Genomic DNA, 57,671 nt, shown 5'->3' on the forward strand with positions numbered 1-57,671 from the left:
GGCGAGAGCAACGATCACGGCGGCCTGGCGCACCAGCGCGGGGGTCAGCAACCGGCTGCGGTGGGCGGAGAGATCGCCGCCGGCATCGCGCAGCGCGGCGACGGCGCCGCCGCTGGCGGGCAGCCCGGGAATGGCGCACAGCCCCGCCGACGCGACCTCCCATCCGGCGTCCGCCCCGAGCGCCTGCCGCAGCAACGCCTCGGCCATGGGACTGCGGCAGGTGTTGCCGGTGCAGACGAAGAGCACGAGGCGTTGGGCCGGTCTGGGTGACATGGGGTTACCGTGAGGCGGCCCGGCGGGCCGATTCCAAGGTGTTGTGAAGCAGCATGGTGATGGTCATGGGGCCGACGCCGCCGGGAACGGGCGTGATCCGCCCGGCGGTCTCGCAGGCCGAGGCGAAATCCACGTCGCCGACGAGCCGAAAGCCGTTGCGCGCCGCCGCATCGGGGATGCGGTTGACACCCACGTCAATCACCGTCGCGCCCGGTTTGATCATGCTCCCGGTGACCGTTCCGGCGCGGCCGGCGGCGACCACGAGGATGTCGGCCTGGCGGGTGAAGGAGGCGAGATCGCGCGTGCCGGTGTGACAAACCGTGACCGTCGCATTGCCGCCGGGGGCCTTGCGCATCAGCAGGTGCGCCACCGGCTTGCCGACGATGTTCGAGCGTCCGATCACCACGGCATGACGGCCTGAGGTCTCGATGCCGCTGCGGACGAGAAGTTGGATGATGCCGTGCGGGGTGCAGGGGAGGTAGCATGGCTCGTCGATAAGCATCCGCCCGATGTTCACCGGCGTGAAGCCGTCCACGTCCTTGGCCGGCGCGATGGCGTTGATCACCGCCTTTTCGTCAATGTGGCGCGGCAGCGGGAGTTGGACGAGGATGCCGTGGATGCGCGGGTCGGCGTTCATGCGGCCGACCTCGGCCAACACGGCGGCTTGCGAGCTGTCCGCCGGAAGCCGACGATCCTCCGAATACATCCCCGCCTCGACGCAGGCTTTCTCCTTGGCTGTCACGTACGAGGCCGACGCGGGATCCTGGCCGACCAGAATCACGCCCAGCCCCGGCGTCACCCCCGTACGGGTCTTCAGCTCCTGCACCTGGCGCGCGATCTCCGCGCGCATCTCCGCCGCCGCCTGCTTGCCGTCAAGGATGATTGCGCCCATAAGACCTTTCGGAAGGTAAAAGCCGGTGCGCTTGCCGGACCGCTCCTGCCGGTGCGGCAGGGGTGGAATTCAGAAGCCAGTGTTCACAGGCAGAGCCGCCGCCGCCGGCGGGAAAGACGCCTCACGCGCCGGGTTCGATCGCGTCGCTCGGGCAGGCGCCCGTGCAAGCGCCGCAGTCCACGCAGGTGTCGGGGTCGATCACATACTTGGGGTCGCCCTCGCTGATCGCTTCAACCGGGCAGGAGTCCTTGCACGCGCCGCAGCGGGTGCACTTGTCGGTAATGACGTAGGCCATGATAGTGTTTCCTTTATTTGTCCCGAGCCGCCGATCCGGTCCCGCAGACAAACACGGGACACCCTGTGACGTGGGAAGGGACACATGATACCCGAAGCGCCGGCTGCGGGCAAGCAGAGGATTTTTCGTGTGTGTGTGTGGGGGTGCGTGGGTGTGTGATCGGGTAGGGCAGCGGCGTCCCGCCGCGCCGCGGGCGAATGGAGAAGTGTGTGGGTGTGGGAGTGCGTGGGTGTGTGATCGGGTAGGGCGGCGGCGTCCCGCCGCGCCGCGGGCGAATGGAGAAGTGTGTGGGTGTGGGAGTGCGTGGGTGTGTGATCGGGTAGGGCGGCGGCGTCCCGCCGCGCCGCGGGCGAATGGAGAAGTGTGTGGGTGTGGGAGTGCGTGGGTGTGTGATCGGGTAGGGCGACGGCGTCCCGCCGCGCCGCGGGCGAATGGAGAAGTGTGTGGGTGTGGGAGTGCGTGGGTGTGTGATCGGGTAGGGCGGCGGCGTCCCGCCGCGCCGCAGGCGAATGGAGGGGTGAGTGGGCGTGTGTGCGTGGGTGTGTGATCGGGTAGGGCGACGGCGTCCCGCCGCGCCGCAGGCGAATGGAGGGGTGAGTGGGCGTGTCGCTAACCGACCACCGTCACGTCGTCGTCTCCTCGCGCCTGGCGAGCACCAGGTCGCGTCCGGCGGCGGGAAATGGAACCATCGGCGTCGGTATCGGTATCACTATCCAGGAAAACACCGGAATTTCGACCCCGACTCCGACACCGACCCCGATGGCCCACGCGCCTCATAATGAGAATTGCTGCAAAGCATCACGCCTGCACAAACTCCTTCCTCATCCCCTCGCGCTCGCCCTGCGGCAGGGTGGGGAAGTTCCGTCCGTTGTCGGGCTGCGTGCCGGATCAGGTGGCGGCGCCCCCGCCGTGGGCAAAAGGGGAAGTATGTGCGTGTGCGGGTGTGAGGGCGCGTGGCAAGGAAGGCCCGCCCCTTGGCGGGCCTTCCGTTCTGTCAGGCAAGCACCGGAATACCCAGGCTGGCCAGATACTCAAAGGTTCGGTCATAGTGTTCTGGAATGCGCGTGGGGTCGCTCTCTTCGCCCGGCGGGATGAAGATGACCATGCCTTGCCGCGCTCGGGTGAGAAGAACGCGGTACGCGTTGCGGAGGTAGTTCCGGCGATCCTCCTTATGCACGCTCTGCCACCGATCGCCGCGGAATGTGTGGTAGCCCCAGCCTGATCCCAAGAACCGGAGGTCGGCGTCCCAGTTCACGCAGACCCAGTCCAGTTCAAGGCCCTGAATGTCGAACTGCGACGCGGCATCCTCAAGATAAAGACTCGAACGCGTGTCGCGCCTGTCGTCGAGGAACCAGTGGACCGGGTCAATGCTCACGCGGACATCAATAGCGTGTGGCTTCAGCCGCTGAGCCTCGGAGGATGCGACCATTCCGAAACGCTCGGTTCCCCGCGCTCGCTGCCGGATCCAGGTCTTGGCCTGCTCGATGTCACGGGTGAGCGCGATGGGATAACGTTGGCGCAACTTCGCGAACGCTTCTCGCGCCCTCTCGATCTCACAATCCAGCACAGCCTTGACGAACGCCGACACGTTTTCGGCGCGGAACGAGCGCATGGAGACGGCCAGATGGAGCGCGCCATCGAAGTGCGTGTCGGGTCTTGATCGCACGGCGTCGATGGCCTGTCCGGCGGCGTATTCGCTGTCCGTCAGTTCCTGTGAGATGTAGACATGCCACCAGGGGAACGACGTGTTGATGGCTTCGAGCCATGCGCCAATGCCGGCCTCGCCCGTGTTGATCTCCTGCCCGCCTCCCACCAAGCAGACAACGACCGCCCAATCCTCGTGCCGGTCCAGGTACGATATCAGGAACTCCGGCTCCGACCGGGTAAAGCCCTGCACCTTCTTCTTCCGGTGCATGAACGCCGAGGTCTGTGCCGTGTTCCACGCCCTTTGCGCCTCGTCGAAGATCACGACATGATCTATCGGCGGGGTCGTCTCGCGAAGCGCCTCGTCGCGGAAGTGGTGGACGTTCTGAATGAACGCCTTGACGCATTCGTACACCTTCCCCTTGCGAACCTTCTCGCCGCCTGACCTTTTGCGCGCCACTTCATCGCGTGTCAGCGCCTCACGCAGAACGGCAACCAGAGGGCCATTGCCGGACAGGAAGACCGCGTGGGTTGGGCGTGTGGTATCCCGCCGCTTTGTGGCGACGTTGAGACCCACGAGGGTCTTGCCCGCCCCCGGCACGCCCGTCACGAAACAGATGATCTTGGTCCGCGACGCGCGGGCCTGCTCGACCAGTTCCTCGATTCGGGTTGAAGTCACTTGCAGATTCCGGGCGCCAGCATCGTGGCGGGCGATGGCATCCACCGAGTGCTGGGCATAGAGCGATTGGGCCGCCTCGATGATCGTGGGTGTGGGATGGTATGACGCCGCACCCCACTGAACTCCATCCAGCGGCACACCCGGATGCTCTCTTAACCCCGAGGCAATGATGCCCCGGAGCCCCTGACTGTTTGACTGTACAGGCGGATAGACCTGATCCTCATGCGGCGGCGGCAAGCCCCAATCGCCCGCAGGCGCTTCAGTCGCCACCAGAATCGGCATAATCGAGACGGCGTGGCTGGCCTCGTGGAAGTTCTTTAGGTCCAGAGCGTAGTCCCAGACCTGATCCAGATCGGCGCGAGTGAAATGCTTCTCGCCGACCTTGAACTCGATCACGAAGACCATCGCCCCGGCCACCACCACGGCGTCAATCCGCTTCCCCATGCGTGGGATATTGAACTCCAGGAACAGTGTCCCGTCGAGTCCCTGGAGCGAATCTTTTAGAATCGCGAACTCCTGAAGCCACGCGTCCCGTTGCGGCGGTTCAACTGCCATCTCGCTGTTGGCCAATAGCACGCCGAGAACCGTTTCCGGGGTCGATGTCAAAAATACGGTGATCGGCGCGCTGTAGTAGGCGCGTGGCAGGAGCGAAGTTTGGTTGATCTCCGTCATGGGTCTTTGGCACTGCTTGGTCGGCATCTGCGCCAATCGGCGAATGGTAACCCTTCAGCCCTTCTCCCTTACTCCCAGGGATGCCGCTCTTTCCAGTCGTCGATAATGGAAAGTGCGTGCAGTTCGCTTATGGTGCCAGCATCGACGAGCACGTTCAACGCTCCAGTCGCGTTAGAACGGCTGTCCGTGCGCTTGGCGAAGTTCAGCAAGAATTGTTCGATCTCGTCCGGAACAGGTGCGCTTTCCCGCGCCTTGAAATACTCCTCCAGAAAAACGATCGCGCCTCGCGCCTCAAGCCGGCGGTCCCGCTTCAGCGCGGCCAGCGCCAGCGGCACGGACGACGGGATGTCAAAGAACCACCCGGCGGAACCGAGAATCTGGAATGCCCCCACACGGCGCATGCCGGCGAACGGGTCGCGCGACCGTGTGTACGCAAAGCAGTCAAGGGCATACGTACAGATATCGCGCATGATCGTACATGGCGCTTCGAGATCGGCCGGACAACCGGCACACTCAGGGAATACCAGGAACTGGTTGAGACCGGCGGCGTCGAACGCGTTCCCGCAGTTACGGACGACGTGGTCGAGATGCTCCATCAGCTTCTCTTCCGCTGTGGCCCGCCCCGGTCCGCCGGCATCCCTGGCCAGTCGTGTGACGTCGATGAGATCCCATGCCTTCTGCACGTCCAGAGCCACTTCATCCATGAACACGTAGAGGTTCATCGCGGCATGATGAAGCACAATATCCCGGTCGTTCAGGTCGGGCGCCGCCAGAATACGGCGCAAGTCGGCAAGCGCAGGTTCGTACTTGCGTTGCGTCTCGATGTAAAGATCCTTGGGGCGGCGGCTCATGCAGACACACACTCATGTTGTGAAGATGCAGCAGGATACCCCATCCATCGGTCGCAGACAAGAAAGAACGAAAACCGTTGCTTCACCATTCATGGCGCCCGCACGGCGTTACCGTCGTTCAAAGCACGTGTCGCGGTGGTAGGCCAGGTAGCTCTTCGATTGGAGGGGGACGCGCCGCAGATGCATGTCTTCCGTGACGTACATCCGTCGTTGGTCATCCTTGCTCCAGAGGTTTGAGATGATCACACCGCCATCGTCACGGAAGGAGATCAACCCTTGATCAAACAACGCGTCAAGGTTCGGAACGAGGAGAAGCCCGTTGTAGTGATCCGCCTTTTCGTGCGGCACCGCTTCCGCCCACGGCTTGATATGGGCGGCGACAAGCACTCGGTGTTCCTGCACACCGGTCACCGCACAGGAGCCATCCCAGAGCCGCAGCACGTTCCCGCGAAAAATGCGCTGGACGATGCCGCGCCGGCTGGCGACAATTTTGCGATCAATCGCGCAAAGAGCGTGCGTGCTGACGGTCTTGTAGTCCGCGCCCTCTTCGGCGACCTCCGAGGCTAACGCTGGGATGACCTGCTCTCGGGCAACAACCGCAAACGTGAACTTGCTGGGGCGATCAACCCTGGGCTCACACCCAAGCAAGATGATCCGGCCGTGGTAGATGAAGGGGCTGTGATGCCGCTGCCGGTAAAAAAGGTGAATCTCATCCCCGCGCTCGGACGCCGCCATAATACGAGCATCCGAGCGGTGTCCTGACTCACCTTCCCAGAAAAGCAAGTCCTCTTGGATGAAATCATCGTACGGCGTCAGGCACAGTTGTTTCTCGTGGGTGACAAACAAGACGATGAGATCCTTCCCTCTCGGCGTAAAAACACCCCGGCTGATCGCCTGATATCCCTCCAACCCCCACATGCGCGCGAGCTGGGGGCGCTCGTAGGTCTGGCCTATTTGGAGTTCATCGAACATGGGGGTGATCCGGTCCTGCGGCAGCTTTTCCTTGGTTTCGGTTCGGTGCCAGCATACCGATTCCGCGCCGACACCGCCAACCTTTTCCGCACGGCGCGAGGCACGGACGGGCACGGACGGGCACGGACACGGCGCGAGACACGGACGAACACGGACCGCCACGGCGCAGGCGCGATCAGCGGTGTTGCGTCATGGCGCGTGTCTTCTGGCGCTGCGCACACGATACAACCGTTCCGTGAAACCGCCTTCCTTCTCGAAAGCGGCGGCCTGCGCCTCCAGTTGCCGGCCGATCAGGTGAATGCAGAGGTTGAGCAGGGAGAGTGCGCCGTTCGCGGCGCAGACGGCGGGAAACGCCGCGGCGCAAGACACGGACGAACACGGACCGCCACGGACAGCGACAGCGGCCCCTTTCGTGTCCGTCCGTGCTGGTCCGTGTCCGTCCGCGCCCTTCCGGGCCAGCTTCGACTCCGCTGCCACCCACGCCCGGAACTGTTCCAGCGTGGCGCATTGCAGCGCCTTGAAGCGCATCAGCGCCGGGTGCCGCAGCGGCCATTCGGGCAGGTCGCGGTGCTGCAGGAATTTCTTGAAGTCCCGTTCAAGCTCTTTGAGGCTGCCGCGGGCGATGCCGGTGAGTTTGATTTCGATCTTCCTGGAGACCGCCGAATCCATACTGCCTTCCTGCAGGTTCTGGCAGCCGCTCCGCGCCGCCTGCACCATCTGGTCGTGCGTGCGACTGCGCTTATCCACAAAGCGGTCGCAGAAGCGCACGGTCACGTCGTAGATCAGGTCGGCGAGCTGCCAGGACTTCGTGTGCTCGTAGCCGCCATGCTTCGGGATGAGTGTCTCAGGTTCAGGCGCCATGGAGGTCTCCTTTCGTGGACACGGACAAACACGGGCCGCCACGGACGTTGGCGGCGGCCGTATTCGTGTCCGTCCGTGTGCGCGGCCGCTCAGCGCTTTGTCCAGCCGCCCGGCAGGGTGACATGATGGCAAAAGCGCGCGCTCTTTGTCAACGCGCGCGACAACGCGCGCGGTAGTCGGTTAGCGACAGGGGGGGCAGTGCGTGGGTGTGTGAGCGCGAAGTGATCGGGTAGGGCAGCGGCGTCCCGCCGCGCCGCAGGCGAATGGGGAAGTGCGGGAGTGTGTGGGTGTGTGATCAGGTAAGGCAGCGGCGTCCCGCCGCGCCGCCGGCGAACGAATAAAGGCCTATATCGCTATCGGGACAATGCGGGATTTCGCTCCCGCCCCCGATGACCCACACACCCACACACTTTCCCATTCGCCCGCGGCGCGGCGGGACGCCGCTGCCCTACCGCGCTACCGCGCATTTCAGCATTTCAGTTTTCAGTTTTCAGCTTTTCTCTTCGGCGGGACGCCGCTGCCCTACCGCGCTACCGCGCATTTCAGCATTTCAGTTTTCAGTTTTCAGCTTTTCTCTTCGGCGGGACGCCGCTGCCCTACCGCGCTGCCGCGCATTTCAGCATTTCAGTTTTCAGCTTTTCTCAGGCGTCGAGCCGTTTCAGGTCGGCGGGGGTGAGGGCGCGCCAGGCGCCGGGCTTGAGCGCGGGCGCGGTGAGGCCGCCGATCGCGGTGCGGACGAGGCGGACAACGTGGAAGCCGGCGCGGGCGCAGAGGTGGCGGATCTGGCGGTTGCGGCCCTCGGAGAGGGTGATCGCCACGAGGTGGCAGGTGTCGCCGGCCGACAGGACGCGGACCCGGGCGGGGCGGGTGAGGTAGCCGTCGAGTTCGATCGGCTCGCCGAGGCTGCGGACGGCGGCGGCGGAGAGCCGGCCCACCACGGTCACCTCGTAGGTCTTGGTGTGGCCGTGGCGCGGGTGGGTCATCCGCTGGATGAACGCCCCGTCGTTGGAGAGGAGCAGCAGCCCCTCGCTCTCCTTGTCCAATCGCCCCACCGGCACGAGCCGCTCCGGGAGATCCACCAGCTCGCAGACCGACCGCCCCTGCGTCGTGTCGGTGCTGCAGACCACGCCCGGCGGCTTGTTGAGGAGGATGGTGCGCGGCCGTTCGACGGCCGGGAGCGGGGCGCCGTCCAGAAGGATGGCGTCACTTCCGGGATTGACACGGAAGCCCGGTTCTGTGATTGTTTCACCGTTGACGGTGACCCGGCCTGAGGCGATGATCCCGGCCGCATGACGGCGCGAGGCCACGCCGCTGCGGGCGAGGACGAGCTGGAGGCGGTCGGAACCGGCGGGACGCGGAGCATTATGCGGAGGAGTGTTGGGCATGGGTTTGTCGGACCGTGAGTATATGCGAGAACGGGGCGCCGTGTCGCCACAAAAACCGCGCGCGGGGTGGTGGGCGCGATTCCGCTTCTGGCTCTGGCGGCTGCGGACCGGGCGTTGAACCCTACTGAAGCGATGGGGCGGGAAGGGGTGACACCATGGGGCAGAAACTGTTTGTGATCGACGTCATGCCGATTCTCTATCGGGGGCATTTCGTTTTTCTCAAGAATCCGCAGCTGACCAGCACGGGGCTCAACACCTCGGCCTTGAACCTGTTCGCCACGACCGTCGCGCAGATCCTGTCGGAGCATGCGCCGTCCCATGTGGCGCTCGTGCTCGACTCGATCATGCCGACGTTCCGCCATCAGGAATACCCCGCCTACAAGGCCCAGCGGCAGAAGACGCCCGAGGACATCACTGCGGCCATGCCGATGGCGATCGAGCTGGCCGGGGCGCTGAAGATCCCGATGCTGCGGGTGGAGGGCTTCGAGGCCGACGACCTGATGGGGGCGCTGGCCGCATGCGCCAGCCGCGAAGGACTCGAGACGTATTTGGTCACGCCGGACAAGGACATCGCCCAGTTGGTCGACGCCACCACGCGCCTCTATCGGCCGGGCAAAGCTGGCGCAGGCCCCGAGATCTTGACCGTTGACGATGTGTGCAGGCACTGGGACATCGCCAGTCCGGCGCAGATGGTGGACTACCTGGGACTGGCGGGTGACGTGGCCGACAACATACCCGGCATCACCGGGGTTGGCGAGAAAACGGCTGTGGCGTTGCTCAAGCAATTTGGGTCGCTCGATGCGGTACTGGACGGGGTTGCGGCCATTAAGGGCAAGCTGGCCGAGAAGGTCGCGGCAGGCCGCGAGCAGGCGCTGATCAGCCGGCGGCTGGCCACGATCCGGCGCGATGTGCCGCTGCCGGTGACGCTGGCGGATCTGGCTCGACGCGAACCCAACCGGGAGGCGCTGCACGCTGTCCTGGCGAAATACGAGCTGCTGCAGGCCGGCCAGCGCCTGCTGGGCGGCGAGGCCGTCGCGCGGGCACCCCAGGCGGAGGTCCGCACGATCCGCGATACGCCCCATGCCTACACCTGCGCGAGCGGCGAAGCCGAGGTGGCGGCGTTGATCGAAGAACTCCGCGCGGCGCCGCTGTGGGCCTTCGACACCGAAACCACGGGTTTGGAGGCTTGGGAAACGGAACTGGTCGGCATCTCCTTCTCGACGCGGGCGGGGACGGGTTGGTATCTGCCCGTTTCTGCCGAACCGGCGGCGCGGGAGGCGCTGCTGGCCCGGTTCCGTCCGCTCTTTGAAGATGCATCCAAGACGCGGATCGGCCACAACGCCAAGTTTGATCTCACCGTGCTGCGGCATCACGGCATTCGCGTGGCTGGCACGCTGCACGACACGCTGCTGACGCATTACGTGCTTGACGCGGCCGAGCGGCACGGGCTGGACTACCTCTCCAAGCAATACCTCGGCTACGATCCCATTCCGATCACGGCGCTGATTGGCGAGCGCGGCCCCGCGCAGATCACGATGCGCGAGGTGCCTCTGGAACAGGCGGCGGAGTATGCGGCCGAGGACGCCGACATTGCCCTGCGGTTGCATGAGCATTTGCGGCCTCTGGCCGACGCGGCGGGGTGCGCGCGGGTGTTGCAGGCGAGCGAGGAGCCGCTGATTGCGGTATTGATCGCGATGGAGGCCGAGGGTATCCGCGTCGATCCCGCCGCCCTCAAGGCCTGCGGCCGTGAACTGGAGCGCGATCTGCTGGAACTGGAGCTGAAGATCCGCGAGTATGCGGGCGGCGGCAGCTTCAACCTCGCCTCTCCCAAGCAAATGGGCGAACTGCTGTTTGGCCAGCTCAAGCTCGACCCCGACGCCAAGCGGACCACATCGGGGCAATATGCGACCGACGAGGACACCCTGCTCAAGCTGGCGGGGAAGCATCCGATCGTGGAGCTCATTCTCGATCACCGCGCCTGCAGCAAGCTGAAGAGCACCTATGTCGACAAGCTTCCCGAAAGCATCCATCCACAAACCGGGCGCATCCATACCACCTTCAGTCAGGCGATGACTGAGACCGGACGGCTCTCGTCGGTGAACCCCAACCTGCAAAACATCCCGATTCGCACGGCGCGGGGGCGGCGCGTGCGAGCCGCGTTTGTGCCGCGGGACGCCGGGCACGTGCTGCTCTCGGCCGACTACTCGCAGGTCGAACTGCGGGTGATGGCGGCGATGAGCGGCGACCGCGGGATGATCGAGGCGTTTGCGCGGGGGGCCGACATCCACACCGAGACCGCCGCGCGGGTGCATGGCATCCTGCCGGCGCTCGTGACGGCCGAGATGCGGTCACAGGCCAAGATGGTCAACTTCGGCATCATCTACGGAATCAGCGCCTTTGGTCTGTCGCAGCGGCTGGGCATCCCGCGCAAGCAGGCCGCCGAGTTGATCGAGCACTATTTCGAGCAGTATCCCGGCGTCAAGACCTACATGGACGCCACCATCGCCTTTGCGCGCGAGCACGGCTATGTTGCGACGCATCTCGGCCGCCGCCGCTGGCTGCGCGACATCACCTCGCGCAATGCGACGTCGCGTCAGGCGGCCGAGCGCAACGCGATCAACACGCCGATCCAGGGGACGGCGGCCGACCTGATCAAGCTGGCGATGGTGCGGATTCAGCACGAGATCGAAGTCCGCCGGTTGCGGGCTCGAATGGTGCTTCAGGTCCATGATGAGCTGGTTTTCGACGTGCCGCGCGAGGAGATTGAGGCGGTCCGGACGCTCGTCACGGAGGCGATGCGCAACGCCCTCGACCTCGGCGTGCCGCTCGATGTCGAGATCGGCGTCGGAGAAAACTGGCTGGAAGCGCATTGACTGCGCAATTGTTTCCGGGCACACGGCGTGATATACTGGCGCCCAAGAAAGGAAACGGACCTATGAAGAAGTATGTGTGCAATGTGTGCGGCTATGTGTATGACCCCCTCACGGGCGATCCGGACCACGGCGTGGCTCCCGGAACGGCTTTTCCAGATATTCCCAGCGACTGGACCTGCCCCGAATGCGGTGTTGGCAAGGATGACTTTTCAATTCAGGAGTAGCACGGATGGATATCGGGCAGCAGGTTGACTTGGAGATCACCTCGTTGGTTTACCGTGGAAACGGGCTGGCCCGCAAGGATGGCTTGGTTGTTTTTGTCCCGCATGTTGCGCCTGGTGAACGTGTCACGGCCGAGATCGTGCGGGTGCGCAAAAATTACGCCGAGGCGCGCCTGGTGGCGGTGTACGCATCGTCTCCCGACCGCATTTCGCCCTGCTGCATCCGTTCCGACGGCACATCGGTGCCCGGTTGCGTGTACGACCATCTCGCCTATCCGGCCGAGGTGGCGGTCAAGAACGGGCAGTTGCTTGATATGCTGCGGCGGCTGCCCGGGTGCGCTGGGGTGGAGGCCGATCCGCCCTTTGCCTCGCCGCTGTCGCTCCATTACCGCAACAAGATCGTGCTGCACGCGCGGCGGCCGCGAGGGACGCCTGCCGAGACTCTGGGCGAGCCGCCGATTCTCGGTTATCTGGCGGAGGACAATCGGACGGTGATCGACATCCCGCAGTGTCCGCTCGCCCGCGCGCCGATCAACGAGGCGCTGGCGCGCTTCCGAGACGGCCCGTCGTTCCGGCAACTGGCGCATGGCGATGACGTGACCTTCCGGTGGACATCGGCGGACGGTGTCAAGTCCTGGGTCGGGCGTCCGCCCAAAGATCTGACGCTCACCGAGACGAGCCCGGCGGGGCCGCTGACGGTTCCCGCCGACGGGTTCTACCAGGTCAATCCCGAGGTCGGCTATGCGCTCGTCCGCCAGATCGCCGAGTGGTATGCGGCGGCGCGGCCCGGGGTGTGCGACGTGCTCGACCTGTATTGCGGCGTCGGGGTGTTCGGACTGGCGTGCGCCGCCGTGGGCGCGCGGAACCTGCTCGGCGTCGAGTCGGGTCGGGGCGCCGTCGCTGCAGCGCAGGCCAATGCGGCCGCGCTGAATCTCGCGGGCGCATTCCATTGCGTGTCGGTGGCGCAGGCCGCCAGCCAGCGATTTGGCGGGATTGACTGTGCGCAGGCCGTGGTGATTGCCGACCCACCGCGGGACGGATTCGAGCCCAAGGTTGCCGCCGCGCTGGTGCGGGCAAGCCCGGCGCGCATCTTCTACGTCTCGTGCGACCCGGCCACCCTGTGCCGGGATTTGAAGACGCTGCTGGCCGGCGGCTACCGGATATCCGGCGTCCGGATGTTCGACATGTTCCCGCGGACCGCGCACTTTGAATCGGCTGTGGCGCTGACGCGCGCGCCAGCCTGTGGATGAGACGCCATGCGTATTTTGTTTGATGCCCGCACCGCCACGCGCCATTTTCCAGGAGTGAGCCGCTACGTGTGCTGTCTGACGGAGGCCCTGCTCCGCAAGCTTGCGCCGGAGGACCGGCTGATCGTGCTGGTGCCGCCCAACCGGCGCTTGCGGCTGCCCGAGAGTCGGCGGCTGATCCGCCGCCGCTCGCTGACCGGCGCGCTTTCGCCGTTTGGCGGCGGGCACATGTCGCGTCAGATCAGTCGCGGACATCCGGACCTGCTTCACGCCCCGTTTCCGCTCACGCCGTTGATCACGCGGAAGCCTCTGGTCGTGACGGTGCATGATCTCGTGGCGCTGAACCGTCCGGGCGCCGGGGCGCTGGCCGCCAAATTGGCCTGGTGGACGATCGGGCGCTTCATGCTCGCGCGCGCCGACCGGATCATCGCCGTTTCGCAAGCCGTCGCCGATGCGTGCGGCAAGCGTTTCGGTCCGGCTGTGGCGGCCAAGATAGCGGTTGTGCGTCATGGCGTGGACCCCCATTTCCGGCCCGTTTCTGCGGCGGAACGGAAGGCGTTCTGCGAGCGCCACATGATCCCGGATCGCTATTTTCTTTACGTCGGCAGCGACCGCCCCCATAAGAACATCGGCGTCCTGTTGCAGATGCTCGCCACGTCGCACGAGACGGCGATGCTGCCGCTGGTAATCGCCGGTCTGCAGTCCGACACCGCCGGGTTGCGTGGGGAGGTGGCGCGGCTACGGCTGGACGGCCGGGTCTTCTGGATTGGGGAAGTGCCCGAGGCGGAAATGCCCGCCCTTTACGGCGCGGCCCGCGTGCTGCTTTTTCCCAGCGTGGACGAAGGTTTCGGGCTGCCCGTGCTCGAAGCCATGGCGTGCGGGACGCCGGTGATCGGATCGGCGATTCCGTCCGTGCGCGAAGTGGGGGGGATCGCGGTGTGCGGGGTACACCCGTTGGACGCGGTCGAATGGCGCAAGGCGGCCTATCTGATGGTTGCCTCGCACGACTGGCACGAACAGGCGCGACAGCGCGGGCTGGCGCGTGCGTCCGAATTCACGTGGGGGCGGGCGGCTGACGAAACCCTCGCCGTCTACCGCGCCTGTTTGGGGCGATCGGCCAGGCAGACAGGTCTGGCATGCTCCGATCCCTGAATCCATCGCAGAATGCATCGCATGACTAGTCGCAAGAGAGAGTCGGGCTCGGATGTGCCAGAACGCGTGGCTGCGGCGCTCAACGCGGGCAGCCTGCTGGAGGGGGTGCGCCGGCTCGGGGTGGCGGTGTCGGGTGGCGCCGACTCCGTGGCGTTGCTGCATCTGCTGGCTCCGGTGTGCCGTCGGCGGCGCATTGCACTGGTGGCGCTCCACCTGAATCATGGGTTGCGCGGTGCGGCTTCGGATGGTGACGCGGCGTTTGTGCGGGCGTTGGGCGCCAAGTTGGGCATTACCTGTGTGGTCGGGCGTGTGTGCGGGCTGGATGGCACGCGCCCGAAGCGGCGCGGGGCGTGTCAGTCGCTCGAGATGGCGGCCCGTGCGGCGCGGCAGGCGTTCTTTCGGCGGGCGGCAGGCAGGCATCGGCTCGATGCGGTCGCCGTCGCGCATCATCGCGACGACGTGGCCGAGACGGTGTTGCTGCGACTGATGCGGGGCTCCGGAGCGGCCGGGCTGTCGGGGATGCGGCCGAAATCGATGGCGGACGGGCTGGTGGTGATCCGTCCGCTCGCGGGCATTGCCCGCGAGGATTTGCGCGCGTGGCTGAGGCTTCATCACGTGGTCTGGCGCGACGACGCGAGCAACAGCGACACCTCCATTCCGCGCAACCGCGTGCGGCGGTCGGTGTTGCCGCTTCTGGAAGAGGCGTATGGATCCGCAGTCGTCGGTGGGCTTGCCCGGTCGGCGGATTTGTTGCGCGAAGACGATGCGGCGCTGGATGCGCTGGCGGCCGTAGCCCAGACGTCGGCGTGCGTCGGGACAGGATTGAGCGCCGACCGGCTGATGCCGCTGCAAGCGGCGCTGCGCCGGCGGGTGGTGCACCGGTGGCTGCTGGATCGCGGCGGCGCGGAGGCCGCCACATTCGAAACGGTGCGCCGCGTGCTGGAGAATGTCACCGCAGGAAGCCGCCGTTGGCGGCTCACGGCTGGCGGTGGCGTTCGGATCGGCTGTCGGGATGGGGTGGTGTCGTCCGATGCCGACGCCCCGGTGACGGTTAAGCTGGGCCCTCGATTTCTGCGTCGAAACGGCACGGTCAGGGTGGGTGATCTGCGTGTGACAGTGGGGCCGGCGGTTGGCATTGTGCGGGAAGGCGGGCCGGTGGGGCGCTTGCCCGCGCAGTGTACGATCAGCGCCGAAGTGGTGTGCGGCAAGCGGCTGTCGGTGCGCGGCCGCAGGCCGGGTGACCGGATCGCTCCGCTCGGACTGACCGGAAGCCGCAAGGTTCAGGATGTGCTGACCGACGCAAAGATTCCGGCCGGACGGCGCGACACGGTGCCCCTGCTCGTCTGCGGTGGCGAAGTGGTCTGGATTCCGGGCTACCGCGTCGCCGCGCGATTCGCCGTACCCAGCCCCACCGCCCCCGCGCTGCTGATCACTATGGCGTGACCCTTACAGGGCCTCGTCATCGTCCAGATTCTCGTCATCGCCCAGGGCCTCGTCATCGCCCATGTCACCGCCCTCAAAGGCACCCATGCCGGGAGACGGATTAACGGCCTGGAAAATCGCGGTCAAGGAGGTGATTTCCGATGTCGTGATCAGGATGGCCGATTCGGTCTGCCCGCCGGTGATCCACTCGGCCATGACGACGCCATCGCCGGTCGGGAAGGCGGCTGCGGCTTCGGCGGGGACGACGCGGGTCAGAGTCAGTATCGCCTTGGCGATACCGGACAGCGAGAGGCGTCCGATCACAAAGGGAGCGGCCGCCGGCGCAAGCAGTTGGGTGATGCGGTTCGCCTCGACGGAGGGCTTCGCCGGCGTGTCGATCCGGTTGATGACCTGCTCGACCATTTCGGGCGAGCCCATGCCGAAAGCGAGGGTTTTTCCTTTTGCCGCATACTCATAGCCCGGTTCCAGCAGCTTCATCATGGCGCGCATGGGCTTCAGTGCCGCCTGCATGGCTTCATCGAGGTCTTTCGGATCCAGATCAGCGGGCATCTGGGCTCGCATCGTCTTCTTGAAACCCTCCTCGTCGAGCAGGGTCTTGAACGTGTGGATCTTCACACCCTGGTACGTGCGCACGACGGGCTCGGGCATCTTCATTCCGGATTGCCCCACAATGGCGGCGAACACGGGCTTCTTCAGCATCGCCAGTTGATCCGTGAGATACGTCTCGGCCTGAGGCATGCCCATCATGCCCTGAACCAGGATCGCATTCGTGCGGCACGTCGCGGTCAGTGCGAGCGGGGCGCCGATGGAGCGAATCGACATATCGAACAGCTCCGCAATATCCTTTGACTCGACCGAAGCAAGGTTGGGCTGGAGGCGCATCATGGACGTATACAGATCCACGATCTGCTTGCGCAGGGTGGCCGGAAACGTGTAGCTGCCGGCCGCGCAACGGAACAGGGCGTCTCCATCCAGATACGTGAGGTATTCGGGGGTGACGGGTTTGGCCGAGGCGAGCAGGGTCGCGATGTCGGAGTCCTTGGCCGGGATGAGCCGGGAGCGGATGGCGAGGCCTTCGCGCTGCACGGCAATGCCGATCTGCATGGTGTCGATCTGCCCGAGCAACTGGCCATAAAAATCAATGATCGCATCCATGGACTGCTGGGTTTGCTTGGCGTTGGGCATGCCCGATGCGGACAGATCGGCGAAGACCGTCTTGAGGTTGCTGATCATCGGCTTCAGGGCGGAGGGGAAGGCCACCACGCGGATTGTGCCGGGGATGGCGGGGAGCGGCGGCAAAGCGGGAGCGTTCGTGCCCGCGCAGGCTGCGAGATCGGCGGCCTTGGGCGCGAAGAGCACACGGTTGCCGACGACGCGGGCGGCGCCGTCATTAAAAACATAGACCCCGTTGACAGGTTCAGGAAGTTTATCTTCATTGCCGATGATCGCCTGCAGATAGGCCGACGCATTCGTGCCCACCGGGGTGAGTTCCATGATAAAGCCCGTTTTGGCGTTGCCGACGTCAAAGAGGTGCAAGGCCACCGGCTGGTCGGGATTGATCTGGGCGGCTCCGGGGAGCGACATGGTGAGCATCATCGGCATGGCGCCGAGCTGGGGCGCGTTGAAGACTTCGGCGCCCAGAAAAAGCTGCTTTTGCAGAGAGGCGTAGCTCTCGACATAAACGGAACAGATGCGGGTTGCGGCGGATGAGACAAGCGGGAGGATTGCGCAAAGCGCGGTTGTGATGAGACGGGAGATGCGGGACATGGCGACATCCTTTCTTATTGACACATTCCAACGCAGGGTGACCGTGCGCTGTTTGAAAGATTTGTCAGATTCTCGCACGTTTCATCGAAGGCGTCCAGTGCGATTTTTTTAATATTGATCGGTTGCAAGACCGCGTGTCATCCTCTACAATGGCGAATCACACGCTGCTTGAAACGAACCGGCGGGAGGCATGCCGTCCGTTGTGACTATTCTGGAAGTCCCGTTCGGGAGCGGATCAACCGGGACGTGCGGCATGACGCGGAATTGAATAACAGGAGACAGGGCGATGAAACTTGAAGCGGTTGTCGGCGCGCTGGGATGCAAGGTGATTCACCGGGGCGGGAATTTTGATTCCAAGGAAATTCGGCACGTGGTGGCCTCGGATCTGATGAGCGATGTCTTGGTGGTGGACAAGGAGCATTTGCTGCTGGTGACCTCGCTGCCCTCGGATCAGACCATCCGCACGTCGGATATCGTGGGCGCCCACGCCGTGCTGGTGGTGAACAACAAAACCCTCTCGGCCAGCATGGTAACGCTGGCACGCGAGATGGACGTGACGCTGATGCAGTCGTCCCTGTCCAAGTTCGATGCGTGTGTGATGATCGGCAAACTCATGAATCCAACATGAAGGCGATTCCCGTCAGTCCCGAGCAGTCCCCGCTGGTCATACTGGATCTTCTGTTCAAGCTGAAGATCAAGGATGTGATGTCATCGCCGGTGATCACTGCGGCTCGGAAGGATTCGCTGCGCACGGTGCAGCATCTGATGCGCGACAACCGGATCAGCGGCGTGCCGGTGGCTGAACGCGGCCGCCTGTTCGGCATCGCCAGCATCGACGACATCTTCCGGGCGCTGGAGGGCGGCTATATTGATGATCCGGTGGAGCGCCACATGACGACCCAGATGGTGGTGTTGGAGGACGACATGCCGCTTTCCTTCGGCATCTCATATTTTGAGAAATTCAAGTTCGGGCGCTTTCCGGTACTGAACAGGGAGAACCGGCTGGTGGGGATTCTTTCGAGCCGCGATGTGAGCGCCTCGCTGCTGGTGGAACTGCACAACGAGTACCACAAACTGGAAGCCAAGCTGCCGGTCTCGGTGGTCCGGGATGTCAATACGGTGACGCAGCAGTTCCGCGTGGAGCGGTTTGATTTTGAGAACGCGGGAAAAGTGGCGCATGCGATCAAGAAGATCCTGTCGGAGCAGGACTACCCGCCGGGGTTGATCCGGCGGGTGGCGGTGGCCGCCTACGAGATGGAGATCAACTTGGTGGTGCATTCGCTCGGAGGAACCTTCACTTTTCACATGGATCCGCATCAGGTGGAGTTGCTGGCTGCGGACGAGGGGCCCGGAATACCGAATGTAGACCAGGCGATGCAGGAGGGGTTCACCACGGCGAATGAATGGATCAAGTCGCTGGGGTTCGGCGCCGGCATGGGATTGACAAACATTCGGCGCAATGCCGATGAGTTTGACATTCAATCGGCGGTTGGACGAGGGACAACGGCGCGGGCGACCATCCTGTTGCAAACCGGGAAGGACGCGCCGCCCCAGACGCCGTAACGGGGAGGAGTGATGATGAAGGGACTTTCAGTGGCGGCGCTCCGGAGCGTGGAAGGCTGGCGCTGCGTGCAGGACGTCTGTGCCGCCACACAGGTGGAGACGGGGTTCACGTCGGATCTGCTGAGCGATATTATGGCCAACGCGCCGGCACATGCGGCGCTGGTGACCCTGCAGGCGCATCTGAATACGCTGGCCGTGGCCTCGCTGGCGGGGGTTCATGCCGTTATCCTATGCAGCGGGCGCGAGGCGCCACCGGACATGCTGGCAGCGGCGCGCCGGGAAGGCATTCTGCTGCTGCAGACCAACGACAACCAGTACCAGGCATCAATCAAGCTGGAAGCGGCGTTCCGGTCTGTATCCGGCGGCTCATGAAACTGGATATGCACATTCATTCCTGCGTATCGCCCTGTGGCGCGCTGGAGATGTCGCCGTCGGCGATCGCCGCTGCTGCTGCGGCGGCCGGGATGGACGGAATCGCGCTGACCGACCACAACACGGCCTTGAACACGCCGGCCTGCGCCGAGGCGTGCCGCCGTGCGGGGCTGGCGTTTTTGGCGGGGGTGGAAGTCTGCACGGCGGAGGAGGCGCATGTCCTGTGCCTGTTCGACACGGTGGATGTGGCGCTGGCGTTCGGGGCCGAGGTGTATGCGCAATTGCCGCAGGTGCGGAACCGTCCCGAGAAGATGGGGGATCAGGTCTACGTGGATGTCGAGGAGAACATCCTCGGCGAGGTCGAGCTTTACCTGGGAACCGGCTGTGCCTGGCCTCTGACCGAGGTGTGTCACCGTGTGCACGAGCGGGGCGGTCTGTTCATTCCATCGCACGTGACCCGGCCGCATAACAGCCTGCTTTCGCAACTGGGCATGATTCCCGATCTGCCTTACGACGCCCTGGAGGTGACGCCGGGCTATGCGGCGGCTGGCCTCCCGGAATCGGTGTGGCGGCGCTATCCGCGGATGATGGCGTCCGATGCGCACCACCTCCGGGATATCGGCAGGCGGTGTGTGGAGCTTGAGGTGGCCTCGTGCGATGTGAGGCATGTGCGGGAAGCATTGGCGGCCACGCGGCCGGGGCCGACCTGACTCGCGCGTCTACCGGAGTGCGAGCAAGCTGATCGCGAGGATGCCCGCGCCAACCAGCAGCGAGAGGGCGCCACCGGTCAGGCGGAGGGCTGGCGAACGCGCCGCGGCGTGGCAGGCCCTCCGCATGTACCAAGGGTAGAGCATGAAGATCATCCCTTTGATGAGCGCCAGATAGGCGATGACCACCAGCACCAGACGCCAAGACGACGGGTGCGAGCGGCAGACCAGCAGCAGGGGCGCTGGAAAGAGCATCAGAATGCCGCCCCAGGCGCGACAGACAAGCAGATCGTCCATCCAATACCAGCTCAACGGGATGCAGACCAGAACCGCCAGCGGCAGAAAGCGCTTGAACGGATCGAGGAAGCTCAGCGGCATGGCCCACGCCGCCCATCCCGCGCCCACCCAGGCCAGCGCGGCCAGCAGGCGGCCCGCCCAGACGCTGCGGGGAAAGCTTTGCAGGGCGGCGGCGGCGTGGCGGCCGCCAACGAGGAGGAAGACACCGGGGACGGTGAGCAGCGTACCCAGAATGAGTGACCAGTGGAAGGGTGTGGGCATGACAGAACTTTCGTGGTTCGAATGGATCAATTATCGTGAGCCAGATCGTCGATCTTCTTGTCGGACCCGAATACGAGCAGGCGGTCCTCACGCTGAATCCTCTCGTCGCCGTTGGCGATGATGAGCTGGCGGGGGAGACGGGGGTCTTCCGCGAGGCGGCGGATGGCCAGCACGGTGACGCCGTATTTCTGGCGTACGGAGGCCTCGGCCAGGGTCTGGTCGACCAGAAAATCGGGCGCCGCAACCTCGGCGACGCTGATACCGTCGGCGATCTCGAACAGGTCGATCGGATTGCGGGCGAGCAGCGAACGGGCCAGCCGGGCGGCGCGGTCCTTGTTCGGGTAGACCACGATGTCGGCCCCGACCCGCTTGAGCACCTTGCCGTGCATGTCCGAGACGGCTTTGGCGACCACTGTGGGGATGCCCAGTTCCTTGCAGTTGACTGTGGCCATGATGCTGCCCTCGACGTTGCTTCCGATGGCGACAACCACAGTGTCGCAATCCTGGAAGCCGGCGTCGGTCAGCGAGCGGGGATTGGTGGCGTCGCCCTGAACGGCCTTGGTCACGTATTCCGACATCTCCTGAACCGTCTCGCGGTTCTCGTCAATCAGGAGGACCTCGGCCCCCTTCTCCGCGAGCGACCCCGCGAGTGACTGTCCGAAGCGTCCCGCGCCGATGATGCCGATTCGTTTCATGGTGGTATCCCTCGTTGTGTTGGCCTGACCCGTTCAGCCGACGACGACCTCTTCCTCGGGGTAGCTGATCCGCTGGCCGACGTCCTGCGTGCCGATCACCAGCGCCGCTGTCAGCGGCCCGAGTCGGCCGATGAACATGCACAGAATGAGGATCAGCCGGCCGGCCGATGACAGCGTGGGTGTCGTATCGAGCGAAAGCCCGACCGTGCCGAAGGCCGATACGGTCTCAAAAAACAGCCGATCCGATCCGTCGGTGCCGGCGGCGGGTGTTTCGGTGAACAGGAGCAGGCCGAAGAAGAACAAGACCGCGAAAATGCTCAGCGCGAAGATCACGGTCGCCTCACGCACCACCGCCACCGGTATGGTGCGATCATTCAACTGGGTTTCGCGGCGGCCGCGCAGCATCGCCGCAATGGTGAGGATGAGGATGACCAGCGCGGTGATCTTGATGCCTCCGGCTGTCGATCCCGGCGCGCCGCCGATGAACATCAGGGGGATGTGCAAAAAACGTCCGGCGACGGAGAAGGACTCCATCGGCACGACGTTGAACCCCGCCGTCCGGGGGGTCACGGCGCTGAAGATGGCGCTGGTCAGCCGGGTTTCGGGCGACATGCCGGCAAAGGCCGCGTTCCAGTCGGTGGCCAGAAACAGGAGGGTGGACACGAGCAGCAACAACACCGTGGTGGCCAGAACAAGCCGGGTGTGGAGCGATACCCGTCCGCGGGTCTTGCGGTTCCGGCGCCAGAACTTGAACGAACTGAGGTTGTAAATGACCAGAAAACCCAGTCCGCCAAAGACGATGAGCGTGCATATCGTACCCAGATAGACCGGATCGCCTTGAAACGAAATCAGCGAATCGCTGTGGAGCGAAAATCCGGCGTTGCAGTAGGCGCTGACGGCGTGAAAGATCCCGTAGTAGGCGGCCTGTTCACTATCGTGGCCCGCTCCAATGTAGCGCCAGGCGAGAATGGCCGCGCCCGCGCCCTCAAAGAGCAGGGTGAACAGCAGCGAGCGCCGCAGCAGCGATGGCAGGCCGCGGACCTCCTCAATGCCGAATGAGTTGATCAGCACGAACTCGTTCTGCACGCTGAGGCGCCGCCCGACCAGAACGAGCAGAAAAGTGCCCAGCGTCATGATGCCGATGCCGCCGATCTGGATCAAAGCGAGAATGACGATCTGGCCGAAGAACGAGAAATGGGTCCCCGTGTCGACCACCGTCAGCCCGGTTACGCAACAGGCGCTGGTCGCGGTGAACAGGGCCGTCAGCGCATCCGTCCACTGACCCGCGGCCGATGCCCACGGCGTCGCCAGCAAGAGGGTACCCAGCAGAATAGTCCCCGCAAAAGCGCCGGCGATCAGCCACTGGGGCTTCAGGATGACCCGTTTGCGAGCCTTTTTTAGAATATCCTTCATGCTCTGTAGACGCGGATCACGAGGAGAAACGACTCTCCTGCGCGGCCATGTAAACCAACTCCGTCGAAATGCGTGCCGTGAAGTGTGATTAAGATGAGCTGAAAAGTCAAGATATTCAACATTGTCGCGCGATTTGCCTTTATTTTCAGACCAAAGCGGTATATTATGCCAGGCAATCGTGTGGAACCCGGATATGCCTCCAGTCAGCATCAGCTTTGTCATACCCACCTTGAACTCCGCCCAAACCCTGGAGGCGTGCCTGGCTTCCATCCTCGCCCAGCGGGCGCCGCGGGAGACGTACGAGATCGTGATCGCGGATGCCGGCTCCTCTGACGACACGCGCGTGATCGCGCGGCGTCTGGGCGTGGACACGATCGTCGAAAACCTGCTGAAGACCGGCGAGGCCGGCAAGGCCGCGGGAATCAAGGCCTCCTCCGGCGAGCTGATCGCGCTGGTGGACAGCGACAACATACTGCCGGACGCGGCCTGGCTGGAGCGGATGACCGCGCCCTTCCGCGACCGCGACATCGTGGCGTGCGAGCCGCTGGAATACACCGCACGGCGCGGTGATCCGGCCTTGACCCGCTACTTTGCGCTGCTGGGCATGAACGATCCGCTCTGCCTGTTTGTCGGCAACTACGACCGCCGGTGCGCGGTCACCGGCCGGTGGACGGGGCTGGCGGTGCATCAACAGGACCTGGGCGGGTATCTCAAGCTGACGCTGACCGAGGAGACGCTGCCCACGATCGGCGCCAACGGCTTTGTCTTCCGGCGCAGCCTCCTGAGCCATGTGGCGTGGGACCCCTATTTCTTTGACATTGACGTGATGCATCAGGCGGTGCGAGCGGGCTTCCGGCATGTCGCCAAGGTCAAGACCGGCATCGTGCATCTCTACTGCGCCAGCCTCTCCGCATTCGCCCGCAAGCAGCGCCGGCGCATCCGAGACTTTCTGTTCTTCGCCCAGGAGAAGCAGCGTACCTATCCGTGGAATCGCCAGAAGAAGGCGGGCATTGTACGGTTCGTTCTGGCAACCGCCCTCATTCTTCCGTTGGTCTGGCAGGCGTTGGCCGGCTGCCGCCGCCGTCCCGACCGCGCCTGGCTCTACCACCTGCCCGTCTGCTGGATCACCCTCTGGATCTACGGCATCGGCGCCCTGCGCAAGACACTGGGCTTGCCGCAGGCGCCGGTGGCGCGTCACGGCTGGCAAAAGGGGAGAAGCGCGAACGCATGAAGGGCAAAGACGCCGTGTCACAAGATGAGGTGATTTCATGATCAAGCGGAGCAGCTATTTAAAGAGCGAGTGGGGAACGCTTCTCGGGCTGGGGCTGTTTGCCCTTTGCATGAGTTATGTCTTTTTTTCCGTACTGACTGAATATGCAGCTTTGGTTTCAGCGGATTCGGGCCCGTTCTACAATCAGGCGCACGGGACGACGGTGTTGGAGGGGTTGCTGAACGGAGGGGGCTTCACGCCGCAACTTCTGTATTGGCTTGTTCTGCCTCCGCTCTATGTGCATGATTTGACCTATGTGATTGATTCATTGGTTTTGGCGCTGGCAGGCGTCTATTATCTGCGCGGCTGCCGGATCCACCCGCTGGCCGCCTGGTTTGGCGGATTGGCCCTGGGATTGAGCGGCTATACGTTTACGCTGTTTTCGGCGGGTCATCGCGGCTATTTTCACATGTTTTCCTGCGCGGTGTGGGCGTTCGGATTATTGCTTCGCTGTTTTGAAACCAGAAGGCTCTTCTATTTCGCGATGCTGGGTCTGGTCTTTGCCTGGGGTTCGACTTATCAGCCCGACGTTCTGGTGCTGGTGGGCGGTCTGGCGGGCGCGTATGCGATGTGGCTGACCGTCCGGTCGCGGCGTGCGAACGAGGGGTTTTGGAAGACATCGGTTTCCGTCTGGCCCCGGTTCGTGATTTCGGTCCTGGTGCTGGCGTTGGTCGGGTATGGAGGGATTCGGACCGCGCTGACGACTCACATCGCCGGACGTGACGCGCAGATAGCGGGCGTTTCCGTGGAAGCACTGAAGAACAAGCCAGCTCCGGCGGCTCGGACGGAGGCGGATAAGCGCCAGCGCTGGTTTTTTGCCACCAATTGGAGCCTGCCACCGGAGGACATGCTGGAATTCGTCGTGCCCGGGGTGTTTGGCGACGAATCCATGCAGAAGCCCTATCCCTATTGGGGGCGGTTGGGACGTCCGAGCGACGAGGTGTTCCAGAAGGGTCGCATGATGCCGAATTATCGTCAGCATACGGTCTATCTAGGTGTGGTGTCGGTATTGTTTGCGATTTTCGGGGTCATGGCGTGGATCGTCCGAAAAAGGGAGACCCCGCATGCGGCACGCCCTCCGATTCCCGATTCCCGATTCCCGGTTCCCGATCATGCGGATGTCCCGTTCTGGATGGCCGTGTGGGTCATCTGCCTGCTTTTGGCGATGGGGCGCTATACGCCGTTCTACCGGTTGTTCTTTTCCATCCCGTACATGGATTACATTCGCGCACCGGTGAAGTTCCTGCACCTGGTGGAGATTGCGACCGCCCTGCTGGCGGGATTCGGATTGGATCGTTTCATCCGGTCGGATCACGCGGGGGAGCGCCGCAGACTGGTGTGGCTGAGCGGCGGGCTGGCAGGCTTGTTGTTGATCGTTATGCTCGCGATGATGATTGCCAAACCATGGGCCATTCGTCATATCTCCGAATTGGGCCTAGGTCCCGTGGCGCGCGGGTTGGGCGACTATGCGGTGCATAATCTGATCCGCTCCGTTGGCTTTGCCGTGGCCGTCGCCGCTGCGGTTTGGCTGGTATCCCGAAAGGCGGGACGGCAGGCCACGTGGGCGGCCTGCGCGATTCTGATCCTCGCAGTCGTTGACCAGTCTATGGTCGCGCGCCGGTATGTCCGGGTGCTTGATATGAAGCCGTTCTACCACGCGAACAGCGTGGTGCGGACGATTCAGAAGATACAGGATGGCCCCTACGTCGGCATGGTCAATTATGCCACGGCCAACGCCTTCACCGAGGATTGGTTCAGCGCGGCGCTCGCCGTCGGGGGCATCCAGAATCGGGCACCCGCGCCGGGGGAGCAGGAAACTCCCCAGGGCAAGCTGTTCGTGGCACTGCAGCGGGATCCGCTCCGTCTCTGGCAGGTGTTTCGTGTCAACTACGTTGTGGCGACCCGACGGATGTGTGAGCCCTTCCTGCGGTCCGGCGTGTTGACGCCGGTGTTCGATTTTGACCTGGGGCCGGGGTTCGTGCGTCAGGTGCAGCCCCATGAGAAATCGCTCCTCCTGGCGCGGCTGCCGAACGCCCCGTCCGGTCCCCGTTTGCTGACCCGCTGGACGGGCGGTATTCCGGTGGATGAGCAGATTGCCGCGCTCGCCGGCGGAACAAACACTGTCACCGACGCGCCCGCATCACCGGATTCGATGTCGTCTGATGCGGGGACGCTCCGCGTGGCTGCGGTCAGGGGCGTCGGCGGGAGCCTGTCCACGCGCATCCAGGTTTCTGCCAGGGTGGGGAGCCTGCTCGTCTTCGCCGAACGGTTGGCGGATGGACACGAGGTGCTGCTCGACGGAAAACGCGTTACGCGTTACGTGGTGGACGCCCTCTGGCCGGCGATGCTCATCCCGCCGGGAGAGCACACAGTTGTGCTCAGACACAAGCGGGCCTATGCCAGTCCGCTTGTGAGCGGAGCCACGGCGCTGACCATTCTGGCGTGGTGGATCGTCGTCCGGTGCGCGCCCCTCCGTCCGAAGCGAGATACTGGAAATCCGGCATGATAGCCCTCAAGAACAAAATCAAAGCCTGGATGGGCGAGCTGTGGTGGTATTCGATCATCCTGTTCGTTGCCCAGCGCTTCGGCGACGTGCTGAACATTTACATCGGCCTGTGGCTGGTGCCGAAGTACGTCGCGCAAGACCAGCTCGGAGCGCTGCTGCCGCTCACGCAGATCGCGGGTGTGCTGGGCCTGCCCCTGGCCATCATTCTGACGCCATTCAGCAAGTTCATCAACACCTTCGGCGCCAAAGAAGAATATGGCAAGATTAAGGCGCTCCTGCTGGACGTATTGGCGGTGGTGGGGATATCCTCGGTGGTCATCGGCCTTTACACGTGGCACGCGGCTCCCTTGATCTTCGAACGTCTGCGCATCAGCTCCACGCGATTGATCTGGCTCATCTGCGGTATCACGGTCACATCCCTGGTGATACCCCTGATCAACGGCGTCCTATCCTCACTAAAGAGATTTCGACTCCTGAGCATCACCGGATTTGTTTCGACGCCGATCCGCCTGGCGGTCTTGCTGCTTCTATTGCCGATTTCGGGGCTGCTGGGGTATTTTGCTTCCCAACTCGCATTGAATCTAGTGATTTGTTTGATCGCTTGTTGGGGCCTGCGGGGACTCATCTCCCGCGAGATCAAGCGGGAATCCTATTTCTCCCACGGCCGGGAAATGATCGCCTATACGCTGCCATTTGTGATCATGACCGGCGTGGGATCCCTCGCTTCGGCGGTGCAGTATCTGGTCATCCGTCAACGCCTGCCCGATGTGGAATCGGCCGCTTTCTACTTCTGCTCCCGATTCGCGGAGGTACCCAACATGATCTGGGCCTCCATAGGCACGGTCTTCTTTCCTCACATATCGGATGCGTTTGAGAAAGGCAAGAGCACGCAACGCATGCTCATTAACGTTCTGGCCATCAGCGTGGTCGGCGGGGGCATCATCGCCTTGCTGCTCGGCGTCAGCATGGGATGGGTGTTCGCTCAGGTCGGTTCATGGGCGGTGTACCGGCCCTATGCCTATTTGACGGGTTGGCTCGCCCTGACCAATGTTTTTCGCATCGGATACACCATCTTTGTGATCCATGAGATTGCCTGCCGCCGTTTTGGTTTTCTTTTCTATTCGGTGCCGCTGGCCCTCGTTGAGGCGCTGATCCTGGTCGCGCTGACCGGATACGGCTTCTTCACGCCTTACCTGCCAGGATCGTGGGTCGAATGGATGGGATCGCTTCGGGCCGCGCGCATCGCGTTCATTGTCTGGGTGATGCTGGCGTCGGCACTCGCTCAATTTATTGGTATTCTTGTTCAGTTTATGCGTGAAAATAGCGGGAACTTGTGTTGCACCGACGGACAGCGGATAGGAGTGTCTTTGTGAATCCATTGACCAAATTGGGGTTGGATGTGCTCGCGCTCGGAAACGTGTACCCCACTTTTCTGACGGACAAGACCACCGTTCAAGCGTTCATGCGAAGGCTGCATCCTGTTTCGACGGACAAGCCTCTGATTCGCATGGGGCCGGCAGGTGACGGCGGCTATCTGGTTCCGGACGATCTGGCGGGGATCGAGGCCTGTTTCTCGCCGGGTGTGGCGTCCTCTTCAGGATTTGAAAAGGACTGCGCCGATCTCGGGATGAAGGTGTTCCTCGCGGATCGGTCGGTTGACCAGCCCGCCGAGATGCACGAGCAGTTCTTTTTCACCAAAAAGTACATCGGCGTAACAACAAACGAAGACTTTATGACGCTGGATGACTGGGTCGATGCATCATTGCCAGGCTCACAAACCGATCTGCTCCTGCAAATCGACATCGAGGGCTATGAATATGAGGTGTTTCTGGCCCTGTCAGACCGCTTGATGCACAGGTTCAGGATCATCGTGGTGGAGTTTCATGCCATGGGACAGATTTTTAATCTGCCTTTTTTTCGATTGGCCTCTCGCGCGTTCGATAAAATCCTGCAGAGCCACACCTGTGTGCACATCCATCCCAACAGTTGTTGTGAGCCTTTGAATATTCGAGGATTTGTCATTCCATCGGTGGCCGAGTTTACCTTTCTGCGGAAGGACCGGATATCCAATCCTTCGTATGCCCGCACGTTCCCGCATCCATTGGATGCGAATAATACGGACAAGCCCACTTTTCCATTGCCACAATGCTGGTACAGTAACGCGCCGATGAATAGCAATCCGAATCTCGGAAAGTAACTTCATGGATACTCCACGTCCCATCATTGCAATCAATTATTACTTCAACGCCGAGGAACTGAACAACCGCATCTTTGCATCGGATTGCAGGTCGGCTAAGGCGGTTGGATTGAAGGCTTTTCGTACATTTATGGGCAAAAGAGACGTGGAGGTTGTCACGCTCGACACGGTGGACTTTCACGATGCGAACGTAAAGTATGTTCTTTACTTCGAATACAATTGGCGTATGTTGAAGCGCGATCCGTTCTTGGACAAGATACCCTATCAGAAACGCGCATTGGTCTTGTTGGAGCCTGCTAATGTCAATCCATCCATGTACTATACCGATTTTTTGCGCAAGCGATTTCATGTGGTGTTCACATGGGACTTGAAACTGCTCGCCAAGCATCCGCGCTATGCACAGATCAACGTCCCGGTCGGAGCGGAGCCTCGATCTTATCGTTGCAACCGATTTCGTGATTACTCGTTTAGCAACAAGAAACTTCTGGTTGCCGTCAGCGCCAATCGTGGCGGATACATGCCGCAATCCATTCACAGCTATAACGCCCGGCGAAAGGCCTATCGGTTCTTCGAAAAATACTATCCAGCACATTTTGATTTGTATGGCCTTTGGTGGGATCAACCGCGAAACATTTTTGAAAAACGGTTTGGATATTCGCCGTTTCGAAATTGGCGAGGAACGATTTCAGGATCATGGGACGAGAAAGTCAATGTGATCGCCAAATACAAGTTTGCTCTTTGTTTTGAAAACAACGTATCCCAGGATGGGTACATTAGTGAAAAAATCATTGACTGTTTCTGCGCCCGCTGCGTGCCCGTGTATTACGGTTCAACTATAACTGATCAACGGATACCCAGAGACACCTACGTTGACTTTCGTGATTTTCCTGATCTTGAAACGCTTGCCCGTTTTCTCAACGAGGTTGACGAGGAACGTCACCAACAATACATCGAGGCCATTGACCGATTTATGATCAGTGTACAATCGGACTTCTTTTCTACGGATCATTTTCATCAGGTTATTGCTGATCGACTGATCGGTTGATGGTCTTCGGATTTCATTGATAAAACCTGTTTAAGAGTATAACAACCTGTTGTATTATTAGTCACAAGGGATGCGTTACAGGTCAACAAACGAACACAACATAAATTAGCGTGCCACATGGGAGAGCTATGAGCAGAATCAGAGTCACCGTCGGTATACCCACCTATAATCGGGTTCAGGAACTGTCTTTCTTAATGGATAGCGTGCTGTCGCAAATGCGTGATCGCTTCCAGGGACAAATCGAGATACTCGTGGCAGACGATATGTCAACTGACACGACACGTGCGGTCGTGCAGGAATATGCAGACAGATATCCTGACATGATATCCTATCGCTATAACGAAAAGAATCTGGGGTATTCGCGTAATGTAGATTCCGTGATCTGCAACGCAAAAGGGGAGTTTGTATTACTGATGGGGGATGATGACGCCCTTGAGGAGAATGCGCTTTCGACCCTGTGGGATATTCTGGACAGTCATGATGATCTGGGGGTGGTGATTCTGGGGGAAACGCCGTACGACCCCCAGCTAAAAGCGCCTCTGGCAGATCCGGAAAAACAGTTGAATAAGGCGGGAGGAGTACTCTATCGTCCGGGCCTCGATTATGTGCGGGAAAGGCGCAGATTCACCCCGGCATTAATATCAGGGTGTGTGCTGAAGCGCGATGCGTGGCTCCAATCTGGCGCCTCTGATTTCTACGACACTATTTCTATCCATATTCTATGTGCCATGCGCATTCTTCTCACGCACGCGCTTTATTTCTCAAATGTTCCCGCGATCAAATACAGGACCAGCGGAGTCGGCGGGGATGTCTGGACGAAAGACAGCATCTACCCGTTCGCCTTTGATCTTGGTTATCTTGTTGGGTGTCGGGGTATTCAAGCGACTTACCCTGCAAAATTACACCGGTATTTGCATCGACAGGCGATGCGATCAATCGTTTATCTCATCATGCGGCAGAAATCAACACAAGGTCCCATCCATGTGCGCCTCCTGCGTATGCGTTTGCAGGAGTTGGCGGACAAGCGGGATCCCCTCACATGGTTGGCGTTCCTGCTCTTGCGCTTGCCTCGTTGGTTAATCCGTATTTTGATGGTGTTAAGCATGAAAGCTCGGCACTCTTAATGGTATAGAGAGTCCTATTTGAACGGGAAGGCGTAATTCGTCTATGAGAACCATCGACTCATTCCGGCATTATGCGTGGATAACAAGTCAAATGCTTGGAATCTCACCGCGTTCCCTTGTGCATTCGATAAAAGGGTTGCCGACATTTCTGAATAATCGACAAAGGTTCTTGAAGCAATATCGGAGCGCCAGATCCGACTTTGCATGGGGGCATACGTATCCGTGTCTTGAGGATCGCTATCTAGCGAGTGGAGCGGCGAGTGGACACTATTTTCATCAAGATTTGCTTGTTGCTCAAATGATCGCTCTTAACACGCCCATTAAGCACGTCGATATAGGATCCCGGGTCGATGGTTTTGTTGCACATGTAGCATCATTTCGAGAAATCGAGGTTATGGATATTCGAAAGCAGGACAAACAAATAAGGAACATTATTTTTAAACAAGCCGACCTCATGGATATGAATTTTAGCACTATTGATTACTGCGACTCCGTCTCTGCATTGCACAGTCTCGAACATTTTGGCCTTGGTCGGTACGGAGACACGGTGAATAGCGATGGGCATCTCGTTGGTTTTAATAATATATTCCGAATCCTCAAGCGCGGAGGACGATTCTACTTTTCCGTCCCAATCGGACGGTCGCGAATAGAGTTTAATGCTCATCGTGTGTTCTCATTGCAATACTTGCTGGATATTATTAATCCGTATTACACAATCAATAGTTATTCGTATGTCAACGATATCGGGGAATTAGTTGAAAATTTGCCATTAACTGGGTCGGCTATCACCACGAATTGCGGATGCCACTGGGGGTGTGGCATATTTGAACTGATCAAGCGGTAGTGCATAACGAACACCAACGTCAATCTATCTTTATATAGTGACAATCACCATGGATAATGCCTACATAAAGCTTCATCCGATTCCCGATGTGAAACAGCGCTGTCCTTTTTGCGGATTGGGGCTGCGTGTGATAGGTTGGTGCATGCCAGGCATGTGGACCATGGCTGACATGCGTTGTGATAAATGCACTCAATCTTTTTGGGGAGACCTTCCGGTCGGGCATGCGCTATATGCGCCGTTGATATTGGAACAAACATCTGGGGATGTCTTCTCCCGAACAGTCGGACTGGATATTCCGTTACGCGATTCCTATGCCAATCCGTCGTCGGAGAAAGTTGCGTTTACGGTTGAAGAATTTCGACTTGCGAAGAAACCTGTGCTTCTGAACTGTTTAGATTTCTTGTACGGGCACTCCCTGCTTAAACTCCTCAATGCCCAAGGAGTTATGGATGCACATCCATATTTGGATTTAATCGTATTGGTTCCACCCATGTTACGGTGGATGGTTCCAGACGGCGTTGCCGCGATCTGGACGATTGCATTGCCCCTTCGACGGGGAACAGAATGGAATACGTGGATTGGGGCTGAAATAAGCAGACGCATTACTCCATACCAAGAGGCATGGATCAGTGTTGCGTACCCGCATCACCCATGTTGTGATATTAGCCGATTTACGAAGCAGAGACCCTTTCCTCGTAACGAATGGCCGCTACGATTGAATTCCCCTCGCATCACATTTGTTTGGCGGGAGGAGAGCAGTCGTATGTGGGTCCGCTCGAATCGCTTTTCTTGGCATTGGAATGTCCTTAAAGAACAATTGCATCGTTGCATAAGGAATACGGAGACTTCAACGAAAGAGGACGGGGTTGCAAAGTTATCGGCAAATCACGAAGTTCACTACTTGCAACGATTGATGCGGATATATTTTAAACTGCGCCGTATAACGCTTACGCGATGGGAAATATGGCGACAGCGTCAGCAGATGATTCGAACCTTCCGATTGATTCGGCAAAAATTTCCCGCAGCGCGATTCTCGGTTGTCGGTTTCGCGAAGCCGGAGTCTCTCCCCCATTGGATAGAGGATTTGCGAGTATCACGGATGGATAATGCAACCGAACGAATTTGGTGCCTTGCGTATGCAGATAGTCATGTCGTCATCGGCACGCACGGATCAAATATGATTCTACCAACAGCGCATGCAGGATCGGCAATTATTCTCATGCCTGCTGATCGGTGGGGCGTTTTTTTACAGGACACACTTGTTGATGCCATGGATCCTAGAGATGCTCTGTTTCACTACCGCTCTTTACCCTGCTCGGTGGCTCCCGAAGATGTCGCAAATAATGTTGTTTTTTTGTTGAATCATCAACCATATTTTTGGGCTACCAATCATGCTCGACGTCTGAATCGCTGACAGATGTCTGACGCTTTCTACAGGATACGATATGCTTGTACAGAAGATACAACGCGCTATTCAATTGCTCAAGAAGCAAGGATTGGTTCTGACCGCTGAGATGATATATCGATGGGTCTTTCCAGATCGACTCCGATATTTATCCAGCTGCGAACATTTGTTTAAGTTGAAGGACGGTCTAGAAATTGGTGGTCCCAGCGGCATTTTTTCTGGCAAAGGGTGCATTCCGGTATATTCGCTTGCCCGTAATATTGATAACTGTAATTTTGGTCCATGCACGCTTTGGGAAAGCGGTATAAGGGAAGGGCCTTTTTTTTGTTTTAATAAACGAATGGCACCCGGGCAGCAGTATATCGCAGAAGCCTGCGATCTGCGATTTGCGCCTGACAACACATATGACTTCGTGATTTCATCTCATTGCATTGAGCATTTGGCAAATCCTTTGCGGAGTATCAGAGAATGGATTCGTGTAACTAAAAATGGCGGTATTCTTGCTTTGGTGATACCCCATAAAGATAAAACCTGTGATCACGATAGACCTGTCACATCTTTAGATCATTTAATTCATGACTTTCAAGATAACGTGGATGAGACGGATATGACTCATTCGGCTGAGATTCTGGAACTCCATGATAGGGGAGGTGATTCACGTGATGCAGACAAGGCGGCTTTACATCAGAGAGTGTTCAGCAACCATGAGTGCCGATGGATGCATCATCATGTCTTTGACACACAGGCATCGATCGAAATGGTCAATTACATGAAATTGCAAATTCTGAATGTGGAGCTTTTCGATCCTTTTCACATTGTTATTCTGGCACGAAAAGATATGGATCCAAGCGTTGTTAACAACGAACGATATCTGAAGAACCCGGCCGGATGGGTATGGTATGATCCGCCTCTTTTTAAATGGATTAGGCATAAACGAATATCAAAATAATCTACTGTCGGGATTTCAGGATGAATGAAAGCGCGAATAGCGATCCGGTACTGGCGTGGCAGGTGCGCAACCTTCCCGCCTTGAAGAGCCTTTCTTTCACGTCGCCCTGCAGTCCTGATGTGACGATGCTCACGCATTGGCTGTGGGGAGATGATCGGTTTGATTCACTTCTTGACAGCTTGTTGGCGGCGATTCTGATGGCGTGGAGTAATTGCGGACGTCTTCCGGTTGTGCTTGTGGTCAATCGCGTGACTCCGCGTTTGGAGAAGCTGGCGACCGAATGGGGAATCCGCCTGATGATCGAGCCAACCATGCGGGGGGGAGGTGGAAATGTGCGCGATCTCAACCGGGATGCCATACTGAACCTCCACAATCGCTTTGATACAGACTTTGTGCTGACGTTTCAGAATCACGCCTTTCCCTTGCGGCCCACGCTTCTGGACTTTGTCGGAAAGTATGATTACATTGGCGCGCCATGGGCGTTCGGCAAGGATGATTGGATCACCCGGTGGATGCTCCGGCACCGGCACGATGTCGGCAATGGCGCCTTTACCCTTCGATCACGGAAGCTTTGCGAGACCACCGCTTTTTATTTCCGAAAATACCGTTATTTTCCCCATTGTTACCTGTTTAATGACGACTACTTCATCTGTAAGACCCTGCCGTCATGGGAGAGCGCGTACCGGGAGACCATTCATATTGCCTCACCTGAAGCGGCTGCCGCTTTTTCGCTGGAGGACAATATGGAGATTCATTCCCGTCTGAACGCCACGCCTTTCGGCTTTCACGGGTGCTCGGCTTTTCGGCATCTGTTATCCGAGAACCAAATCGGGGCGATCGAAGACCCGTCAATTGTGCGCAGGGAGACAGGCGTATGAAAGAGCAACTCAAGGAATGGCTGGCGACAACTCCGTTCTTCTGGCCCGTGTATGCCCTCCATTATCGGGTTTTTCATTGGTTCTGCCTCAGGCGCTGGAGAAGGGCTGGTTGTCCCACGCCGCCACCCTATCCCGTGAAGCAGCAACTGCTCAGAGCCTGTGCCCGGAAGTACGGGCTCCAGATCCTGATCGAGACCGGCACCTGCCATGGTGACACGCTGGCCGCGCTGCGCGATGTGTTTGAGCACCTGTATTCGATCGAGCTGTGCAAACCGTACTTTGAACTCGTGAAAAAACGCTTCAACCGGATGCCTCATGTCCATCTTGTGTTGGGTGACAGTGCGACGGAATTGAAAGGGATCCTTGACCAGGTGCGCCCGCTGAAGCGCCGTCTGCTCTTCTGGTTGGACGGACATTACTCGGGGGCTGACAGCGCCAAAGGTGAGGTGGAAACGCCGATTTTTCAGGAACTCGATCATATTCTCGGGGATGAACAGACGCTGTCGGCGGTCATTGCGATTGATGATGCCAGGGAATTCGGCGGAAACCCGAACTATCCGTCAATGGATGAGTTGGTTGCCTTCGTTAAGAGACGCAGAAATGTCGTGACCGTCTCGGTCCATACGGATATCATTTGGATTACTCCTCCGGGACTGAACCTGTGAGGATTGGCTTATGAAAACACTTGTCGTCCGTGTCAGTGGCGGTCTTGGCAACCAGATGTTTGAATATGCGCTCGGTCTTGCAGTCTCGCAGCGTACCGGACGTGTGCTTCGTCTGGATCTGACAGACTTCCTTGTGTTCAGAAGCGGCCGGACGTATCAGTTGGATCAATTCTGCGGCCCGCGTGCAACGAGACGGTGGGGGACCGTCCAAACGGGGCTTTTTCTGGCTGCCTGGATCATCGGGAAGCGGATCAGCATGGGCCTGGCGACAGCGTTGTTCCGTATTCTCAATGTGTGCGTCATTCAGACCGATCAGCTCTTTCATGTTGACCCCGGTTTTATGAACGCGCTCTTGGCTGGAACCAACGCGACGCTGTGCATTGCCGGTTGCTACGGGGTTCTCCCGTATCTGGCGGATGCGACGGATGCTATTCGTGAGGCGTTTACGTTGACGAGTGAACTGTCCGGCCCCAACAAAACCTATTACGAACGGTTCTCCAACACCGCATCCTCAGTCTCGATTCATATCCGGCGGACGGACTATTTGAGCGCAAACAATGGCGCGCCGGTTCTGGATTTCACCTATTATGCGCGGGCGATCCACACGATCCGGCAGCGCGTAGAGGACCCGCTGTGGGTCATCTTCTCGGACGACATACCCTGGTGCAGGAACGCTTTTGCCGATCTGTCCAACGTGGTCTACGTTGAAGGGAATGCAGACGCTCCGTGGTGCGATATGCATCTCATTTCAGCCTGCCGCCATCACATCATCGCCAACAGCACGTTCTCCTGGTGGGGGGCGTTTTTGAGCCGCGCCCCGTCTGGCATAACCGTCTATCCCCAAACGTGGTTCCGGGGACAGCCGACAACTGCGGACATGGTCAATCCAACGTGGATGCCGGTCGCTTCTTCTGAATGAGGACACGGGACAATGCCCTGGACAAGCCGATATAGCCGGATATTCACCTACGGCAGTTCGCAGTTCTGCGGACACATCGAGGCCTATTGGGCGGCTCATACGGAGGACCTGCTGGTCTATGTGGTTGAGCCGCGCATCTCACCACATCAGAACGTCATTCGGATCTATCACCGGGGAGCCCTTGTTCGCGAATACCCCGTGCGGTCATCCCGGTGGGTCGTCGGTTATTATTCCTGGTGGTACATGAACCACCTGCGAGCCCTGCTTCGTTTTGCGAAGCATCCGAATCAAACGCTCGTGCTGGGATCTCATCCGATTGCTTTCGTGGGCATGTCGCTCATCAAATGGATTCGACCGGTGGTTTATGCCTATTGGATCGGGGACTATTTCACCGATACACGGCGCATCGTCGTCTGGTTTGAGCGTGTCAAGAAGTGCTATCACGACCGGGTTTCCTTTGCGTTCTATTTGAGTGATTCGATCAATCGGGTGATGAACGGACACGTTGCTGCGTGCCCGTCCCGTCGAACGGTGATGTGGGGGCTCAAGGCTTACCCCGATCAGGCGGCGCCTCCGCCGGCCCCGTTTACGCTCTTGTTCGTCGGGTTGATCCGGCCGGGTCAGGGGATTGAGGCGATCCTTGATTTTCTTGCGACACATGAGGGATTCCGGTTGAACCTGATCGGGGTCGGCCAGCCTGTATTTGTCAAACAGCTTCAGGAGTGGATCACGAAGCAACAGCTCGGCAACAAGGTCTTTTTTCCCAATCGGTTTTATTCTGAAGAGGAACTGGTCTCGGTTGCGCGCACGTGCCACGTTGGGGTTGCGCTTTACGATCATTCTCCCGGTAACTTTTCGCATTATGCGGATCCCGGAAAGGTGAAGGCCTATGCCGAGATGCACTTGCCGGTGCTGATCACACGGGTATCGGATATAGTGCCTTTTGTGGAGCGGTTCGGAAGCGGGGAGGTTATCGGGGCTGTTGACGAGATACAGACCGCTCTGGAAAGGATGCAGAATCATTACTTGCGGTATCAGGAAGGTGTTCGGCATTTCATATCGTGCTTTGAGTACGAGCGTTATTATCAGGAAGCATTTGTCGTGTTGGAGAACATTTGAGATGGGGACCTCGCAATATCTTCCAGTCGGTGTCGTCGTTGGGATGAGAAACTCGGCGACAACGATAGTGGCGTGCTTGAAAGGATTGATCTCGCAGACGTATCCCATTGCTGAAATTGTTGTCGTTGACAATGTTTCAACAGACGCGTCGGCCGGTCTCGTCGAAGACTTTGCGAAATCGAGTCCGGTTGCTGTGCGTCTGATCCGGCAGTCCGTGAACGGCGGATTGACATCAAGTTACAATCTGGGGGCCGAGATCGTGACAGCGTCATTGCTGGTGTTTGTGCACTCCGACAGCATGTTGCCTTCGCCGCAGGAGATTGAACGCTTGGTCGAGCCGCTTCTCTCTGATCCGCAGGTGGTCGCCGCCTATTCTGTCTTGTTAATGCCTGAAGAAGTATGGGAGCGCTTTCCTTTCTGGCAGAAATATTTATTTGCCCGTATGGCATTGATCGAGAAACCCTGCATGTGCGGCAAATTTGACTGCATTCGCAAAGAGGCTTATCTGAAGGTGGGCGGGCACAACGTCAAAAGGTTTACTGCAACTTGTGGGTACGGTGGGGAGGATTCGGACCTCAATGCGCGGTTGAAAAAGGTCGGCAAGATCGTTGGGTCCTCGGCACGTGTCGTTCACCTCCATGATCTGGGGCCCGGGTATAGGCTGGGGGCCCTCTTCAAGACACGAAAAATGCTGGCGCGTACCTATGGAAAGATATTGGTTTTTGAGGGTCTGCGTCCCCTGACGGGCAAGGTGCCTTTGCTGATCAAGCCTGCGCTGGCTGTGTTGCCTTTGGTTCCGCATCTGTTTGTGGAAGGTTGTATTATCTTCTTCATTTTTTCATTGGTTTATTCCAGACGGATGTTTACCACGCGATGTACCCTGATGAATTGGCGTATTCTCTTGGTTCCGGTCATTGATGTTGCGTTGATATACCATGAGACGTTCTGGTTCATCGAGGGGCTTCTGACGCCATCGGCTGACGCGCGTGCAAGCTCACCAAGTCGCTCGAAAAGAGATGCGTGAGTATGCGGTGTTCCTGCTGGCGGGTTTATCGTTTGGAGCCTATAATGTGATCTCATCTGGATGTTTGAATGGAAAGGGTCGGAACGGATTGTGACGGCCGAACAAATACAAAAAGGAAAAGTCGTCATCTTTTCTCACTATGCGACGACGGGCGCATGTGAAGAATTGCGGGATTGGCTTGTTGGCATGCGGGTCCGCGAGCTCGCATATGTGGCTTTTCCGTTTGGTCCTAACCCTGACCGCTTTATTCGGACCGATGTTTATCGGGACGGTCGGTTGTTCAAGACCACCCGTTCGCTGTTTAGAATCCGGCTGCCGGAACCGCTTGCTTACGCCAAAGACTTTCTGTATGCGATCACTTACGCCATGCGAGTGGGATGCGGCGCTGACCTGCTGGTGGCCGGGGATAACCTCCTTTCGTTGGCTGGATGTCTGGCAAGTCGCATAGCTCGAATCAAGCGTGTCGCCTATTACATGATTGATTATACGCCAGTGCGCTATGCCAATCGGTTATTGAATGGTTTGTATTACTGGGTGGATCGACAAGCCGCCTGCCGGGCGGATGTCGTCTGGCCGTTGACAGAGGAAATGATTCAGGGTCGTTTCAATGCCGGCCGGCTCGACCGGCGGCGTGTCCGGTGGTATGTTGTTCCCTATGGCTGTCATGCCGTCAGTAGCGCATCGTATGATGTTCGAAACGTGGTTTACATGGGTGATATTGTGCAAAGCAAAGGGGCTGATCTATTCATACCCTTTGCCAACGCTTTGCGACGCATGGTTCCCGCTTTCCGCTTCACGATCATCGGCGGAGGCCGGGATCTCGCGGGTTTGAAGGCGGAAGCCGAACGGGCGGGTCTGCGCGATCAGGTGACTTTTCATGGCTTTCTGGCAGCCATTGGCGATGTCGTGGCGTTGGTGGCCCGGGGCGGTGTGGCGATCGCTCCGTATGACCCCTCCGATGCCAACAGCTTTACGTTTTATTCAGATCCTGGAAAGGTCAAGGTTTACCTCGGATGCGGACTGCCTGTTGTGTTGACGGACGTCCCGCCCATCGCACGGGTGATTGCACGCGAAGGTGCCGGGCGGATCGCGCGGTATGATGCCACGGATCTGGCCGAGACGGTTGCCTCGGTGATGCGCTCGGCCGAATACTCCGCAATTCGAGCTCGCGCGTCTGCCATGGGCCACGAATATGAGTGGAGACGAATCTTTGAAAATGCGTTTGACCAATTAAACGCCTAGGAGAGAGTCGAATATGAACAGGCGCAAAACTAGCCGCTTTCGGCGATTTGCAAAATCAGCGTGTGTGTGGATGCTGGCCTTCGGTTTCAACCCCGCTGCCTGGCGGTATGCGTTTCGCGGATTTATCGTCGCCCTGAAGGAATACCAAACGCTGGCAGGGCAGAACCGCAAGGCAGGATATCCCTTTCGCCTTCATTTCTCGATGCCGTGCCTGGGAGACCGCTACGCGCCCAGTGGGACGGCGAGCGGTCATTATTTCTTTCAAGATTTCTTTATCGCTCGAAAGATCTTTGAACGCCGTCCCGTCCGGCATATGGATATCGGATCTCGTGTGGACGGTTTTGTGGCGCATGTGGCATCGTTTAGAGATATCGAAGTCTTTGATATTCGGCCTCTGACGCTAAACATCCCGTCGATTCTCTTTAAGCAGGCTGATCTGACGCATCTGGATTCTGCGTATCGACACTGCTGCGACTCGCTCTCCTGCCTGCATGCCATCGAGCATTTCGGTTTGGGGCGTTACGGTGATGCGATTGATTTGTATGGGCATGTCAAGGGCTTTGACAACTTGTGTTCCGTGCTCAAACCCGGGGGCGTGCTCTATTTTTCAACGCCTATCGGTCCTGAGCGCATTGATTTTAACGCATGCCGGGTGTTCAATATCCGGACCATTCTCGATCTGGCGCATCTGGGCTTTGAGCTTGATGAATTCTCGTATGTGGACGATGCAGGAAACTTTCATGCCAACGTACAACTGACACCCGAGCGGATAATCGATAATTGTGGATGTGATTACGGATGCGGAATCTTTGAGTTCCGGAAGAAATTGCAGGAGACGATTTCAGAATGAACATTGTCTGGATATTGAACAGCTACGGGCTTGATTCGGGGGCGATCACAGGATCACCCATTCGGTTTCACGCGATTTCGTCGCGGTGGAAACGGGATATTCCTGATCTTGCACAGACGCTGATGACGACCTCTGGCGGCGAATGTGTGTTGCGCAGCGTCGGCTGCACACTTCCCGTCGTCCGTGTACCCGCATCACTTTTTTTGAATCGTGAACCGTTCAAGATGAAGGCGTTTCGGCTTTGGTCCTATTTTGTGACGGCTATCCATGCGCATCTAGCGAGAAAACGGATGCCGAAGGCCGATGTCGTGATCACAGTCAGCGACTACTTTTGTGATGTGGCGGCGGCCTGCGTTGTGAAGCGGAGACGTCCGGGATCGCGCTGGATCGCCTGGATCCATCACAAAGAATTGCATCCGACACAGCGGCCGGGCAACCGGCTGTTTAATGCCATCACTTGGCGGATGCAGGAGTGGAGCTTCAAACGGATTGCACGTTTTGCGGATCAGGCCTGGGTGCTCGATTCGGACGCGGGGGATTTGTGCGGAAAACGCCTTTCGGAAATGGGGATGCCGCGCGAGCGCATCCGAAAAATGCAGAATGGCATTGATGCGGGACCAATCAAACAGGTTCCAGAATCAGGCAAGACGGTGGATGCCGTGATGATCGGCGTACGGCCGAACAAGGGGAGTCTCGACGTCGTTCCCATCTGGAAGTGTGTTCAGGCGATCCGCCCCGGCACCACGTTATTGTTGATGGGTGGAATGGCTGGCGAGGACGCATTGGCCAAACACATCCGCAAGGAGGGGCTCGATGGGGTGATTACGATTTTCAAACCGGCCGAGGGTTGGCTGCCCTTCGACGCCTATGTCCGCACGATTAAGAGCGCGCGTCTTCTTTTCGCTCCCAGTCATGAGGAAGGGTGGGGGATCGCGGTGTGCGAAGCGATGGCCTGCGGGCTGCCGGTGGTGGCGTATGACTTGCCGGTCTATCGCCGTGTCTATGGCAACGCTCTGGTCACGGTGCGCGAGGGTAACCCTCGCGCTTTTGCAGTGGCGCTTTGCGGTCTGTTGGATGATGCGGGCCGGTTTTCCGATTATGCCAAGCGCGGGCGTGATTGCGCCGGAAGGTACGACTGGGATCGTGTCGCGATGGATGATCTGGCCGTAGCGGATGGAAATGGGTGTTGCGTGATGCAGAAGATATCTACGGATAGTGAGACTCGCACGAGACAAAAATGCGGAGTGTTAGTATGAATCCCTATGCTTTCAATTCGTCTGCTTATCCTGTGTCCCGGTGCGGACAAGATGACAGTCGGGTCAAGATGGTCGTGCCGCTGCTTGGCCGGGTTGGGCGAGTGTTAGATGTCGGTTGTCTGGACGGAACGATCGGGACATTACTCCTGAATGAAGGGAATGAGGTTTACGGTATCGACGCATCCGAGCCTGCCATAGCTCAGGCCCTGGCGAGAGGAGTGAAAGCCCGGCTCGGCAATGTCGAGGAACGATTTCCATTCGATGATGCCCTGTTTGACGGCGTTTTCGCTGGTGAAATCATTGAACACATCTTCGATATTGACAAGATGCTGTCGGAAATCGGACGAGTCTTAAAGCCGGCAGGCGTATTTGTTCTAACCACACCGAATCTTGCCGCTTTTGGAAGACGACTGCTGTTACTCTTGAACCAAAATCCTCACATTGAGATTTCGTTCACCGATGGTGCGGCCGGCCATATCCGCTATTTCATTCGGCAGACGCTTTTCGACATTCTGGGCAAACACGGTTTTACAGTCGAGGTGTTCTGTTCCGATGTGATTAATTTCAACGCGGCGGGGTCACTGCACAGCTACTGGCTGGCGCGGTGGTTCCCCACCTTTGGCAAATCGCTCATTGTGCGTGCCATCAAACAGGCGTAAGCACCAGCCTGATAGGTGTGGGGAATCCCTTATACGGTGCCACGTGATCGGTGCCACGCGACTGTTTGATGGATCGCATCGGCGAGGGAGCCGTGCGGGGTTAAGCCGAATGCGTGCCGGGCGCGGGCGACGGACGGCACATAACGCGCGGGCAGGACGCCCTCTTGCGCTTGCTGTTGAATCAGGATCTCGTTCTGCGTACCCGCGCATTCTCGGACCAGGCAGGCCAGGTCACGGATGGAAATGACATCCTCCGAGCCCACGTTGTAGGCCCTGCCATGCTCGCCCCGCAGCAGAAGCGTCCAGAGCCACTCCGCGAGATCGGCGGCGTAAAGATACGAACGCAGTGGAGTGCCGTCACCACGAATGACAATGGGGCGGTTTTCCAGGCAGTCTCGGATGAAGTTGCCGATGGCGAAGTGGGCGTCGAGCGGAAGATAAGGCCCGACAAAGGCAAAAGGGCGGGCGATGACACATTCAAAGGAACCGGTCGAAGCATCGAGGCAGAGCTGCTCAGAAACCTTTTTACCTCGTCCATATGCGGTTTGCGGGACACCTTCGTACGTTTCAGGAACATGACTCAGTGTCGGCGGTTGCATGCCGTAAACCGCTCCTGAACTGATATAGAGCAGTCGCCGGGCTCCACACCGCGTGACAAACTCCAACAGATGCCGCGTCCCCTCGGTGATGACGGAGTACATTTCTTCGGGATCTTCTTGTTCCAATTTCGCACTGGCGGCGGTCGCGCCGTGGATCACAAAGTCGAAAGTGCGCCCGGTCGGCGGCGTGAACGAGCGGACATTCCCCGCGATGAAATTTAATCCCGGCTGGCCAATGAACTCGGGACAGGAATCGAGAAATCGCTTGGGGTCACGCGAGAGTGCGGTCACGGTGATGTTGAGATTACAGCTCTTGCGCAAATGAACAAATAATTGCAACAACCACTTGCCAAAAAAACCGGTCCCACCGGTCAAGAAGACATGCTGACATTTGAGAAGCGACACACTGCCCGCGAGCGCGGGGAATATGTTCCCCATGTGTTCTTCTATGACAGAGCCTCTCATGGGAATCCTTGGAAGTCGACGGGAGGATCCATTTCGGAAAGAGCGTTGCCGAACTTTACCTTTGGATAGAGATCGGTCCTTGGATCGATCATAACCTGTAAAAGACACGGCCCTTTCTGCTGCTTCATCCATTCACAAGCATCGCGACATTCATCCATAGTTACAAGCGTTTTGGCAGGGATACCATAGGCGAGCGCTATCTTTATGAAGTCAGGCGCCGAATATCCCCAAACGGTTGATTGATAGCGCCCGTCAAGATAAGAATCCTGGAACTGGCGCACCATTCCCAACGATTGATTATTCAGAACCACCAGACGCAGGGGCAGCGCATGATGCACAACACTCTGAAGTTCTTGAATGTTCATCTGGAAGCCGCCGTCCCCGGCGAAGAGGATCGTCTCGCCCGACACCATCGACGCTGAAATGGCTGCTGGCAATCCGAATCCCATAGCTCCCAATCCACCGGGGGAAAGAAAACGCTGATTCTTCCGGACACAGGCCGATTGGGCCGCCCACAATTGGTTCTGGCCCACATCAGTCACGATCACCCGTGCGGAAGGAAACGCTCGTGTTAATTTCTTTACGAGCCTGTTGGGATTCATCGATATTCCGCTCCCCAACTCGTCGCAGTCCGTACGTTGCTGATGCCAGCGACTGATACTGGCCAGCCATTCCTGTCTTTCCGGCCAAGTGATCGTCTCCGTCAATTCATCGGCCACCGTCAAGAAGTCGAGGATGTTTGCAACGACAGGCGTGCAGCCACTCAAGCGGTTGTTGATCTGCGCCTCTACACAATCGACATGAAAGACCCGCTGATTAGAGAAACCCTTGACACTCGACCCTGTCTGCCTTACATCGAGTCGGCTTCCCAGAACCAGAATCGTGTCCGCTTCCACCATTGCCTTGTTAGCCCAGCGGTTCCCGTTCGTTCCGACGAGCCCGACCCGGTTCGGATCGTCGGACGGCAACACATCCACCCCCATCAGCGAGTATGCCACCGGAACTCCGATGCGGGAAGACCAAGACCTAAAACGTTCGACCGCCCCAGCCGCCCTTACACCGCCCCCCACCAGAATGAGCGGACGCTGTGCATCTGCCAAAGCGGACAACACATCACGAACAAGACTCTGGGAAAGGCTGGCCCCCTCATGTGTAAACGCGCAATGAGCACTCACACACGAAGAGGCGCCAACCTTCTGTCTCTGCACATCCATGGGGATATCCAGCAAAACCGGACCAGGACGGCCCTCTACGGCCAATCGAAAGGCCTCGTCCAGTATTGCGGGGAAAGAGGCTGCATCCTCAACGGTCCAAGCTCCTTTTGTGACGGCATGGGCCATAGACACAATGTCCGTTTCTTGAAACCCTTGCTGGCGAATGGCTCGGGGACCACGTTGCTCATCCCGATTAACCTGCCCCGTGATAAACACAGCCGGACTAGAATCAAAGTAAGCGCCAGCGATTCCCGTAAGTAAATTGATCGCGCCAGGGCCGCTCGTTGCCATAGCCACGCCAGGTCTTCCCGTCAGCCTTCCATACACGTCAGCAGCCATTGCCGCAGCCTGTTCGTGGCGAAGGGATACGATCTGTACGCGTCCATCGCGGTACAACGCATCCAGCAGGAGAGTGATCATTCCGCCAGTGACCTCGAACACGCGTTTGATCCCTCTTCGATTGAGTTCACTCGCAATATATTCAGCTACATTCATAATTGGGTCAGTGTCTGGTGCGAAATTCTTGTGGCGAAAAGATTTTATAAAGATCCTCAATGTGTTGTATCGTTACCTCTTTCAATGGTTTGCGATTTTAAAATATGGTGCCAGGGGAGGGAGTCGAACCCTCACGGTGTTGCCACCGGTGGATTTTGAGTCCACTGCGTCTGCCATTTCGCCACCCTGGCGGAAGTGGAGAGAGTTTATAGCACGAGCGGGGGCTGGATATCAACCCTAATCACCGTTCGGGCTGAAGAAACAGGTCAGGCCGGTAGGCGGTCGGGAAGTTCGGGTTGTACTTGTAGGCGGCGTAGCAGGGCTGGGGACCCTCAGCCATGCCTTCGAGATTCATCCAGCGCTGGTCATTGAGCATCGCGTGCCAGGTGGACAGAAAGTCCTTGCACTTCCACGTGCGGCAGTTGAGGTCGTTGCGGTGCCAGCCGACAAATTCGCCGGTCTCGATGCGCGCCTCGACCGCCAGGGCGGCCTCGACGTGGCGCAGCGCCTGGTAGGCTTCGAGATAGGCCTCGTAGCCGCGCCCGTCCAGATAGTGCATCACCGAGCGGCAGAAGGCCCGCGCCATGCGCGTCTGGTGCAGGGATTTGTCGAGCTGGGCCATGGCTTCGTGCTCAAAGAACGTCCGGCGGTTGCCGTGAAGATGCCGCGCGGCGTCGTGGGCGCGCTCGGCGGCTATCGCCCATTTCGGCTCGGCGGCGTCCAGCCTCTCGACAAACCAACTCAGCGCCTCGCGCAGCGTGGCAAAGCGCTTCAGGCCCCAGATGGCCGGAGGCTTGTCCTCGCGGTTGTAAACACGCTGGAGAGTGAAGCGGACGATCATCGGATAGAGGTTGTCTCCCACGGTGTTATCCGGACGGCTCTCGTCGGCCGCGAATGGAATATCGGTCAGCGCTCGGTAGGCGTCAGCCACCTCGTGGTGTTCCGTGCCGAGCACCTGCCGCGTGTACCAGCCGAACGTGCCGTCCCCGTCCGCGCCGCAGACGGCGGCCATGGCGGCGTAGTCGCTGGCGTAGCCCATGACCTGTCGCAGATTGAAGATCTTTTCGCGCACGTTTCCGACGTTGAGGATCAGGATGCGGTTCATGCCCAGATCGACCGCGCGCTTGAGTTCGCGCGCATAGACGCGCGGCGCATAGCTCGTCACGCGCATGGATTGGGCGCCGTTGAACATCGAGACATGCTGATAGACGCCCGTCGCGTGCGTCGAGCGGCCGACCAGATCCTCCAGATTCTGTCGCATGCAGGCGTCGCCGTCGTCTGTATGGATGATCGTTGTCCCTTCGGGAAACCGCAGCAGCCCGGCGTTGTAGAGGGTGTACAGTTCGCCCCAGAGGTAACCGTAGGTTTCGGGCGTCTCCTCCCCGCGGACTTCGCGGATGAGCTGGAGCTGGGCCGCCAGGACTTCATTGATGATCTGCGCCTTGATTTCCAGCGGCGCATCGGGCTTCATGTTGGGGTCGTCCACCCAGAACGGACGGTCGATCAACCCGCGGAAGTTGAGGGTCCACAGCACCTTCTTTCCGGTCTGGCGCGCGATGGCCTTGCGCCAGTAGGCGAGGATTTCGTTGCGGTTGGTGGACCAGGAGAAGGGGATGCCGCGCGGCCAGTAGAACGGCGCGGAGCCGAGCGGTTCGGCGTGATGCTGGGCGATGTAGAGTCCCAAATTCGAGGCGAGCGTGATCTGCGGTTCATCGGGGAGGATGTTGGTGCCCGGGATGACGCAGGTGCAATCCATGCGCAAAGCGAGTTCGAGCAGTTCGCGCCACACCTCCATGGAAAATCCGTGCTCCGGTTTCTCCATCTGAAAGCCGACCAGGAGATCCTCGTCGTTGAAGAAAAAACCGCGATGGCGGAAGGTGCGGGGCTGGGAGGCCGACGTGCCGCAGGGAATCTCGATCTGATCGGCGCGCGCGGGAACGATGCCCGTGAAATAACGGCAGGGATCGGCCTCTAGCCAGCGCGCGCTGAAGGCGTAGATCCCATGGATCAGCCCGAGTTCGTCGCTGCCGGTGATGGTGATGCCTTCGGGTTTCACCTCGATGACATGGGCGTCGAAGCCGCCGCCGGCGGGGCCGAGGCGCAACGCGATTCCGGCCGGGGCGGGGCCGCGGACGGTGCCACGCTCCAGGCCGAGCTTGCGCCGGACATCCTGGCGAAGCGCGCGGGCCGCAGCGGCCACGGCCGCACTGCGACTCTGATCCTGAATGGTTGTTTCAGCGGTAAGCGTGCATGATTTCATGGTGTGTAGAGGCTCAGGGAGCGGCTGGCGGCCGCGCCTGCGTGTCCGGGATACCGGCTTCCTTCACGCGGGATACGGCCTGTTGTTCGCTGACAAAAAAGAAGCGGGAAAATCCGGCGGTTCGAAGGGCCGAGGAGACGCGGACGAACAGGTCGCGTTTTTTGCTGTCGGGGATGTTGATCCGAATCGGCTGGTTGAACGGCACACGCATCGCCTTCAAGGCGGCGGCGAGACGCTCAACGGGATAAGGCCTGCCGTTGAACCACACCTGGTCCGCAGCATCGGTGTACAGCGCCAGATCGGCGAGCGTGCCGGTGACAGCCCCGTTCGGCTGGGGCGTGGCGCATCCCGCCAGCAGCGCCAGCGCGGCCAGCAGGGCAAACCCGCATGTGCGGGCGCTCATCGCGCGCTTCATGCGTCCTTCCCCTCTGGAGCGGTCGCGGCGGCGGAGACGGCCGCGTTGTTGCGCGGGCCGTGCAGGTCGAGCGCCATGGCGATTTCGGGGCAGGTGAACGGGTTGGAGTATTTGGTGCAATTGATGCACCCCATGTAGATTTTGTGCATCAGCGAGGTTTTGGGGACTTCTCGGAAGCCCAGCGTCCGGAAGAACTCGGGGGCGAAGGTGAGCACGATCGCCTGGGTCGGCGCGAACGCCTCGACCCGCGCCAGGACGGCCCGGATCAGGCGCGTGCCGATGTGCTGCCGGCGGCAGGACGCGCTGACCGCGACCGACTGGATCTCGACCGACGCCTTGGAGGGGTCGCCGACCTCCGGCAGAATCTGCCAGGCGGCGCACGCGACAATCCGCCCGCCGTCCTCGCACACGTGGAAGCGGTCGATGTTCATGATTACGTCGCTCACCGGCCGGATGATCAGGTCGTCCGGATGCTGACGGATCAGGGTGTAGATCGGGATCGCGTCGGCCAGAGCGGCGGGGCGGTCGATGATGGCGTCACCTGCATTCATGGCTACCTTTTCAGACGGATCCAGGACGAGAGCTTGCCGCGGTTTGGCGCGAACGGCGCGGGATTGCACGTGTCGCCGCCGACCGATGGGGACGGCGTCTCGTCGGATCGCGATTCCTGGGAATGTTCGAGTTGATCGATGCGGCGGAGGAGCGCCTGCTGGGTGGAGGCATGGTGTTCGCGCTCGACCTCCCGCTGCTTCCGCTCCTGGCTCAGATCCTGTTCGCGGCGCCGGATGGTCTCGGCCAATTCCTGAGTCTGGCGGGCCAGCTTGTCCGTTTCGGTGACTCGCGTGCGCAGGCGGGCGTCTTCGGCCTCCAGCACGCGGATTTTCCGGTTGAGTTCGGACTCTCGCTCGTCGGCCAGGCGAGCCTCCTGCGCCTGGGTCGCGCGGAGCGTGGCCATTTCGGCCTGCAGGCGGACGGCATCGGCCGGATGGCGCCGATTGCCCGGATCGGCGGCGTGGCGGCGCGTGGCGGTGCTCTCCATTTCGCCGCTGAGGATGCGGGTCAATTCATAGATGCGGCTTTGGATCGCCTCCTGCCGGCGCGTGGTCCAATCGCGCAGCCCCGCGACGGCTTCGCGCTCCAGCGCCAGATCATTCTCGAGACGTTCAACCTCCTGGCCGAGGATTTGCGCGATGGCACCGAGCGGGTCCGCAGCGCAGGCCTCGGCCGCGCGCGCGACGGGCGAGAGTGGTTTCTCCAGATCGGCGATGCGGGCTTGCAACTCCGTTTCGCGGCTGTTTGAGAGCGTGAGCAGATCGGAGTAGGCGGATTGGACCTCGGCGATCTCGCGCTTCAGCGTGTCGGCGTGCGCGGAGGCCATGGCCTGCGCGCGATCAGAGGCGGCAATCTGGACGCGCGCCTCTTCGAGCAGGCGCTCGGCATGGGCACCGCGCTGTTCCGCGGCGGCCTGCTTCCGCACCGCCTCGGCTGCCTGTGCGCGACAGGCGTCGCGCTCCTGTTCCGCAGCGAGGCGCTTGCTTTCGGACGCGGATGCGGCCTCGCGAAGGCGGGCGATATCGGACTCGGGGATGGCCCGTTTTTCGGCTTCGGCCAAGGCCAGGCGCAGGGAGTCGCGCTCGTGTTCGAGGGCCGCGCACTGCTTGGTGGCCTGTTTCGCGGCGGCGAGCGTCTCTTTCTGGCGGGCGTTCTCGGCTTCAAGCGCGGTGATGCGGTGGCGGAGCGCATCGCATTCCTTGGACGATTTTTCGGTTGGGGCGCTGGCAGCGCGCGGTTCAGCGCCGGGACGGATCACGCGCGCCAGATCGGCCTTGTCGGCGTAGACCAGCCGCGCGTCTGGAGGGGCCTTGCCGCTGGTGAGGATGGCGTCGGCGGCTGTCCGGTTGAGGGGGCCTCGGAGGTTGCCCGCGCCGTCGTCAATGTACCAGGCGATGCCCAGTTCAGGGACCTGTTCGGCCGGCAGCCAGGTCGTCTGGTCGGTCGAGACCTCGTGTCCCGGGAGGATGCGGCCCTGCTCGGCCCACACAACGATGCCAGAGGTGGATACCGGTCCGAAGATGGTTTTACCGGCGATTCGCAGGAACCACTGGCGGGTGTCTGTTTTATCGGCGTTCATGGGCGGGGCATGTTGGGGGTGTTGGTTTTCTTCTGGCCTTTGAAAATGCTGCCGTTGGTTTCGCCGATCTTGCGCAGTTCACGCTGGGCCTGCACCTCGAGGTCGGCCAGCGAAAGGGACGCGGCGGTTTTTTTTCCGGTAGGGGGCGATATCGGCGGCAGGGGCGCGTCGGGTTCGGTGACGATGCAGGCATCTTCGGTGGCCGGTTGGTCGGCGGCGGCGAGGGTGGCTGCAAGCTGCTGGGAAATGCGCCTCACGCTCTCGAAGCGGGCGGTGTGCGCCTGGAATCGGGCGGCGTCGGCCGCCTGTTCGCGGCGCGCCTGTTCGGCCTGCGCGCGCGCGGCGGCGGATTCCTGCTCGGCGTGAAGGAGCGATTGCCGGATGAGCCCGGTCTGGCGCTTCGCCTCGTCGGCATCCCGGCGCGCCTGCGCAAGGGCGGCCTCAAGCGATTCGACGCGAGCCTGCAAGGCGTGACCGTCGGTAGCGGCGCCCTGCAGGCGGGCGACATCCGATTCCAAGGCGGCGATCCGCCCCTCCTTTTTGATGCCTTCGGCCTGCAGGCGGTTCTGAGCGGCTTTCAACTCCTGGCGTTCGGCGTCGAATTCGTGGTCGCGCGCCTTGAGGTCGGCCTGCGCCTGGTTCAGCGCGCTCTGGAGGGTTGCCGCGCGCTGGTCGGACGTCTCTGCGCGGGCGAGTGCGTCACGGCGGGCGGCGACGGCGACCAGCAGGTCGGCCTGCTGATGCGCGGGGGCGGGCGCGTCGGCTTGCTCGCGCCGAAAGATGGCGGCGGTGGCCTTGAGCGAACCCTCCCGGATCAATTCGTTCAGGGCATAGCGATGGATCGGCCCATAAAACGTGGCGGGGGAAACTTCGGCAATCCAGTCCATGTCGAGCCCGAGCGTGGTGACGGGCACCCAGTCCGTTCCATTCTGAGACGCCTCGCTGGTCGGGGCGATTCGGCCATCGTGCGCCCAACTCCGCAGGGTATCGTGCGAGGCCGGACCAAAGATCGCGCCCTTCTCAGTGCGGATCGTCCACAGGAAGTCGGCTGCCGGCGTGGATGATTGTGCAGACACGGTTGACACATCTCCGGGTTGGCGGGTTCTCATGCGTTGAACGAAAACAACGGGAGACAGTGTACCGGATTGTTGCCGCGAGCGCAAACGGTTAGATGCGGGCAAAAAAAAGTGAAAAATAACGGCTTGTTTTCCATCGGCAGATGTGATACTTGTAATCGCTTGCCGTCACCAGGCGGCAGACCATTCGGTTCGCCGTATGTGGCATACGGGCAGACGAGCCGACTGCAACACAACCCAAACCAGCAATCACGAGACGGGCGAGAGGCCGGCTGCGTCGTCAGCTCGGCCGGGAAACCGGCGCGACGCATCCTGCGGGCGGCGGTTTCACATGCAGGGCCGGCGGCGCGCCGCAGGCTGGCAGTTACCGTTTCACGGAAAAATCCCAATGGCCAAGCACAAACCCACTACGTTTGCCCCCAAAACCGGAGACATGTATGCCGCGATGGAGGCGGCTTTGCAGCAGCAGAGCAGCACGTTCACGCCGGGCGGAATCGTCAAGGGGACGATTCGCGGCGTGAGTGGAAATCAAGTCTTCATCGACATCGGTTACAAATCCGAAGGCGTCGTCCAGGCCAGCCAGTTCGCCGACATCGCGCAAGTCAAGGTGGGAGACCTCGTTGACGTCCTGCTCGAGCAGCTCGAAGGCGAAGACGGCATGGTGGTGCTCAGCAAGTCCAAAGCGGATGACAAGCTCCGCTGGGAATCGGTGCTGAAGAAGTATACGGAGGGATGCGTCGTCGAGGGTGTCATCACCTCGCGCGTTCGCGGCGGCCTGATTGTGATGATTGACGGCGTCGAGGCGTTTCTCCCCGGGTCCCAAGTGGACATCACGCCGGTTCATGACGCGGAGCCGTACATCAATCAGAAGTATGATTTCAAGGTGATCAAGATCAGCGACGAGCGCCGCAACATCATCGTCTCCCGGCGTGAACTGCTCGAGGACCGCCAGGCCAACAAGAAGCGCGACCTGCTGCTGACGCTGCAGAAGAACCAGATCCGCAAGGGGCGCGTCAAGAACATCACGGAGTTCGGCGCGTTTGTCGATCTGGACGGCTTGGACGGTCTGCTGCACATCACCGACATGAGCTGGGGCCGCATCAAGCACCCCTCCGAGCTGGTGCGCGTGGGCCAGGAGCTCGACGTGATGATTTTGGATGTCGATCTGGATCGCGACCGGGTGTCGCTGGGACTCAAGCAGGCGCAGGCGAACCCGTGGGAGGGGATCGAAAACCGGTATCCGGTCGGCAGCCGCCTGCGTGGCAAGGTGGTCAACCTGATGCCTTATGGCGCGTTCGTCGAGATCGAGCCGGGCATCGAGGGTCTTGTTCACGTCTCGGAATTTTCGTGGACCAAGCGGGTGACGCGCGCCTCGGACATGCTCAACATGGGCGACGAGGTCGACGTGGTCGTGCTGAGCATCAACCGGGCCGATCAGAAGATCGCCCTGGGCATGAGGCAGACCGAGTCCAACCCGTGGGACACCGTGCAGGACCGCTACCCGGTCGGCAGCCGCATCTCGGGCAAGGTGCGCAACTTCACATCATACGGTGCGTTTGTCGAGCTGGAAGAGGGGATCGATGGCATGATCCACGTCTCCGACATCTCGTGGACGCGCAAGATCAATCATCCGAGTGAGATGCTGCAAAAGGGACAGCCCGTAGATGCGGTGGTGCTGGACGTTGATCCTGCCAACCAGCGCATCAGCCTCGGCTTGAAGCAGGCGAGCGACGACCCGTGGAACACGATCGCCGCCCGCTATGTGATCGGCCAGTCGGTCAAGGGCAAGGTCTCCAAGATTGCCTCGTTCGGAGCCTTCATCGAGCTGGAGGACGGTGTGGACGGTCTCGTCCACATCTCGCAGATCAGCGACCAGCATGTCGAGAAGGTCAAGGATGCGCTCAAGGTCGGCCAGAGCGTGGAAGCGCGCATCGTCAAGATCGACCGCGATGAGCGCCGGATCGGTCTGAGCATCAAGGCGATGACCATGGACGAGACCGAGCTGGCCGCAATGGCCAAGGAGCTGAATCAGGTCGATCTGAAGCCGGGCGAGCATCTGGTCGGACTCGCCGCCGCCTTTGACGACGCCTTCGCGCAAAGCGAAGAGTGGCGCCCGGGGGCTGGCGAGTAGCACCGGTTTCCACGTGCAGCACGAACCACCCGTCGCCCGCAGCCCTTGGCTGCGGGCGGCTTGTTTTGGGGCAGAAGGTGACGCATCGGCTTATGCTCCGGACGTTTTTCACGATGCGCTTCGCCAAGAACAGGGTGATAACAAAATAATTTCGACGCTTTTGGGCTTGACCCGTGTTCGTCTTTACTCCACACTAGCCGACACTGTGTACTTTTACAGGCGGGGGTTTCTGTGAACCCGCAGGAAGAACGCGCATGCTGAACAAGTTTTTGAATCTTTTTTCAAACGACATCGGTATTGACCTGGGAACGGCCAATACCCTCGTGTATGTCAAAGATCGCGGGATTGTTCTCCGCGAGCCTTCGGTGGTGGCCATCCAGAAGGGAACCAAGCGCATTCTGGCTGTGGGCGAAGAAGCCAAGCGCATGCTGGGCCGGACGCCCGGAAACATCGAGGCGATACGTCCGATGAAGTCGGGGGTGATCGCCGATTTCGACATCACAGAGGCCATGATTCGGTATTTCATCCGCAAGGTGCATCCTCACAAGCTGGTGAAGCCCCGCGTCATCATTGCGGTGCCCAGCAACATCACCGAGGTGGAGAAGCGCGCGGTGCAGGAGTCTGCCAAGCACGCGGGCGCACGGGAGGTCTTTCTGATCGAGGAGCCGATGGCGGCCGCGATCGGGGTGGGGCTGCCGGTTCAGGAACCGGCGGGCAACATGATCGTGGATATCGGCGGCGGCACGTGTGAAGTCGCGCTGATTTCGTTGGCAGGTATTGTCTGTTCGCGGAGTATTCGGGTCGGCGGCGACGTCATGGACGAATACATCGTGCAGTACATGCGCAGGGTTTATAATCTGATGATTGGGGAGCGAACCGCAGAGGAGATCAAGATTACCATCGGTTCGGCGTATCCGCTCCAAGAGGAAAAGCGGATGGCCGTCAAAGGGCGGGATTTGGTGGCCGGGCTGCCAAAGACACTTCACGTCACGTCGGAGGAGATCCGGGAGGCGTTGCAGGAGCCGATTTCGGCCATTGTCGACGTTATCCGCAACGCGCTGGAGAATTCGCCGCCCGAGTTGTCGTCCGATCTGGTCGACCGCGGCATTGTTCTGGCGGGCGGCAGCGCGCTGTTGCGGGGGTTGGACAAGCTGATCGCGGAGCAGACGGCTTTGCCGGTGACGCTGGCCGACGATCCGCTGAGCGCGGTGGCCGAGGGGACGGGCGTGGTCTTGGGCGAGCTGTCGCTGCTGGCGCGCAGCGTGATGCGCCACAGTTGACGGCGGCGTGGATGTCTTTTTCTTGAGTGCGGGTTGACTTCCCCCCGATTCAGAAGAGCAAGCGGGGCGGATCGGTGAAGCCGAGAAATGTGTGGCTGTTGTTTGCGCTCTCGCTGGTTGTACTACTGGCGGGAGGCGTTCGTGCTTTATTGCGGCCCGCTGCTCGGGAGGCGCTTTCCCCGTATCAGAGGGGCGTTGTTTTTTTACGGCGTCACGTGGTTAACCGTGTGGCCGTCTCGTTCTCCCGGCTCGACCTCGCTGATCGCGTCTCGGAATTGCAGCGCGAGGTGGGCCGATTGCGTCTGGTTGAGGGTGAATTGGAGCGGGTCGCACAGGAAAACAGCCGTTTGCGGGTAATGCTGGCGCTGCCGTCTCAGCCGGGATTTCGGACCGTGGCCTGTCCCATACTGGAACGCGGGGGGGCGGTCGGATGGTGGGGCACATTGGTGATCAGCAGAGGGACCGATCACGGGATTGCCGTGGGTGCCCCGGTGGTGGTTGCGGCCGGGCTGGTGGGGCGTGTGATGGCCGTGTCGGCTCATACCGCCGACGTGTTGCTGATCACCGACTCCAACTTCAAGGTGGCCTGCGAGCTGGAGACCGGGCGGCCGGAGCTGGGGGGCGTGCGCGGTGTGTTAAGCGGGGCGGGCGGCCGTTCGTCCGAGACGCAGATGCTGGAGATGGTCTATGTGGTCGATCCCCTCAGACTTCGCTATCTGAACCGTGTTTTCGAGCCGGCGCCGCGAACGCGTGTGGTGACATCAGGACTCGGCGGCGTTTTTCCGAGGGGTCTGACGGTCGGCTATCTTCTGGAGACGCGCATGACGGCTGACGGCCTCTACCGCGAGGCGTCGGTGATGCCTGCGGCCGACGTCGGGCTGCTCGACGAAGTGATGGTCCTCGTCAGTGAGAAGGGGGGGGCATGAGGCTCGACCTTCCCGTTCTGCTCTCGCTCGCCGTGGTTGCCGCCACGGCGCAAACCCTGCTGCCGGCCACAAGCTGGATGGCGATTAAGCCACCGCTGCTGACCGCCGTCGCCGCCTACTACGCGTTTTCGCGTGAACTGCCGCTGGCGTTGACCGCCGCGCTTTGGATCGGCGCGCTCACCGATGTCTGTTCCGGCCTGTCATTTCCGGTGACTGCGGTCTGGTTGCTCATTCTGTGCGGGGTGATCCGCTCGGTGCGGCGATACCTTTCCGAGAAAGCCTTCTGGCGGGGCATGGCGCTCATGGCGGTTGCGGCGCCGGGTCAGGCGGTCTGGTATGCGGGGGTCGTGGGGGTGTGGAACTGGGAGGAGTGCCTGCGCGGGCTGATCGCCGCCGCTGGTGTGGGCGCGGGGGTCGGATGGGTTGTTTTTTTTGTGTGTCAATGGCTGGACGGATTGGCCGGAAACGTGAAAGGAGCGGAACCGCGTGATAGAGTTCCGTGGCACAACGCAAACGTTTGACGGCTGGCGCATTCCCGTGTTGGGGATCGGATTTGCCATCGGTATCGCCATCTTGGTATGGCGTCTGCACGATGTACAGGTCACGCGGACGTCGGCTTTCGCCGGACGTCAGAACCGCCAGAGCATTCGGCGGGTGCTGCTCCCCAGTCCCCGCGGCCGGATTTATGACCGTCGCGGCGTATGCCTCGCCGACAACCGGCCGAATCCGTGTCTGGCCGTTTTCATGGAAGAGCTGCGCCGTCCCGGTGGCTGGTCGAACACCATCGATGCGGTCGAGGCGCAGCTCGACGCCGTGGCGGCGATCATCGGGCGGCCGCGCACCCTGACCCGCAGCGAGATCGCGACCCATGTGCGCAAGCGGCTGCCGCTGCCGTTGCCGGTCTGGCAGAATGTGGACGACGAGACGTTGGCCCGGTTTGAGGAACGGGTGACCGCCACGCCGGGGGTGGATGTGTATGTGCAGCCGGAACGGGTCTATCCGCAAGGTTCGTTGGCGGCGCATGTGCTCGGTTACGCCGGTCGGGAAAAGCCCGAGCCTATGAACGACGAACGGTATCATTTCATGCTGCTGGGGATGTTCGGGCGCGCGGGGATCGAGGCGCAGTACAACGCCGTGCTAGAGGGAGTGCCGGGGTGCCGGCTGATCCGGGTTGACGTGTCGGGCTATCGGCGTCTGGATCTCGCCGGGACCGATCCCAAGCCGGGGCGGGATGTGAGTCTGACGATCGACACCATTGTGCAGCGGGAACTGGAGCGGTCACTCGCTGGGCAGATCGGGGCGGGTGTGGTGCTGGACGTGCGCAACGGCGATGTGCTGGCGCTGGCGAGCGCGCCGACGTTCGATCCCAATGAGATGACCCCGGCACCGACCCGGGCGCGCTGGGAATCGATTCGGCGCGACCCGGGCGACATTCTATTCAACCGCGCGGTGCAGGGGCGCTACCCTCCGGGGAGCACCTTTAAGGTCATTGTCGGCCTGGCCGCCATGGGTGAAGGCGGCTTCACCATGGCCGACACCTATACGTGCAAGGGGGAATATGAGATGAAGCCGAAGCCGATCCGATGTTCGCATAACGCGCATCACGGGACGGTGGATTTGCGTCTGGCCCTGCAGGTCTCCTGCAACGGGTATTTCTGCCAAACCGCCGCGCAAATCGGTCCCGAGCCGATCCGGCAGATGGCGCGCGAGCTTGGGCTGGGTGCAGTCTCGGGAATTGATCTGCCGGGCGAGTATGCGGGGCTGGTTCCGGACGCGGCCCGGAAGCGGGCGCTTTATCACGATGTGTGGCGCTTGGGCGACACGTGCCTCATGAGCATCGGCCAGGGCGACCTGCTCGTGTCGCCGCTGCAAATGGCCGTGGCGACCGCGGCGATCGCCAACGGCGGCCGGGTGCTGCGCCCCCGAATCATGCAGTCCGAGACCCAGGGTGGCAGCGTGGTCCGAACCATCCGGTGGCGTCCGGAGCAACTTGCCGTCATTCGCCGGGGCATGGAGGATGCGGTGAGCCTCGGCACCGCGCGCCACGTGCTCGGCAGCGCCGTGACTGCGGCAGGCAAGACGGGAACGGCGGAGTACGGGACGGGTTCACGGCTCAAGAAATACGCCTGGATGATCGCCTATGCGCCAGCCGAGAACCCGGCTGTGGCGATGGCCCTTGTGATCGAGGACGC

The 57,671-nt window shown here is 60.4% G+C and carries 50 protein-coding genes and 1 tRNA gene (1 of these 51 running past the window's edge); 31 read left to right on the forward strand and 20 right to left on the reverse strand.

The window, feature by feature from the left end; all coding sequences use genetic code 11:
• The 8 genes from FJ222_00350 to FJ222_00385 form a co-directional block, all read right to left on the reverse strand.
• Positions 1-273: hypothetical protein (locus FJ222_00350; GenBank protein MBM4162889.1), on the reverse strand; the 273-nt coding region annotated here is incomplete at its 3' end.
• A gap of 4 nt (positions 274-277) precedes the next feature.
• Positions 278-1,165, reverse strand: coding sequence for a bifunctional methylenetetrahydrofolate dehydrogenase/methenyltetrahydrofolate cyclohydrolase FolD (folD, locus tag FJ222_00355; protein ID MBM4162890.1), 888 nt, complete (start codon positions 1,163-1,165; stop codon positions 278-280).
• Positions 1,166-1,286: 121 nt separating this feature from the next.
• Positions 1,287-1,460 (reverse strand): 4Fe-4S dicluster domain-containing protein, encoded by a 174-nt coding sequence (locus FJ222_00360; protein ID MBM4162891.1) that lies wholly within the window; start codon positions 1,458-1,460, stop codon positions 1,287-1,289.
• 994 nt (positions 1,461-2,454) lie between these two features.
• Positions 2,455-4,455, reverse strand: a complete 2,001-nt coding sequence (locus FJ222_00365) for a DUF2075 domain-containing protein (protein MBM4162892.1) — start codon at positions 4,453-4,455, stop codon at positions 2,455-2,457.
• Positions 4,456-4,523: 68 nt separating this feature from the next.
• Positions 4,524-5,306, reverse strand: a complete 783-nt coding sequence (locus tag FJ222_00370; protein MBM4162893.1) for a hypothetical protein — start codon at positions 5,304-5,306, stop codon at positions 4,524-4,526.
• A gap of 108 nt (positions 5,307-5,414) precedes the next feature.
• The gene (locus FJ222_00375) at positions 5,415-6,278 is read right to left on the reverse strand and encodes a hypothetical protein (GenBank protein ID MBM4162894.1); all 864 of its coding nucleotides are present in this window, start codon (positions 6,276-6,278) and stop codon (positions 5,415-5,417) included.
• A 189-nt stretch (positions 6,279-6,467) separates the two neighbouring features.
• Positions 6,468-7,139 (reverse strand): four helix bundle protein, encoded by a 672-nt coding sequence (locus tag FJ222_00380; protein MBM4162895.1) that lies wholly within the window; start codon positions 7,137-7,139, stop codon positions 6,468-6,470.
• Positions 7,140-7,780: 641 nt separating this feature from the next.
• On the reverse strand, positions 7,781-8,524 hold the full coding sequence (locus tag FJ222_00385) for an rRNA pseudouridine synthase (GenBank protein MBM4162896.1): 744 nt from the start codon (positions 8,522-8,524) through the stop codon (positions 7,781-7,783).
• A 155-nt stretch (positions 8,525-8,679) separates the two neighbouring features.
• Between FJ222_00385 and polA the strand changes: the two genes are divergently transcribed.
• From polA to tilS, 5 genes are all read left to right on the forward strand, one after another.
• On the forward strand, positions 8,680-11,397 hold the full coding sequence (polA, locus tag FJ222_00390; GenBank protein ID MBM4162897.1) for a DNA polymerase I: 2,718 nt from the start codon (positions 8,680-8,682) through the stop codon (positions 11,395-11,397).
• Positions 11,398-11,459: 62 nt separating this feature from the next.
• Positions 11,460-11,621, forward strand: coding sequence for a rubredoxin (locus tag FJ222_00395; GenBank protein ID MBM4162898.1), 162 nt, complete (start codon positions 11,460-11,462; stop codon positions 11,619-11,621).
• 5 nt (positions 11,622-11,626) lie between these two features.
• Complete coding sequence (locus FJ222_00400; GenBank protein MBM4162899.1) at positions 11,627-12,868, forward strand: class I SAM-dependent RNA methyltransferase; 1,242 nt, start codon at positions 11,627-11,629, stop codon at positions 12,866-12,868.
• A gap of 6 nt (positions 12,869-12,874) precedes the next feature.
• A complete protein-coding gene (locus FJ222_00405) occupies positions 12,875-14,017 on the forward strand; it encodes a glycosyltransferase family 4 protein (protein ID MBM4162900.1) in 1,143 nt (380 codons plus the stop codon).
• 12 nt (positions 14,018-14,029) lie between these two features.
• Positions 14,030-15,460, forward strand: a complete 1,431-nt coding sequence (gene tilS / locus FJ222_00410; protein MBM4162901.1) for a tRNA lysidine(34) synthetase TilS — start codon at positions 14,030-14,032, stop codon at positions 15,458-15,460.
• Positions 15,461-15,463: 3 nt separating this feature from the next.
• On the opposite strand, the gene FJ222_00415 is transcribed toward tilS, so the two are convergent.
• Complete coding sequence (locus FJ222_00415) at positions 15,464-17,227, reverse strand: hypothetical protein (GenBank protein MBM4162902.1); 1,764 nt, start codon at positions 17,225-17,227, stop codon at positions 15,464-15,466.
• 286 nt (positions 17,228-17,513) lie between these two features.
• On the opposite strand from FJ222_00415, the gene FJ222_00420 reads away from it, so the two are divergent.
• The 3 genes from FJ222_00420 to FJ222_00430 all read left to right on the forward strand — a co-directional run bounded on the left by FJ222_00420 (position 17,514) and on the right by FJ222_00430 (position 19,872).
• Positions 17,514-17,855, forward strand: a complete 342-nt coding sequence (locus FJ222_00420) for a hypothetical protein (GenBank protein ID MBM4162903.1) — start codon at positions 17,514-17,516, stop codon at positions 17,853-17,855.
• Positions 17,852-18,790, forward strand: coding sequence for a CBS domain-containing protein (locus tag FJ222_00425; protein ID MBM4162904.1), 939 nt, complete (start codon positions 17,852-17,854; stop codon positions 18,788-18,790). Before FJ222_00420 ends, FJ222_00425 begins: the two co-directional genes overlap by 4 nt.
• A gap of 230 nt (positions 18,791-19,020) precedes the next feature.
• The gene (locus FJ222_00430; protein MBM4162905.1) at positions 19,021-19,872 is read left to right on the forward strand and encodes a PHP domain-containing protein; all 852 of its coding nucleotides are present in this window, start codon (positions 19,021-19,023) and stop codon (positions 19,870-19,872) included.
• Between the two features lie 9 nt (positions 19,873-19,881).
• Here the strand turns inward: FJ222_00430 and FJ222_00435 are convergent, their stop codons facing one another.
• The 3 genes from FJ222_00435 to FJ222_00445 are packed head-to-tail and all read right to left on the reverse strand — an operon-like array spanning position 19,882 to position 22,805.
• Complete coding sequence (locus FJ222_00435; GenBank protein ID MBM4162906.1) at positions 19,882-20,427, reverse strand: hypothetical protein; 546 nt, start codon at positions 20,425-20,427, stop codon at positions 19,882-19,884.
• Positions 20,428-20,453: 26 nt separating this feature from the next.
• A complete protein-coding gene (locus tag FJ222_00440; GenBank protein MBM4162907.1) occupies positions 20,454-21,122 on the reverse strand; it encodes a TrkA family potassium uptake protein in 669 nt (222 codons plus the stop codon).
• 33 nt (positions 21,123-21,155) lie between these two features.
• Positions 21,156-22,805, reverse strand: a complete 1,650-nt coding sequence (locus FJ222_00445) for a hypothetical protein (GenBank protein MBM4162908.1) — start codon at positions 22,803-22,805, stop codon at positions 21,156-21,158.
• Between FJ222_00445 and FJ222_00450 the strand changes: the two genes are divergently transcribed.
• From FJ222_00450 to FJ222_00535, 18 genes are all read left to right on the forward strand, one after another.
• A complete protein-coding gene (locus FJ222_00450; protein ID MBM4162909.1) occupies positions 22,729-23,766 on the forward strand; it encodes a glycosyltransferase family 2 protein in 1,038 nt (345 codons plus the stop codon). The genes FJ222_00445 and FJ222_00450 overlap by 77 nt on opposite strands.
• Positions 23,767-23,803: 37 nt before the next feature.
• Complete coding sequence (locus FJ222_00455; protein ID MBM4162910.1) at positions 23,804-26,311, forward strand: hypothetical protein; 2,508 nt, start codon at positions 23,804-23,806, stop codon at positions 26,309-26,311.
• Positions 26,308-27,684, forward strand: coding sequence for a hypothetical protein (locus tag FJ222_00460; protein MBM4162911.1), 1,377 nt, complete (start codon positions 26,308-26,310; stop codon positions 27,682-27,684). Before FJ222_00455 ends, FJ222_00460 begins: the two co-directional genes overlap by 4 nt.
• An 89-nt stretch (positions 27,685-27,773) precedes the next feature.
• Positions 27,774-28,508, forward strand: a complete 735-nt coding sequence (locus tag FJ222_00465) for a hypothetical protein (GenBank protein MBM4162912.1) — start codon at positions 27,774-27,776, stop codon at positions 28,506-28,508.
• Between the two features lie 4 nt (positions 28,509-28,512).
• Complete coding sequence (locus FJ222_00470) at positions 28,513-29,553, forward strand: hypothetical protein (protein ID MBM4162913.1); 1,041 nt, start codon at positions 28,513-28,515, stop codon at positions 29,551-29,553.
• A 128-nt stretch (positions 29,554-29,681) separates the two neighbouring features.
• Positions 29,682-30,677, forward strand: a complete 996-nt coding sequence (locus tag FJ222_00475; GenBank protein MBM4162914.1) for a glycosyltransferase family 2 protein — start codon at positions 29,682-29,684, stop codon at positions 30,675-30,677.
• A gap of 298 nt (positions 30,678-30,975) precedes the next feature.
• Complete coding sequence (locus tag FJ222_00480; protein MBM4162915.1) at positions 30,976-31,521, forward strand: DUF268 domain-containing protein; 546 nt, start codon at positions 30,976-30,978, stop codon at positions 31,519-31,521.
• 49 nt (positions 31,522-31,570) lie between these two features.
• Positions 31,571-32,935: a hypothetical protein gene (locus FJ222_00485; GenBank protein ID MBM4162916.1), complete on the forward strand. Its 1,365-nt coding sequence runs from the start codon at positions 31,571-31,573 to the stop codon at positions 32,933-32,935.
• A gap of 31 nt (positions 32,936-32,966) precedes the next feature.
• Positions 32,967-33,875, forward strand: coding sequence for a class I SAM-dependent methyltransferase (locus FJ222_00490; protein MBM4162917.1), 909 nt, complete (start codon positions 32,967-32,969; stop codon positions 33,873-33,875).
• A 20-nt stretch (positions 33,876-33,895) separates the two neighbouring features.
• Complete coding sequence (locus tag FJ222_00495) at positions 33,896-34,753, forward strand: hypothetical protein (protein MBM4162918.1); 858 nt, start codon at positions 33,896-33,898, stop codon at positions 34,751-34,753.
• Between the two features lie 134 nt (positions 34,754-34,887).
• Positions 34,888-35,418, forward strand: a complete 531-nt coding sequence (locus tag FJ222_00500) for a hypothetical protein (protein MBM4162919.1) — start codon at positions 34,888-34,890, stop codon at positions 35,416-35,418.
• 10 nt (positions 35,419-35,428) lie between these two features.
• A complete protein-coding gene (locus tag FJ222_00505; protein ID MBM4162920.1) occupies positions 35,429-36,337 on the forward strand; it encodes an alpha-1,2-fucosyltransferase in 909 nt (302 codons plus the stop codon).
• 12 nt (positions 36,338-36,349) lie between these two features.
• Entirely contained in the window at positions 36,350-37,456 is a 1,107-nt protein-coding gene (locus tag FJ222_00510) for a glycosyltransferase family 4 protein (protein ID MBM4162921.1), read from the forward strand.
• Position 37,457: 1 nt separating this feature from the next.
• Positions 37,458-38,480, forward strand: a complete 1,023-nt coding sequence (locus FJ222_00515; protein ID MBM4162922.1) for a glycosyltransferase — start codon at positions 37,458-37,460, stop codon at positions 38,478-38,480.
• A gap of 60 nt (positions 38,481-38,540) precedes the next feature.
• Complete coding sequence (locus FJ222_00520; protein ID MBM4162923.1) at positions 38,541-39,722, forward strand: glycosyltransferase; 1,182 nt, start codon at positions 38,541-38,543, stop codon at positions 39,720-39,722.
• Positions 39,723-39,924: 202 nt separating this feature from the next.
• Entirely contained in the window at positions 39,925-40,572 is a 648-nt protein-coding gene (locus FJ222_00525) for a DUF268 domain-containing protein (GenBank protein MBM4162924.1), read from the forward strand.
• Complete coding sequence (locus FJ222_00530) at positions 40,569-41,828, forward strand: glycosyltransferase (GenBank protein MBM4162925.1); 1,260 nt, start codon at positions 40,569-40,571, stop codon at positions 41,826-41,828. Before FJ222_00525 ends, FJ222_00530 begins: the two co-directional genes overlap by 4 nt.
• Positions 41,810-42,487, forward strand: a complete 678-nt coding sequence (locus tag FJ222_00535) for a class I SAM-dependent methyltransferase (protein MBM4162926.1) — start codon at positions 41,810-41,812, stop codon at positions 42,485-42,487. Before FJ222_00530 ends, FJ222_00535 begins: the two co-directional genes overlap by 19 nt.
• A 29-nt stretch (positions 42,488-42,516) precedes the next feature.
• Here FJ222_00535 and FJ222_00540 read toward each other — a convergent pair whose 3' ends face one another.
• The 8 genes from FJ222_00540 to FJ222_00575 form a co-directional block, all read right to left on the reverse strand.
• Positions 42,517-43,683: an NAD(P)-dependent oxidoreductase gene (locus FJ222_00540; GenBank protein ID MBM4162927.1), complete on the reverse strand. Its 1,167-nt coding sequence runs from the start codon at positions 43,681-43,683 to the stop codon at positions 42,517-42,519.
• Positions 43,548-45,260, reverse strand: a complete 1,713-nt coding sequence (locus tag FJ222_00545) for a thiamine pyrophosphate-binding protein (protein MBM4162928.1) — start codon at positions 45,258-45,260, stop codon at positions 43,548-43,550. Before FJ222_00545 ends, FJ222_00540 begins: the two co-directional genes overlap by 136 nt.
• Before the next feature lie 105 nt (positions 45,261-45,365).
• Positions 45,366-45,451, reverse strand: a tRNA-Leu gene (locus FJ222_00550).
• Positions 45,452-45,501: 50 nt separating this feature from the next.
• Entirely contained in the window at positions 45,502-47,520 is a 2,019-nt protein-coding gene (locus FJ222_00555) for a hypothetical protein (GenBank protein ID MBM4162929.1), read from the reverse strand.
• A gap of 13 nt (positions 47,521-47,533) precedes the next feature.
• Complete coding sequence (locus FJ222_00560; GenBank protein MBM4162930.1) at positions 47,534-47,923, reverse strand: hypothetical protein; 390 nt, start codon at positions 47,921-47,923, stop codon at positions 47,534-47,536.
• A gap of 8 nt (positions 47,924-47,931) precedes the next feature.
• Complete coding sequence (locus tag FJ222_00565; GenBank protein ID MBM4162931.1) at positions 47,932-48,486, reverse strand: GNAT family N-acetyltransferase; 555 nt, start codon at positions 48,484-48,486, stop codon at positions 47,932-47,934.
• Positions 48,487-48,488: 2 nt separating this feature from the next.
• On the reverse strand, positions 48,489-50,066 hold the full coding sequence (locus FJ222_00570; protein ID MBM4162932.1) for a hypothetical protein: 1,578 nt from the start codon (positions 50,064-50,066) through the stop codon (positions 48,489-48,491).
• Positions 50,063-51,142 (reverse strand): hypothetical protein, encoded by a 1,080-nt coding sequence (locus FJ222_00575; GenBank protein MBM4162933.1) that lies wholly within the window; start codon positions 51,140-51,142, stop codon positions 50,063-50,065. The genes FJ222_00570 and FJ222_00575 overlap by 4 nt, the downstream gene beginning before the upstream one ends.
• Positions 51,143-51,587: 445 nt before the next feature.
• Here FJ222_00575 and rpsA point away from each other — a divergent pair, with 445 nt between their 5' ends.
• The 5 genes from rpsA to mrdA all read left to right on the forward strand — a co-directional run.
• The gene (rpsA, locus tag FJ222_00580; protein ID MBM4162934.1) at positions 51,588-53,273 is read left to right on the forward strand and encodes a 30S ribosomal protein S1; all 1,686 of its coding nucleotides are present in this window, start codon (positions 51,588-51,590) and stop codon (positions 53,271-53,273) included.
• Positions 53,274-53,527: 254 nt separating this feature from the next.
• Positions 53,528-54,553: a rod shape-determining protein gene (locus FJ222_00585; GenBank protein ID MBM4162935.1), complete on the forward strand. Its 1,026-nt coding sequence runs from the start codon at positions 53,528-53,530 to the stop codon at positions 54,551-54,553.
• A gap of 215 nt (positions 54,554-54,768) precedes the next feature.
• A complete protein-coding gene (locus FJ222_00590; protein ID MBM4162936.1) occupies positions 54,769-55,479 on the forward strand; it encodes a rod shape-determining protein MreC in 711 nt (236 codons plus the stop codon).
• Positions 55,476-56,000: a hypothetical protein gene (locus FJ222_00595; GenBank protein ID MBM4162937.1), complete on the forward strand. Its 525-nt coding sequence runs from the start codon at positions 55,476-55,478 to the stop codon at positions 55,998-56,000. The genes FJ222_00590 and FJ222_00595 overlap by 4 nt, the downstream gene beginning before the upstream one ends.
• Positions 55,966-57,671, forward strand: partial view of a penicillin-binding protein 2 gene (gene mrdA / locus FJ222_00600; GenBank protein MBM4162938.1) — the 5' portion only. Its footprint extends 151 nt past the window's final position; only the first 1,706 of its 1,857 coding nucleotides appear in the window; the start codon lies at positions 55,966-55,968; the stop codon falls past the right edge of the window. Before FJ222_00595 ends, mrdA begins: the two co-directional genes overlap by 35 nt.

This window comes from Lentisphaerota bacterium (genome assembly GCA_016873675.1).
Taxonomy (GTDB): Bacteria; Verrucomicrobiota; Kiritimatiellia; order RFP12; family JAAYNR01; genus VGWG01.

Excerpts from the sequence above, each read along its gene's own strand:
- folD (MBM4162890.1), bottom strand. The coding sequence starts at position 1,165 with ATGGGCGCAATCATCCTTGACGGCAAGCAGGCGGCGGCGGAGATGCGC.
- FJ222_00360 (MBM4162891.1), bottom strand. The coding sequence starts at position 1,460 with ATGGCCTACGTCATTACCGACAAGTGCACCCGCTGCGGCGCGTGCAAG.
- FJ222_00365 (MBM4162892.1), bottom strand. The coding sequence starts at position 4,455 with ATGACGGAGATCAACCAAACTTCGCTCCTGCCACGCGCCTACTACAGC.
- FJ222_00370 (MBM4162893.1), bottom strand. The coding sequence starts at position 5,306 with ATGAGCCGCCGCCCCAAGGATCTTTACATCGAGACGCAACGCAAGTAC.
- FJ222_00375 (MBM4162894.1), bottom strand. The coding sequence starts at position 6,278 with ATGTTCGATGAACTCCAAATAGGCCAGACCTACGAGCGCCCCCAGCTC.
- FJ222_00380 (MBM4162895.1), bottom strand. The coding sequence starts at position 7,139 with ATGGCGCCTGAACCTGAGACACTCATCCCGAAGCATGGCGGCTACGAG.
- FJ222_00385 (MBM4162896.1), bottom strand. The coding sequence starts at position 8,524 with ATGCCCAACACTCCTCCGCATAATGCTCCGCGTCCCGCCGGTTCCGAC.
- polA (MBM4162897.1), top strand. The coding sequence starts at position 8,680 with ATGGGGCAGAAACTGTTTGTGATCGACGTCATGCCGATTCTCTATCGG.
- FJ222_00395 (MBM4162898.1), top strand. The coding sequence starts at position 11,460 with ATGAAGAAGTATGTGTGCAATGTGTGCGGCTATGTGTATGACCCCCTC.
- FJ222_00400 (MBM4162899.1), top strand. The coding sequence starts at position 11,627 with ATGGATATCGGGCAGCAGGTTGACTTGGAGATCACCTCGTTGGTTTAC.
- FJ222_00405 (MBM4162900.1), top strand. The coding sequence starts at position 12,875 with ATGCGTATTTTGTTTGATGCCCGCACCGCCACGCGCCATTTTCCAGGA.
- tilS (MBM4162901.1), top strand. The coding sequence starts at position 14,030 with ATGCATCGCATGACTAGTCGCAAGAGAGAGTCGGGCTCGGATGTGCCA.
- FJ222_00415 (MBM4162902.1), bottom strand. The coding sequence starts at position 17,227 with ATGTCCCGCATCTCCCGTCTCATCACAACCGCGCTTTGCGCAATCCTC.
- FJ222_00420 (MBM4162903.1), top strand. The coding sequence starts at position 17,514 with ATGAAACTTGAAGCGGTTGTCGGCGCGCTGGGATGCAAGGTGATTCAC.
- FJ222_00425 (MBM4162904.1), top strand. The coding sequence starts at position 17,852 with ATGAAGGCGATTCCCGTCAGTCCCGAGCAGTCCCCGCTGGTCATACTG.
- FJ222_00430 (MBM4162905.1), top strand. The coding sequence starts at position 19,021 with ATGCAGCGGGCGCGAGGCGCCACCGGACATGCTGGCAGCGGCGCGCCG.
- FJ222_00435 (MBM4162906.1), bottom strand. The coding sequence starts at position 20,427 with ATGCCCACACCCTTCCACTGGTCACTCATTCTGGGTACGCTGCTCACC.
- FJ222_00440 (MBM4162907.1), bottom strand. The coding sequence starts at position 21,122 with ATGAAACGAATCGGCATCATCGGCGCGGGACGCTTCGGACAGTCACTC.
- FJ222_00450 (MBM4162909.1), top strand. The coding sequence starts at position 22,729 with ATGCCTCCAGTCAGCATCAGCTTTGTCATACCCACCTTGAACTCCGCC.
- FJ222_00445 (MBM4162908.1), bottom strand. The coding sequence starts at position 22,805 with ATGGAAGCCAGGCACGCCTCCAGGGTTTGGGCGGAGTTCAAGGTGGGT.
- FJ222_00455 (MBM4162910.1), top strand. The coding sequence starts at position 23,804 with ATGATCAAGCGGAGCAGCTATTTAAAGAGCGAGTGGGGAACGCTTCTC.
- FJ222_00460 (MBM4162911.1), top strand. The coding sequence starts at position 26,308 with ATGATAGCCCTCAAGAACAAAATCAAAGCCTGGATGGGCGAGCTGTGG.
- FJ222_00465 (MBM4162912.1), top strand. The coding sequence starts at position 27,774 with ATGCGAAGGCTGCATCCTGTTTCGACGGACAAGCCTCTGATTCGCATG.
- FJ222_00470 (MBM4162913.1), top strand. The coding sequence starts at position 28,513 with ATGGATACTCCACGTCCCATCATTGCAATCAATTATTACTTCAACGCC.
- FJ222_00475 (MBM4162914.1), top strand. The coding sequence starts at position 29,682 with ATGAGCAGAATCAGAGTCACCGTCGGTATACCCACCTATAATCGGGTT.
- FJ222_00480 (MBM4162915.1), top strand. The coding sequence starts at position 30,976 with ATGATCGCTCTTAACACGCCCATTAAGCACGTCGATATAGGATCCCGG.
- FJ222_00485 (MBM4162916.1), top strand. The coding sequence starts at position 31,571 with ATGGATAATGCCTACATAAAGCTTCATCCGATTCCCGATGTGAAACAG.
- FJ222_00490 (MBM4162917.1), top strand. The coding sequence starts at position 32,967 with ATGCTTGTACAGAAGATACAACGCGCTATTCAATTGCTCAAGAAGCAA.
- FJ222_00495 (MBM4162918.1), top strand. The coding sequence starts at position 33,896 with ATGAATGAAAGCGCGAATAGCGATCCGGTACTGGCGTGGCAGGTGCGC.
- FJ222_00505 (MBM4162920.1), top strand. The coding sequence starts at position 35,429 with ATGAAAACACTTGTCGTCCGTGTCAGTGGCGGTCTTGGCAACCAGATG.
- FJ222_00510 (MBM4162921.1), top strand. The coding sequence starts at position 36,350 with ATGCCCTGGACAAGCCGATATAGCCGGATATTCACCTACGGCAGTTCG.
- FJ222_00515 (MBM4162922.1), top strand. The coding sequence starts at position 37,458 with ATGGGGACCTCGCAATATCTTCCAGTCGGTGTCGTCGTTGGGATGAGA.
- FJ222_00520 (MBM4162923.1), top strand. The coding sequence starts at position 38,541 with ATGTTTGAATGGAAAGGGTCGGAACGGATTGTGACGGCCGAACAAATA.
- FJ222_00525 (MBM4162924.1), top strand. The coding sequence starts at position 39,925 with ATGCCGTGCCTGGGAGACCGCTACGCGCCCAGTGGGACGGCGAGCGGT.
- FJ222_00530 (MBM4162925.1), top strand. The coding sequence starts at position 40,569 with ATGAACATTGTCTGGATATTGAACAGCTACGGGCTTGATTCGGGGGCG.
- FJ222_00535 (MBM4162926.1), top strand. The coding sequence starts at position 41,810 with ATGCGGAGTGTTAGTATGAATCCCTATGCTTTCAATTCGTCTGCTTAT.
- FJ222_00540 (MBM4162927.1), bottom strand. The coding sequence starts at position 43,683 with ATGGATGAAGCAGCAGAAAGGGCCGTGTCTTTTACAGGTTATGATCGA.
- FJ222_00545 (MBM4162928.1), bottom strand. The coding sequence starts at position 45,260 with ATGAATGTAGCTGAATATATTGCGAGTGAACTCAATCGAAGAGGGATC.
- FJ222_00555 (MBM4162929.1), bottom strand. The coding sequence starts at position 47,520 with ATGAAATCATGCACGCTTACCGCTGAAACAACCATTCAGGATCAGAGT.
- FJ222_00560 (MBM4162930.1), bottom strand. The coding sequence starts at position 47,923 with ATGAGCGCCCGCACATGCGGGTTTGCCCTGCTGGCCGCGCTGGCGCTG.
- FJ222_00565 (MBM4162931.1), bottom strand. The coding sequence starts at position 48,486 with ATGAATGCAGGTGACGCCATCATCGACCGCCCCGCCGCTCTGGCCGAC.
- FJ222_00570 (MBM4162932.1), bottom strand. The coding sequence starts at position 50,066 with ATGAACGCCGATAAAACAGACACCCGCCAGTGGTTCCTGCGAATCGCC.
- rpsA (MBM4162934.1), top strand. The coding sequence starts at position 51,588 with ATGGAGGCGGCTTTGCAGCAGCAGAGCAGCACGTTCACGCCGGGCGGA.
- FJ222_00585 (MBM4162935.1), top strand. The coding sequence starts at position 53,528 with ATGCTGAACAAGTTTTTGAATCTTTTTTCAAACGACATCGGTATTGAC.
- FJ222_00595 (MBM4162937.1), top strand. The coding sequence starts at position 55,476 with ATGAGGCTCGACCTTCCCGTTCTGCTCTCGCTCGCCGTGGTTGCCGCC.